This window comes from Leifsonia sp. 71-9 (genome assembly GCF_001898805.1).
In the GTDB taxonomy this organism is placed as follows: domain Bacteria; phylum Actinomycetota; class Actinomycetes; order Actinomycetales; family Microbacteriaceae; genus Leifsonia.
Map to the genome: position 1 here is coordinate 1 of NZ_MKVJ01000003.1, position 54,409 is coordinate 54,409.

The window sequence follows — 54,409 nt, forward strand, 5'->3', positions numbered from 1 at the left end:
CGATCCGCGTCCGCAACCGCGACGCCGTCGACGGCCGTCCGCGCGGAAACCTCAGCAAGTTCGGCATCTCGCGCGTTCGCTTCCGCGACATGGCGCACCGTGGCGAACTGCCCGGCATCACCAAGTCCAGCTGGTAACCAGCGACTGACGCACGAAGGGGCGTCCGGCATCACGCCGGGCGCCCCTTCGGCGTTCTCCAGGGTCGTCAGGCGGTGAAGAACGCGCGGATGTCGTCCGCCAGCACCGCGGGGAACTCGAGTGCGGCGAAGTGGCCGCCCTCCGGGAACCGGCTCCAGTGCACGATCCGGGAGTTGTCGCGCTCCGCGAACACCCGGATGGTCTGGAAATCGTCGGCGAAGACGGCGACGCCGGTGCGCGAGGCGTTCACCGCGGTCGACGGCGGCACGGTGGCGTTCTCGTAATAGGCGCGGCTCATGCCGGCGGGCGCGTTGGTGAACCAGGCGATGCTCACCGCCGTGAGCACGGCGTCCAGCGGCACCCGCGACGTGCCGTTGCCGAACGACTCGAACAGCTCGCTGTAGGCGAGGAGCCCGAGCGGGGAGTCGCTGAGCGCCGCCGCGATGGTCTGGGGGCGCGAGGAGTTCATGGCGTTGTAGGCGCCGACCGACTGGAACCACTTCATGTGCTCGAGGCCCGCGTAGTCCTGCGGATCCAGGCGCTCGAACTCCGACGGGTCGCCCGAGGGGAACGAGAAGAGCTGCTGCACGTGGAGGCCGAGGAAGCCTTCCGGGGCGAGGAGGCCGAGCTCCCGGGCGATCAGGGCGCCGTTGTCGGAACCGTGCACGCCGTAGCTGTCATACCCGAGGCCGCGCATCAGGGTGTCGTAGGCCGCGGCGACGCGCGCGGTCGTCCATCCGCTCTCGACGACCGGCTGCGACCAGCCGAATCCGGGCGCGTCCGGGATCACGAGGGAGAAGTCCGCCGAGAGTGCGTCGATGAGGTCCAGGTAGTCGGCGGCGGACCCGGGGTACGTGTGCGCGAGCAGCAGCGCGGGTGCGTCGGGCCGAGCAGAGGGCACGTGGAGGAAGTGGATGGTCTGGCCGTCGATCTCGGTGAGGAAGTGCGGCCGCGCGTTCAGCTTCTCCTCGACCGCGCGCCAGTCGAAGCCGTCGCGCCAGCGGTCGATGGCGGCGCTCAGATAGCTGTTGGGGGTTCCGGTGCTCCAGTCGTCGGCGGGGGCGGGCTGAGGGAGGCGGGTGCGTGCGAGGCGCTCCCGCAGATCGGCGAGCTGGGACTCGTCGACGCGGATCGTGAACGGGCGGACGGTGAGGGTGGTGTTGGTTTCCATAGATCCCACGCTATGGTCGATACCGGCAGTATGACTTCCTGAATTCGAAGGGTGTGATGAGCGATTCCGCGGCGCGCATCCTGGCCCTGCTCGGGCTGCTCGCGACGCCCTCCGGCCGGTCGGGGCCCGAGCTCGCGGCCGAGCTGGGCGTCTCGGAGCGCACGGTGCGCACGGACATCGAGCGGCTGCGCGAGCTGGGCTACCCCGTCGAAGGGGCGCGGGGACCGGGAGGCGGTTACCGCTTCGGCTCGGGAGGCCGGATGCCTCCGCTCCTCCTCGACGACGACGAGGCGGTCGCGACGGCGGTCGGCCTGCGTTCGACAGCGCGCCTGCCGGGGATCGAGGAGGCGGGAGGTCGTGCGCTCGCCAAGCTCGAGATGATGCTCCCGGAGCGGCTGCGACCCGCCGTGGAGGCCGTCTCCACGTCGATGGAGCCGGCCTCCGAGAACACGGGGAGCGACGCGGAGGATCCGGAGGTCTCCCCCGCGGCGCTGCGAGCGGTGACCGACGCCATCCACAGCAGGCACTGGCTGCGCTTCGAGCACCGCGGCCGGCCCGTGCTGGTCGAGCCGTACCGGCTGCTCAGCTGGCAGCGCCGCTGGTATCTCGTGGCGCGCGATCCGGACGCCGACGAGTGGGCGAGCTACCGGCTCGACCACCTGGAGCTCAGGATGCCGACCAGGCGTCCGTTCGAGCCGGTGCCGTTCCCGCACGGCGACTTCGCCGCGTTCGCGGTGCGGCAGGCGGCCCACAGCGGCTGGGATGTGCACGTGCGGCTGCGCGTCGAGGCGTCGGCCGAGGCGGTCCTCGCCCGGATCAACCCGGCGGTGGGTGCCGTCGAGGCCATCGACGCGACCCACTCGGTGCTCCTCACGGGCGGCGACAGCCTCCACACGGTCGCCGCGTACGTCGGGATGCTGGGCATGGACTTCACCGTCGAGTCGCCCGCGGAACTGGTCCCGCTGCTCCGCGAGATCGCCGATCGGTACCGCCGGGCGGTCGCCCAGCACCCCTCTCGAAGGTGAAAGAGCCGTGAGAAACGCCGAAAATCCGCGTGTTTCCGCGGATTCCTGATACATTCGAGGCGGTCATCCGACCAACCGTTATGGCCCTCCGAGGCCGTGGCTGTTCCACTGCAAGCTGTAGATCCAGCACAACGTCCGAGGAGGACACTCAATGGCTGACAAGTCGCTGAACAAGACCGAGCTCGTCGCTGCCGTCGCCGCGGCGTCGGGGCAGAGCCAGGCCACCGTCTCCGGTGTCGTCGACGCGTTCTTCGCGACGATCTCCGAGACCGTCGCCGCCGGTGGCAAGGTCACCATCCCGGGCTGGCTCGCCGCCGAGCGCACCGAGACCGCTGCCCGCACGGGCCGCAACCCGCAGACCGGTGCCGAGATCTCCATCCCGGCCGGCCACCGCGTCAAGCTGACCGCGGGCTCGAAGCTGAAGGCTGCTGTCAAGTAGTCCCACTCGCTTTGCCGGAGGGCGGCGCCGCGTACAGCGGTGCCGCCCTCGTCGCGTATCCGGGGCGATCGCTGCTGTGGGCGGGCGTCCAGCCCCGGGGACGTAGGCTGGACGGGTGCCCCGTATCGTCCGTGTGATCGGCCCTGCCGCGCTGCTCGTCGCCGCCCTGGCGTCGGTCATCGCCGGCCTCGCCTTCGGCGGCGGAGCGAACGCTCCTCTGCTCGCCGACCCGGGCGCCCTCGTCCGCTGGGGCCTCCCGGTCGCGACGCTCCTGGTCAACCTGAGCCTCTCGGGCGTCGTCGGCGCCCTCGTGCTCGTCTGCTTCGTCTTCACGCCCGACCGCGAGGAGTTCGGCAAGGCGCTCGACTTCGCCGCGGGATGCGCGGCCGTGATGACCGTGGCCGCCGCCGCCACCGGGCTCTTCACCTTCGTGAGCGTCTCGAACGTCCCGTGGTCGTTCGACGAGACCTTCAGCAACGGCCTCAGCTCGTTCATCACCAGCGTCTCGCTCGGTCAGGCGTGGCTCGGCGTCACCCTGATCGCCGCCGCCGTGACGGTGCTCTGCTTCGCGGTGCGCAACCACACGGCGCTGATCTTCGTGACCATCCTCGCGATGGCCGCGGTCGTCCCCATGGCCCAGCAGGGCCACAGCGCGGAGGCCGCCGGCCACGACGCCGCGGTCACCTCGTTCGGCCTGCACGTGCTGTTCGCCGCCATCTGGCTGGGCGGACTGGTGACGATCATCGTGCTGCGCGGCGTCTTCGGCGGCGACCGGCTCGTCACGGTGATGGAGCGGTACTCCTCGATCGCCCTCATCTCGTTCATCGTCGTGGCCGCCTCCGGCTACGTGAACGCCGAGCTGCGCATCGGCAACCTGGCCCAGCTGGCGACGCCGTACGGCATCCTCGTGCTGGTCAAGGTCGCGGTGCTGGTCGTGCTCGGCCTGTTCGGCGTCTCGCAGCGCCGCATCCTGATCGGCCGGCTCAAGGCGGGCGGCAAGCGCGGCACGTTCTGGTGGATCGTCACCGCCGAGCTCGCCTTCATGGGCATCGCGTCCGGTGTCGCGGCGGCGCTCGCGCGCACGGTCACCCCCGTCCCCCAGACGCGCGCGGCGACCCCGACGCCCGCGGAGATCCTCACCGGCGAGAAGCTCCCGCCCGAGCTGACCTGGGGCCGGCTCTTCACGAGCTGGAACTTCGACCTGCTCTGGGTGCTCGCCTGCGCCTTCGCCCTGTTCTTCTACCTGGCGGGCGTCTGGCGGCTGCACAAGCGCGGCGACGCCTGGCCGATCTACCGCACCGTGCTCTGGGTGCTCGGTATCGCGCTGCTCTTCTACATCACCAACGGCGGCGTGAACGTCTACGAGAAGTACCTCTTCTCGGCCCACATGTCGGCGCACATGGTGCTGACGATGGCCGTGCCGCTGCTCCTGGTGCCGGGAGCGCCCGTGACGCTGGCCGCGCGCTCCATCCGCAAGCGCAACGACGGCTCGCGCGGCGGCCGCGAATGGATCCTGCTCGCCGTGCACTCCCGTTTCGCCGGTGTCATCTCCAACCCGATCGTCGCGGCCATCCTGTTCGCGGGCTCGCTCTGGGCGTTCTACTACACGCCGATCTTCCGCTGGGCGACGACGGACCACATCGGCCATGAGTGGATGGTCGTCCACTTCCTCATCACGGGTTACCTCTTCGTGCAGTCGCTGATCGGCATCGACCCGGTCAAGTTCCGGCTGCCGTATCCGTTCCGGTTGCTGCTCCTGCTGCTGACCATGGCGTTCCACGCCTTCTTCGGCCTCTCGATCATGCAGATGCACGGCCTCCTGCTCGCCGACTGGTTCGGCGCGATGGGGCGCACCTGGGGCGATCCTCCGCTCGTCGATCAGCAGACGGGCGGCGGGATCGCGTGGAGCATCGGCGAGATCCCGACGGTCATCCTCGCGATCGTGGTCGCCATCCAGTGGAGCCGCAGCGACGAGCGGGAGACGCGCCGGCGCGACCGCAACGCCGACCGCACGAACGAGGCCGAGCTGCGCGCCTACAACGACCAGCTCGCCCGTCTGGCGCAGCGCGACGAGGCCAAGCAGCAGTGACCGCCGGGGCTACTGCCCCACCACGATGTCGAGCGACCCGTCGGCTCGGATCACGACGCTGGTGAGCGACACCGCGAAGCGCTCGTCGGACTCGCGCTGCGAGACGGTCCCGTCGAACAGCGACTGGACCGTGACCGAGAGGTGGGCGACGCCGACGGCCTGGTCCATCGTCCACGCGGTCTGACCCGCGGTCAGGTGCACCGCGGGATAGGTGGCCATCGTCCACGTCGGCAGGCCCTGCACGCGGTCGTCGATCTCGACGCCGAACGGGCAGCCGGCCGGCTGGAGCACCTGCTGGGTCGCGCACTGGTCGAGGAACGCGTTCAGCTGCTTCTGGACCGCGGCGGTGAAGGCGGCGGTCGGCTGAGCGTCGACCGTGGTCTCGACCGTGCTCGCGGGCTTCGCGAGCACCGCCGCCGGGGCGGCGTCGAGGTACTTCGACGTGTGACCGAGCTCGTACCGGCCCGGGGCGAACATGAGGTAGTCGGCGGCGACGCTGAACGCCGTCGCGGGCTGGTCGGGCGCGGAGGCCCGCGGGCTCACCGTGTGGGAGGCGATCGTGAAGTCCTGAGCGTGGGCGACGGTCACGTGCGCGACCGTGAGCGGCGTGGTCGCGAAGCGCCAGAGCGGCAGGACGCCGAGCACCGACCCGGACTGCTCGACGGTGAAGGTCGCGGTGACGGCGTGGCCGTCGGATTTCGCGCGCATGGTGACGCTGTGCTCGCCCGACGGGAGGGCGCGGTCGGAGACGACGGCGATGTCGCTGATGCGCGGCAGGAGGTCGGCGCGGAGGAGCTCGTGCGAGACGTCCGTCGGTAGGCCGGCGTGCTTCAGAGCGGCGGAGGTCGGGGCCGCGCCGGGCATGGCGAGGGCGGAGGCGACGTCGTGGGCGGCGAGGGTCTGCACGTAGCCGGTGACGAATCCCGAGGCGCTGTAATAGGTGCGCTGGACGGCCGCGAACGCGGCGAGGAGGGCGAGGACGAGCAGCAGGCCGATCCCGGACCAGAGGATCAGGGCGCGCGTGCGGTGCCCCGACTCATCCCCAGTCATGAAGCCATCCTAGGGGCCTGTGCAGAGAGCGAATCGGGAGGCCGGGCGGGTTAGAGTAGATCGCCAGGTCGCGCGAGGGGAAAGGGACTCGGATGGGCCGACTCTCGCTCTCCCCGGAGCAGCAAGCGGTGTACGAACTGATCGAGCACACCCGGGAGCACGTCTTCGTCACCGGGCGTGCCGGAACCGGCAAGTCGACGCTGCTCAACCACCTCTCCTGGAACACGGAGAAGTCGATCGTCATCGCCGCGCCGACCGGCGTCGCCGCGCTGAACGTGGGCGGCCAGACCATCCACTCGCTCTTCCGGCTTCCGATCGGGGTCATCGCCGACCACGACATCGAGCAGACCGCCGAGCTGCGCAAGCTTCTCAACACCATCGACACGCTCGTCATCGACGAGGTCTCGATGGTCAACGCCGACCTGATGGATGCGGTCGACCGCAGCCTGCGGCAGGCAAGGCAGCGGCCCGCGGAGCCGTTCGGCGGCGTGCAGGTGGTGCTCTTCGGCGACCCGTACCAGCTCGCTCCGGTGCCGGGCGATCAGGAGGAGCGCGCCTACTTCAGCGACACCTACCGGTCGATGTGGTTCTTCGACGCGCGGGTCTGGCAGGAGGCCGACCTCCGCATCGTCGAGCTGCTGCAGGTGCACCGCCAGCACGAGTCCGACTTCCGGTACATGCTCAACGCGGTGCGCCACGGGCAGGTGACGAAGGAGATCGCGGACCGCCTCAACGAGGTCGGCGCGCGCCCCGCTCCCGATGACGGCACCATCACGCTCGCGACCCGCAACGACACGGTGAACCGCATCAACGCGCAGGCGCTCGAGCGCCTCCCGGGTCGGGCGCTGACCGCCAAAGCCGAGATCAGCGGCGACTTCGGCGGCCGCAACTACCCCGCGGAGGAGAGCCTGGAGCTCAAGGTCGGCGCCCAGGTGATGTTCCTGCGCAACGACGTCGGGCAGGGCGACGGCCCGCGCTGGGTCAACGGCACGATCGGCACGGTGACGCGCATCGACTCCACGGTGTACGTGGACGTCGACGGTGAGATCCACGAGGTCGAGCCGACCATCTGGGAGAAGTTCCGCTACAGCTACTCCCCCGAGACCAAGAAGCTGACCAAGGATGTCGTGGCCGAGTTCACGCAGTTCCCGCTGCGGCTCGCGTGGGCGGTCACCATCCACAAGTCGCAGGGCAAGACGTACGACGCGGCCATCGTCGACCTGGGCACGCGCGCGTTCACGTCCGGCCAGACGTACGTGGCGCTCAGCCGGATCACGACGCTCGACGGGCTGTACCTGACCCGGCCGCTGCGCCCCAGCGACATCACGGTCGACCCGGACGTCGAGCGCTTCATGCGCGACGCCCGCCCGGTGCACGTGCCGTTGACGGCGGACTCGAAAGCGTGAGGAGACGCGCATGATCACGTTCGTGCTGGACTTCAGCGACGGTCAGCATGTGGAGACGACCGGCAACGGCGTCATCGGCCGCAACCCGGTGGTCCACTCCCCCGGCACCGAGTTCGACGACCCGGCCCACGTCGAGCTGATCACCGTCTCCGACGACGCGAAGTCCGTCTCGCGGGCCCACCTGGCCTTCGGGCAGTACGACAACGTGTTCTGGGTGATGGACCTCGGGTCAGCGAACGGCACGACCATCGCCTACCCCGGCGACGGCACGTTCGCGTGCGACCCGAACACCCGCCACGAGGTCGACCCCGGGTCGATCGTCCGGTTCGGCAGCGGGAGCTTCGCCCTCAGCAGGCGCTGACCGGCGCTGACCGGCGCGGCCGATCCGCGGCGTCAGGCTGCGGCGGCCTTCGCGGCGGCGAGGTCGTTGAACAGCTCTGTGTTGAAGCGGAAGGCGAGACCGACCTCCGCGATCACCCGGTCGCGCTCCTCCTCCGTCCAGTCGACGGCGTCGAGCTGGGAGCGGTAGACGTCTTTGAACACCTTCGGCTTGGCGATGTCGGCGAACAGGTAGAAGCCCACGCCGTTCGTCTCGAAGCCGTACTGGCGCTGCAGGAGGGTGCGGATGATCTGGCCGCCGGAGAGGTCGCCGAGGTAGCGCGTGTAGTGGTGGGCGATGAAGCCGCCCGGCCAGTCGTGCCCGACCTCGCGGATGCGGGCCGTGTAGCGGAACGTGCTCGGAAGCGGCGAGATGCGGTTGCGCCAGTCGTCGCCGAGCAGGAACTCGAGGTCGGCCTCGATGGCCGGCAGGCGGGTCAGCTTCGGCGTGATGAAGAGTGCGGCGACGGGGTCGCCCGCCATGTTGACCGCGGCCTCCTCCAGCGCCTCGTAGATGAAGTAGTGCTGCGCCAGAAGGTGGATGTAGTCCTCGCGGCTGCCCTTGCCGCTCATGAGGTCCTGCATGAAGGTCGCGCCTTCGCTCTCCTCGTGCACGGAACGGGTGCGCTCGCGGAGCGCTTGCGAGAAGGGGATCAGTTCGGCCATTCGGGGTCTCCTGGTCAGGTAAGGCTTACCTAAATATGTCGGAAATGCGCCCGTCCGTCAAGCTGTCCCTCACGCACGGGAGGCCGGGCGATGCCATCGCCCGGCCTCCTCTGAGGGCGTCGCTCGGTCACTTGAAGGTGACGACGACCTTGTCATCCTTGATCGAGATGTCGGCGCTGATGTAACCGGCTCGGCCGGTCAGGTTCTCCGTCGCCGGGTTGCCGCGGTAGTCCGCTCCGGTCAGCACCGCGGTGAACGACCCCTCGCCGATCTTGAACTGGTAGTACGACGAGCCGTCGCCGACCGCGACCTTGGGCGATTCGACGACCGTGACGGCGACCGTCGAGCTGGAGGCGGGCATGTTGGCCGGGTAGCTGAGATCGATCCCGCAGTCCTCCACGTCGTAGTACACGGTCTTGGTCGCGCACTCCGCGTAGTGGGCGTCGACCTGCTTCTGCACCTCGGACAGGTACTCCGCGGACGGCGTCAGGTCGAGCTTGAGATCGGCATAGGATCCGGCCGCGACGGTCAGCGTCGGCGAGCCGGCCAGGTCGTAGAACCGGTTCGGTGCGCCGAGCGTGTACACGCCCGGGTAGGCCGAGAGCTCGGAGTCGTCGGACGTGATGGTCTGATCGGCGCCCGCCACGGTGAAACCGGCGATGGAGGACGAGACGTAGGGCAGCGTGTAGACCAGCCCGCGGCTCACGAACCAGCCCTTGTCGTCCTTGTCGAGCTCGATGGTGTCGCGGTACGTCTTGCCCCCGAGCTTGTAGGCGACCGAGACCTGGGTCTGGTCGGAGCCGCGGTTCGAGAGGGTGCGGGTGACCGCCGGATCCGTGATGCGCTTCGCCTTGGCGAGGACCGCGTCCGTGAGCAGGAAGTCGGAGGCGTCGGCCCGCGACAGTGCGTTGGCCGCCTTCGCATCCCCCTTGGCGATGTCGTTCAGGTACTGCTCCGCCACGCCTTTCGCCCCGTTGCCGCTGAGCAGGGAGACGAAGAGCACCACCGCGACGATGATCACCACGACCAGCGCGACGGCGCCTCCGATCACCCACCACACCCAGGGGCGGATTCCGGTCTTCGTGCCGGGCGCGGGGGCGTATGGGTTGGGCGCCGGAGCGTAGGGGTTGGGCGCGGCGGCGTAGGCGGTGGGCGCCTCGGACGTCGCCGGTGCCGCCGGTGCTGCGGGAGCTGCCGGTGCCGCGGGCGCCTCGCCTCCCGGAGCCTGGCTCTGGTCGCCGGGCGGAGTGGTCGGGTCGGTCACGGGATCCCCCTGTCATCGGTGTACTTCTGGTGTCGGCTCATGCCGGGGTCCGGCGCGCGTGCGCGGACATCGGCATGCGGCCGACGGCCGGCACGCGGATGACGGAATCCCCGAGTTCCTGGGAACAGCCTATGGGCAGACGTGACAGAGGGACAAAGCGCGGGGGGCGCCGTCAGTGGTGGTGCCCGACCTTCACGGCGGCGTAGCCCGCGTCGGTCAGGCCGAGCGCCGGGATGGTGACCGCGCAGACGGCGGAGGCGCTGAGGGCGAGAGCGGCGACGAAGCGCAGCGCCCCGCTGTGCTGGGAGGCCGGTCGCGCGCGTCGCAGCACCACCGCGCTGACCGCGGCGACGGCCACGTCGAGCAGCGACGCGACGGCCATCGGCAGCAGCGGCAGGCTGATCACCGTGCCGGAGGTCGCGGTCGCCCCGACGACCGCGATGGCCGCCCACAGGCCGACCGGCACGAGGGCCAGAGCCGGGATGAGGCGGAAGAGGAGGGGCCGGTCGCGCGCGAGCGTCGAGACCGACCAGCCGAGCTCCGCCACCGCGACGGCCAGGAGCACGACGAGGAGCGGAAGAGGTGCGCTGGGGGCGAGCGCTGCGTGAAGCAGGCCCGCCCCCAGTGCGGCCACGGCGAGGAACGCCCGGGCCGGAGGGGCGACCGGGGTTCCTGACATCCTGCTCAAGGGAGCCGTGGCCATGTCGGTCAGACGGCTGCCGGAGTGGAGCGCACGGTCCGCTCGGCACCGAGACCGACACCGAGGAGCACGATCGCGCTCGCCAAGTGGAGGAAGTGGTCGGGCGTGTTGAGCGCGAGGATGTTCGCGCCCGTTCCGACCAGGAAGAAGCCGACGATGCCGAGCAGCAGGTACACGGCGCCGACGGTCGTGTTGACCGCCTTCGCGGCTGCGGCACGGGTGAGGCCGGCGATGAGCAGCGCCGCACCGATCAGCAGGTGGGCGATGTTGTGGAGCGGGTTGACCTCGAAGATGCCGAGGAGCAGTCCGCCCTTCGTGGCCACGAAGCCGACGCCGCCGGTGAAGGCGAAGCCGAGCAGGCCGACGAGCAGGTAGACGGCGCCGAAGATGGTGGCGACGAGACGGTTCGGTGATGTGCGCATGGTTCGTTCCTCCTTGGACGGCGCACGGATGCGCGCCTCAACAGGTCTTCGCAGCGGGTGGGGAATCGGATTGGCGGACGCCCCGGACGGCTCTTCGTGCGGTTCGATCGGCGGGCTAGAATCCAGGAACGAGCACCACGACGGCGGGGGAGTCCATGCGAGGAGCGGTCGGCAGAGGACGGACCGCGATCATGGCCGCAGCGGTGGCTCTCGTGCTCGCCGTGACGGGATGCACGTCGTCCGCTCCGACCGATCTGCCGACCCAGCGCCCGGGCGGATTCGCCGGCGATGTGCAGAAACGGCTCGACGGCGCCCTCACCGATGCCATGGCCCTCGCCGACGCCTCGGCCGGATTCGCCGGTGTGTGGGCGCCCTGGGCCGGGAGCTGGACGGCCGCGACCGGCACCACCACCCGCGGCGGCTCCACCCCGGTCACCGCCGGCATGACCTTCCGGATCGGCCAGAACACGGTGCCGATGACCTGCTCGGTCTTCCTCGACCTGGTGGACGACGGAACGATGGGCCTCGACGATCCGCTGACCAAGTGGGTGCCGGGACTCGTGGGCGTCGAGGGCGTCACCATGCGCGAGCTCTGCCAGGGCACCTCGGGCCTGGGCGACTACTCCGCGCAGCTGAACAGCCGCATGCTCATGAACCCGACCCGGGAGTGGCCGCCGCTGGAGCTGGCGAGCGAGGGCATCGCCGCACCCCGGGCGGGCAAGCCGGGCGAGAACTACGCCGTCGCCCGCACCAACGCCGTGCTCGTCGGGATGGCCGTGCGCAACGCGGCGGGCAGCGACTGGCCGGACCTCTACCAGAAGCACGTGTTCGGACCGCTCGGGATGGAGTCCAGCGCGTTCCCCGCAGGCTCCGCGCTCACCGTGCCCGGCGCCCACCCCGCCGGCTACGCCGCCGGCGTCGACGGGGTGGGAGCGGTGGTCTGCGAGCCGATGCGGGACGTCTCGCGCATCTCCCCCTCGATGGGCTGGACCGCGGGCGGCGTCGTCTCGAACCTCCAGGACCTGAAGGCGTTCAGCGAGGCGCTCGCCGCGGGGTCGCTGCGCGACGGGAAGACCGCCGACGCCCAGATGACGGGCGTCACGAGCGGCGCCTCCTGGCAGAAGCAGGGCCTCGGCGTGCAGTTGCTCGGGCCGTTGCGCGGCAGCAGCGGGGCGATCCCGGGCTACGTGTCGGCGATGTACACCGACCCCTCCTCGGGCCTCACGGTCGTCGTCGCCCTCAACAACTCGACGCCGGGAGCCGGATTCGCGCAGGCGCTGGCGCAGCGCTTCGCCTCCATCGTCTCCAAGGTCCCGGCCGCCACGAAGGGCGCGAAGGTCGTGGACGCGCTCCCCTGGTCGGAGGAGCAGGCGGTGGACGCGATGACGAAGTCGGCGCCGTGCCCGGCGAAAGCCCCGGAGGCCGGGAAGTAGCGCGAACGCCGGCCGGCTCAGGCCCCCGCGAGAGCGGCGAGCTCGGCGCGCACCGGGAACGCGTCGTCGTCGAGCACGAGCTGCACGGCGGCGCCGGTCTCGCGGTTCACGACGATCGGCGCGAGGAGGTTGACCGTGCTCCCCTGCTGCGACGGCGTCACGACGACCAGGAGCAGCGCCTGCTCCGCGGCCTCGATGCCGAGCTCGGCGGCCCGGTCGTCCGGGAGCTCCGGCGAGTAGCCGGGGAGGTGGCGCTCGGCGTCGAGGGTGTAGAGGCGGACCTCCGGCCGCTCCACCGAGGCCAGCGTGTAGAGACCGGCCGCGCCGTCCACCGCCGACAGCTCGAACGCGGCGAGCGGCTCGAGGCCGGGAGGCGGGGTGACGAAGGCGACGGCGCTCATCGCAGGAAGTCCATCAGGGTCGGCTGCAGCACGCGGGCCGTGACGGCGATCGCGGTCTGGTAATTGACGTCCTGCGTCTTGAGGTCGAGGAGCACCTTGCTCAGGTCGACGTCCTCGAGGTTCGAGCGCTGGGCCTCCAGGGCGTTCGCGCCGACGGCCAGCGTGTCCTTGGCCTTGTCGACACGGGTCTGCCGGCCGCCGATCTCCGCGTGCTCTCCCACGATCGCCTTCATCCTGTCGTCGATGCCGCCCAGGCGGGGGCCGACGTTCACCCCCGTCCGCAGATCGTTCGAGATGCCGTCGATCAGGGCGAACACCGAACCGGAGCCGGTTCCGAAGACCGCGGCGCCGTCCGCATCCACCCGCACCGTCGTGTCCGGGCCGATCCTGCGCTCCACTGTACTTCCCGCCGCACCGGTGAAGGAGTAGTCGGGCTGGAAGGCGACGCCGGCGTCCGAGTTGCCGGCGAAGACGGTGCGGCCGAGGTAGGTGGTGTTCGCCAGCGAGAGGAGCGACTTCTTGAGCCCGTCGAGCTCGGTCGCGATGGCCTCCTTGGCCTCCCCCGACAGCGATCCGTCGTTCGCCCCGGTCACGGTGAGGTCGCGCACGCGGCGCATGATGCTCTCGACCGAGGTGAGCGTGGAGTCGGCGGTGGTGAGCCAGGCGTCGCCGTTGTCGACATTGCGCTGGTACTGCGCCGTCGCGGCCTGGTCGGCCCGCACGCCGAGCGCGCTCGCCGTGGCCGTCGGGTCGTCCGAGGGCTTGGTGATCTGCTTGCGGCTCGTCGCCTGATCGTAGAGCTGCGCCTGGCGCTGCAGGCTGAGCTGCAGGTTGCGCTGCGCGTTGAGCGTCTGCGTGGCGTTCGTCACACGGGTGAACACGGTTTACCTCCCGACCAGTCCGGTGTGGTTGATGAGCACGTCGAGCGCCTCGTCCACAGCCGTCATCACGCGTGCCGCACCCTGGTAGGCGTGCTGGAACGCGAGCATGTTCATGTTCTCCTCGTCGAGGTCGACGGAGGAGTTGGCCAGCAGCGCGCTGGTGGCCGAGCTCGCGGAGAGCGCGGCGAGATCGCCCTGCTGCTGCGCGACCTTGCTGGCGACGCCGATGCGCACGACGAACGCGGACCACTGCTTGTCCACGGCGTCGGTGCCGGTGCCGAGCTTCGCGATCGCGTCGGCGATCGTCCCGTTGCTGCCGCCCGCGCCCGGGGTGCCCGTCGCGATCTGCGAGGCGTTCGTCGGCACGACGGAGAGCCCCAGAGCCGCGGGCTTGCCGGGGTCGATGGCGAAGAAGTCGAGCCCGGTCGTGCCGGAGCTCGTCGCGCCCGTGCGGTGGATGTCGTTCACGCGCTGGGCGATCGTCACCGCGAAGCTGTTGTAGCCCGCGGCCGCCTCGGCGAGCACCCCGCCGGTGCCGGAGGCGTCGGCCGGGGCGAGCGTCGAGACCGCTCCGGCGATCGAGCCGCCCTCCAGGGCGATCGCGACGCCGGGCCGGTACGACCACTCGAGCCGCAGCGGGTCGCCGGCCGCGTCGCTCATCCGCTGCGCGCCGGCGAGGGCGACCGCCTTCGCCTCGGTGCCCTGCACCAGGGCGTTTCCGGCGACCAGCACGTCGACGGTGCCGTCCTGGTTGGCCCGCACCACTCCCCCGGCCAACGAGGCGATCTTCGTCGTCAGGGTGTCCCGCTGGTCCATCAGCTCGTTCGCCGAGCCTCCCGCCGCGAGGGTCGACCGGATGCGGCCGTTGAGCTCGGCGACGGCGCTCGCCGCAGCGTTCAGGTCGTCGACCATCCCGCCGGCCTGGGTGCGCAGCGCCGTCCACTGGTCGTCGACGGCCTGGTAGCCCTGGGCGAGCTGGGTGACGAGGCTGCCGGCCTGGCCGAGCAGCACACCGGCGGGGGCCTGCTGTCCCGCCTGGTTGGAGACGTCGCCCCACGCCGACCAGAACTTCTGAAGCTGAGTGGAGAGGCCGTTGGCGCCGGGTTCGTTGAGGGAGGACTCGAGCGTCGCGAGCGCCTGGGCGCGGGTGCCGGAGTAGCCGGCGACGGCCGAGGTGGCGCGCACCCGCGAGCTGAGCGCGGCGTCGTCGAGCCGCTGCACGCCGCCCACGAACACGCCCTGACCGGGCTTCACGCCCCCGCTGAACAGACCCGTCGAGCCGAGCGCCTCGACGGCCGTGGTGGAGACCCGCTGGCGCGTGTAGCCCGCGGTGTTCGCGTTGACGAGGTTCTGCCCGACGACGTCGAGGCCCGCCTTGGCCGCGACCAGGCCGGTGTACGCGGTGTTCAGACCGCTGAAGGTGCTCATCCCTCTACGCCTCCGTGTCGAAGAATCGTGCGCCGCCGTCGCCGGACCGGCTCTCGCCCGCCGACCCGTACAGGCCGGGGTCGCCCGCCGCCGACAGGCCGCTCAGCGTCTCCTGGGTGGAGCGGGCGGCCTCCCGCAGCAGGCGCTCGTTGATGTCGCGCACCTCGGCGATCTGCCCGGTCAGCTCGGTCATGGCCGCCAGGTGGGAGCCGAAGATGTCGGACCAGATCCCGTCCGGGGCCGCCGTCGCGAGTTCGCGCAGCGTCGCGTCCGGGCCGAGACCCCAGGCCTCGGCCACCTCGGCGACCTCGACGGTGCGGGTCAGGCCGACGACGCGCATCCGCTCCATGACCTGCTCGACCTCACGGGTGGCGTGGGAGATCCAGCGCGACTTGCCGGCGACGAGCAGCAGCTGCTCCTCCTCCAGCTTGAACAGCAGCAGCTCCAGGAGCTCGCGCTCCTTCCAGAGCTGCGCGGACAGTTCGCTCGCGGCCATGTCGCTCCTGACTTCCTCGTGAGTCGTTGTGCGCACGCGGTCCCCTCGGGTAACGGGACGACGGACGGATTGCCCGTCGACACCAGGAACAATCGGCACCGCTGGCCTCGATGTTAGGGGCGGGAGGCTGCGAATACCCTCAGTGCGGAGCGCCGATCCACAGCGTTCCCTTATCAGTTCCACAGGTCGTATCCGTGCATGTGAGTATTCCCATTTTTGGGGGTGCCCTCTGCCCTGTAGTGGGGGCATCGGAGGCGCGACCGGAGTGCGTCCGCGTTGTTACCGTGAACACGAAAGACCCCTAGCACCGCTCGGCACCCGACCCAGCCCGAGCATCAACAAGCACCGCCCGAGTACCCGTTCCGCCCGATCCTGGAGGGCTGAATCGTGGTACCCGTCCGATGAAGAGGGGTCGCACGCGTGAACCGCAACGAACGAAACGCGCTCGTCGTAGACAACCTGCCACTGGTGGGGTACCTGGTCTCCGACCTGGTCTCGCGCGCCACGCACCTGTCCAGGGACGACCTGGCCTCCGCCGGCTCCCTGGCCCTGGTGACCGCCGCCGACGCGTACGACGCCTCGACCGGCGTCCCGTTCGGGGCCTACGCCCGCACCCGCATCCTGGGCGCACTCGCCGACGAGCTGCGGGCGAGCGACTGGGCCACCCGCTCCGCGCGCAAGCGCATCAAGGAGACGGTCGCCGTGCGCGAGAGCCTCACGGCCGCCCTCGGCCGTACGCCCACCGTCGAGGAGATCGCCGACGCGCTGGGCGTCGACCGCCAGACGGCCGCGGCCGGCCTCGCCGACGCCGCCCGCACCGTCACGGCCCTCGACGAGACCATCGAGCCGCTGCTCGTCTCCGACACCGTCGGGCCGGAGGAGTCGCTCATGACCGGCGAGCGCACGGCCTACGTGCGCGCCGCCGTCGCCGCCCTCCCCGACCGGATGCGCTCCATCGTCGAGGCCATCTACTTCGACGACCGCACCGTGACCGAGATCGCCGAGGAGCTCGGGATCACCCACTCCGCCGTCTCGCAGCAGCGCTCCGAGGCCATCCGGCTCATGCGCGAGGGCATGGCGACCCACTACGCCGACGAAGGCGACCCCGAGGTCATCGAGGCCAAGACCTCCCAGGCCCGCCGCAGCGCCTACCTGGCCCGGCTGGCGCAGCACGCCGTCGCGCACCTCGGCGCCCACCCGGCGCCGCTCTCCCCCACCTCACCCACGTCCGTCCGCGCCTCCTGAACCCCCGCCCGCGTGGGCGGACGGGTGCCTAACGGAGCCGACGGAACGGTCGATAGAAGGGTTTGCGGGCCACGGATGGGCCGCGAACATCAAGCCCAGATCATGGAGGAAACATCATGGGTATGCAGATCAACACCAACATCGCGGCCAACAACGCCTACCGCAACCTGAACAACACGCAGAGCGACCTCTCGAAGTCGCTCGAGAAGCTGTCCAGCGGCCTCCGCATCAACCGTGCGGCGGACGACGCGGCGGGCCTGGCCATCTCGGAGGGCCTGAAGTCGCAGGTCGGCGGCATCACCGTCGCCGCCCGCAACGCTCAGGACGGCATCAGCGTCGTGCAGACCGCTGAAGGCCAGCTGACCGAGGTCCACTCGATCCTGCAGCGCGTGCGCGACCTGGCCGTCCAGGCCGGCAGCGACTCGAACAACGCCGACTCGCGCGGCGCCATCAAGACCGAGGTGGACCAGCTCCAGAAGGAGCTCACCCGTATCTCGGGCAGCGCCAACTTCAACGGCATCAAGCTGCTCGACGGCTCCAACGCGACGCTGACCTTCCAGGTCGGCGCCGGTGACGTCGCGGCGAACGACCAGATCTCGGTCGACCTGTCCGGTGCGAACGTCGCGACCGTCGCCACGGCGGTCGGTACCCTGACGTTCGACTCGGCGGCCAACGCCCTGACCTCGATCACGGCTCTCGACACGCAGATCAAGAACGTGTCGACCGCCCGCGCGAGCCTGGGTGCTGTGCAGAACCGCTTCGAGAGCGCGATCCGCAGCCTCAACGTCTCCAAGGAGAACCTGTCGGCTGCGTCGTCCCGCATCACCGACACCGACATGGCGGAGGAGATGGTGAAGTACACCCGCTCCAACATCCTGTCGCAGGCCGGCACCGCGATGCTCGCCCAGGCCAACCAGTCCGGCCAGGGCGTTCTGCAGCTGCTCCGCTAATCGACGGGCTAGACCGCTAGCCCTCGTCCAGCCGCAGTGAAGGCGGCCGGGATGCGACGCCCCAAAGCGCATCCCGGCCGCCGCACGCACCACCAGCACCACCCGTAGCACCAGCAGCACCAGCACCAGCCACCGCCGTCCAGCAGGGAGGGATCACCGATGGGAATGGCCGTCGACGGTCTGATCAGTGGTCTGAACACCACGGATCTGATCAACCAGCTCATGCAGGCTGAAGGCGTTCCGCAGACCCTGCTGAAGACCAAGGTCACCGACTCCACCACCTACATCACGGCGATGCAGTCGCTGAACACGAAGGTGGCGGCCCTCGCCGACCTGGCGACCAAGACCGCCAAGCCGGCGGCGAGCGACCTCCACACCGCCACCTCGAGCTCCGACAAGGTCGTCGTGACCGCGGGAACCGGCGCGGTGGACGGCACCATCGACTTCACCGTCGACAAGGTGGCCCAGTCGCAGGTCACCGTGACCGGACCGCTCACGCAGTGGCCGGATGAGCCTCCTGTGCTCACGTTCGTCGCTGCCGACGGAACGATGAAGCAGGTCACCGCCAGCAGCTCGTCGCTCGCCGACGTGGCCGCGGCGATCAACAAGGCCGGGGTCGGCGTGACCGCCACCCGCGTCGCCGCGGGCCTCGACCCGTCGACCGGCGAGAAGGTCTACCGCCTCCAGCTCAGTTCGACGAAGACCGGGGTCGAAGGATCCTTCACCGCCTACCGCGGATCGACCACCGACGTCTCGGCCGGCACCGCGTCGAATCTGCTCACCGAGCCCGGGGCGGCTCAGGTCCGCCAGGCGCAGGATGCGCAGATCACCCTGTGGAGCGGCACGGGCGCCGCCCAGGCGGTCACCTCGTCGACCAACACCTTCGCCGACGTGCTGCCCGGCGTCTCGATGACGGTGAGCGCGGCCTCCACGACTCCCGTCACGCTGACCGTTGCGCGCGATGACAAGGCGATCTCGGACGTCGCGAAGTCCCTGATCACGAGCCTGAACGACATCTTCGCGCTCATCGCGACCAAGCAGGCGGTCAGCACGACGACCAACGCCACCGGCGGCACCGTCGTCACGGCGGGCACGTTCACCGGCGACTCCACGGTGCGGGATGCCAACCAGAAGCTGCTCGACGCGGCCTCGGCCCCCATCGACGGCGTCTCCCCCTCGACCTACGGCATCTCCATCACCAGTGACGGCAACATGACCTTCGACGCGGACAAGTTCGCGACGGCGCTCGCCGAGGATCCGGAGAAGGTGAAGGCGGCCGTCGCGGCCGTCGCCCAGCGCGTCGCAGACGCGGCCACCGCGGCCAGTGACAAGTACGACGGCACGATCACCACCAAGATCACCGGCGAGCAGTCGACCGTCAAGAGCCTCAACTCGCAGATCAGCGACTGGGACACGCGCCTCGCCGACCGGCGCGCCAGCCTCGAGAAGACGTACGCGAACCTCGAGGTCAACCTCCAGAAGCTCCAATCGCAGTCGAACTGGCTGACCGGCCAGCTCGCCGGCCTCTCGACGAGCTCGTGATGACGTTGCTCAACTCCGCCGCCGCCAAGCTCTCCGCCTACAACCGGGACAGCGTGCTCTCCGCCAGCCCCGCCCGCCTCCTCACCATGCTGTACGACCGGCTCGTGCTCGACCTGACCCGCGCCGAGGCCGCGCTCACCGCCGACAACTGGCCGATCGCGTGGGAGAACCTGCGGCACGCCGACCAGATCGTGGCCGAGCTGGCCTCGAGCCTGCGGGTCGACCTGTGGAACGGCGCCGACGGCCTCCTGCAGCTGTACACCTACCTGGCCGAGCTGATCGTCGACGTGACCGTCGAGCGCGACGCCGCCAAGGTGCGCGAGGCGATCGAGCTCGTCGAGCCGCTGCGTCAGGCCTGGCACGAGGCCGCCGCGACGATCCCGGCCGCCGGCGCCGGAGCGAGCGGGAGCGACCTCGGTGTCGCCTGAGCAGGAGGCCCTCGCGCCCGACCGGGCGCAGCCGGACTCCCTCGCGCCCGACCGGGCGCAGCCGGACTCCCCCGCGACCGACGCCGCCGGCGCCTGGGCCGACGCGCTCGAGCGGATGGAGGGCGAACTCCACCGTGCGCTCGCGCAGGCCGAGCCGGTGCCGTGGCGCCCGCCGATCGCCCTCGGCCCCATTCCACCGGAGCTGCACGACCGCGCCGCCCGCCTGCTCGAGGCCCAGCTGCACACCATCCGCTACCTCGAGGACGTGCGGCAGACGACGGCGAAGCACCTGGCCGCCGTCAAGTCGGTGCCGCGCACCGAGCAGGGTCCGCGACCGGTCTATTTCGATCTGCTCGGCTGATCGAACGGGGCCTTTCCGCTCATATGAGCAGAAACCTTAAGGGCCACCGAGGCGTCGTCAGCGGCACCCCGGGCGTGTCCACGGCGGTCATCGGCCGTTCAGCGCCCGTTCATCGCGCGGGGGTGGACCGGTGGGTCCAGCTCTCCGGGCGCCCCCAGAGTTGTCCACCTGTGGATAACTCTGGGGAGAACTGGTGGATGGAGGGGCGAAAAGTGTGGAGGACACGCGCGAGATGTGTGGAGACTCAGAACACCCAGCAAACTGAAAACACGCCTGATCAGCATATTCGCTGGAAAATCGGCCGTGTCGAACATCCCTTCGAAACCACAGGCGTGTAATTCACACCCTGGTTGAAGCTGTGGATGACTCTGTGGGTATACCTCTTTCGGAGGCGAAAAATCCACACTTTCCACACCTCGATCCACGACCTGCGCGGAACTCGCGCGCAGGTTGCTAACGGCCTCGGCGGAGCGGCCGATAGAGCACGCTGAGCACGGATCGCTCGACGACCAGGCCACGGATGAGCCGCCAGACCTCGATGGAGTGCAGCTGTGCTCGAATCCGTGACCAGTGCCGCCCTCGCGAGCGCCCTCGACGGCCTCGCCGCGCGGCAGCGGGCGATCGCCAACAACATCGCCAACGTCAACACCCCCGGCTACACCGCCGAGCGCGTCTCGTTCGAAGACGCCCTGGCGCGGTCCGTCGCCGAGCACGACGGCCACACCACCGCGACGACCGCGCGCTCCCTCGAGCCGACGCGCCTCGACGGCAATAACGTGAACCTCGACACCGAGACCCTCTCCAACGTGGACACCGTCCTGCGCTTCCAGTTCGCCTCGCAGGCGGCGGGCGGCACGTTCACGGCGATCCGCTCCGCGCTGCGGACGAGCTGACAGGAGCACCGGCGATGACATTCGACGCGATCGGGATCGCGGGCACGGGGCTGACCCTGCACCGCAAGTGGCTGGACGCCGTCTCGGACAACCTGGCCAACATCAACACCGCCAAGCCCACCGACGGCTCGGCCTTCCAGGCGCGCTACATCGTGGCGCAGGAGGGGCAGGGCGTCACCGGCGCGTACGTGGCCGGCGCCGCCTACGGCAGCGCGGAGGGCCGGATGGTCTACGAGCCGGACAACCCCGTCGCCGACGCCGAGGGCTACGTGCGCTACCCCGACATCGACCTCTCCGAGCAGATGGGCGCCCTCATCATGGCGCAGCGCGGCTACCAGGCGAACGCCGCCGTGGTGGACCGCGCCAAGGAGACCTACCAGGCCGCTCTGCAGATCGGAAAGAACTGATGCCCATCCCCGCGATCTCCACGATCGGCTCGGTCGACGCGACCACCTCCGCCGCCGCCGTCACCGGCGCGACCGGCACCGGGGGAGCGGCGTTCGGCGACGCTCTCAGCGGCGCCATCGACAACCTCCAGCAGCTGCAGGGCACGAGCGACAAGCTCGCGATCCAGGCCGTCACGGGCAACCTCGACGACATCCACGACGCCACGCTGGCCTCCACCCGCGCCCAGGTCACCCTCGAGCTGGTCGCCGGGGTGCGCAACAAGGCCGTCGACGCGTTCAACGAGATCATGCGGATGCAGGCCTGATGCCCCAGCAGGTGACGAGCTTCTTCCGCCGGATCGGTGACTCGATCCGCGGGTTCTCGCTGGCCCAGCGGGTCATCGCGATCATCGGCGTGGCCGTGCTCGCCCTGGGGATCACCGGCATCGCGATGTGGGCCTCCCAGCCGACCTACACGCCGCTCTTCTCGGGACTGCAGTCGTCCGACGCCTCGGCGATCGTGGACCAGCTGCGCACCGACGGCGTGCAGTACCAGCTGACCGATGGCGGGGGGACCATCCTGGTCCCGCAGCAGAGCGTCTACGACGAGCGCCTGAAGGCGGCGTCGGCGGGGCTTCCCTCGTCCACGACGGGAGGCTACTCGCTGCTCGACAAGATGGGCGTGACGTCGTCCGAGTTCCAGCAGTCGGTCACCTACAAGCGGGCGATGGAGGGGGAGCTCGGCAACACCATCGCCGCCATGAAGGGCGTGAAGACCGCATCGGTGCGCCTCGCGATCCCCGAGGAGACGGTGTTCGTCTCCGAGAAGAAGGATCCGACCGCCTCCGTCTTCGTCGAGACGCAGAACGGCGTGACTTTGAGCCAGGACCAGGTGCAGGCGATCGTGCACCTGACGAGCGCCGCGGTGACCGGGATGCAGCCGACCGACGTCGCCGTCATCGACGCGAACGGCACCGTCCTGAGCGCCGTGGGCACGGGCGCCGTCGGGGGAGCGGACAAGCAGGCCGGCGACTACGAGGCGCGGGTGAAGACCGCGGTGCAGGACATGCTCGACAAGGTGGTCGGGCCGGGGAACGCCACGGTCGCGGTCGCCGCCGATGTGAGCAAGGAGTCGGCGCAGCGCACCCAGGAGTCGTACACGGTCCCGACCGATGCGCCGTCCCTCAGCGAGACCACGCAGAAGGAGACCTACACGGGCTCCGGCGGGTCGGCGGCGGGTGTGCTCGGTCCCGACAACATCGCGGTCCCGAACGGCACGAACGGCAACGGCACGTTCAACTCCGAGTCGGCGACGAAGGACAACGCGGTCGACAAGGTCACCGAGCAGCGCACCATCCCGGCCGGCGCGATCAACCGGCAGACCGTCTCGGTGGCGCTCAACTCCGATGCCGTCGGCAGCGTGAGCACCAACGAGATCCGCAACCTGGTGAACGCCGCCGCCGGCATCGACACCAAGCGCGGCGACTCCGTCAGCGTCGAGATGGTCCCGTTCAGCAAGGCCGGGGCGACGGAGGCGGCCAAGGCGCTGCAGGAGGCGAAGGACGCCGCTGCGGCCGACCAGCTCACGGGCATCGTCCGCACCTCCATCATCGCCGCGGCGGTCGTGGCGGCGCTGATCATCGTCTTCGCCCTGGTGCGCCGGAGCCGGCGCCGGGCAGCCGAGCAGACCGAGATCGAGGAGGAGTCGCTGGCGTTCGAGGCGTCGCCGTTCCCGATCCCGCTCGAGCAGGCCGCGCCGACCGTGCCGATCCCGCTCGAGGCTCCCGACCCCGACAGCCCCGAGCTGGAGGCCGAGCGCCGCCGCTCCGAGATCGAGGCCCTCGCGGAGCGCGACCCGCAGAAGACCGCGGAGTACCTGCGCAGTCTCATGGATGATCGGGCCGGCGTATGACCGACGCGAAGACGCCGCTGACCGGCCCGCAGAAGGTCGCCGTGGTGCTGATGAACATGGACCAGCAGCGCGCGGCCCAGGTGATGAAGCAATTCTCCGACGAGGAGGCCGACGAGATCACCGCCGAGATCATGCGCCTGCGACGGGTCGACCCGGGGGTCGCCGAGAAGGCGATGAACGAGTTCCACGACCTCGCGACGCGCGGAGCGGTCTCGACCCGCGGCGGCCGCGACATCGCCGTGGGGCTGCTGGAGGCCTCCTTCGGCGCCGAGCGTGCGACCGGTGTGCTCAACCGCGTGGCGTCCAACATGGCGGGCAAGCAGTTCGAGTTCCTCGACGCGGTGGAGCCGGGCCAGGTGCAGATGCTGCTCGCGGGGGAGTTGCCGCAGACCAGCGCGCTCGTGCTCGCGCACCTGCGCGCCGACCAGGCGTCCCGCGTGCTCAGCGGGCTGGACGACGCGGCCAGGACCGAGGTCGCCCACTCGATCGCCACGATGGGCTCGCCGAGCCCCGACGCGGTGCGCGTGGTCGCCGACACCCTGAAGCAGCGCGCGAGCGCGGTGGTCGCCTCCCGCGCGGCGAGCGACGCCGTCGGCGGTGTGCAGCCGCTCGTCGACATCATCAACCGCTCCGACGCCAGCACCGAGAAGGCGCTGCTGGAGGCCCTCGAGCTCCGCGATCCCGAACTCGCGGAGGAGGTGCGCTCGCGCATGCTCACCTTCGAGGACATCGTGCGCCTGGAGGCCCGCGACGTGCAGCAGGTGCTGCGCGGGGTGGATGTCGCCGTGCTCGCGGTCGCGATGAAGGGCGCGCTGCCGGCGGTCGAGGAGATCATCACGGCCAACCTCTCCGAGCGCAACCGCGAGGTGCTCGCCGACGAGGTGCGGATGCTCGGCCCGGTGCGCCTGTCGCAGGTGGAGGATGCGCGCGCGGCGATCGTCCGCGCCATCCGCGACCTGGAGGCCACGGGCGTGATCACGGTGCAGCGCGGGGACGAGGACGCGTATGTCGAGTGACACCGCCTTCGCCCCGCTCTCGATCCCGGTGCTGACGGAGACCGAGCAGGAGCAGACCGCGCTCGCGTCGGCGCGTGCGCGCGGCTATGCGACGGGCTTCGCCGACGGCCGCCGAGCGGCCGCGGAGGAGCAGGCGGCGTGGCTGGTGGCGGCGGAGGAGGCGCGGGCCGCGCAGGAGGAGCAGCTCACGGCGCGCATCGCCGTCCTGGCGCAGGCTCTCCGCGCCGCAGCGGTCGAGCTGCGCGAGGCCACCGTCCCGGTGCTGGCCGAGGTGGAGGATGTGCTGGTCGAGGCTGCTTTCGAGCTGGCATCGGCCGTGGTCGGCGACGCCCTGAGCGACCGGGTCGACGCGGCGCGCGCGGCCGTCGCGCGGGCGCTGTCGGGGGAGACCGCGGGGGAGGTCGCCGTCGTGCGCCTGAACCCGGACGATCTGGCGCTGCTCGTCGAGGCGGAGGCGGAGGCGGAGGCGCAGGGGCAGGAGCAGGCCGATCCGGAAGGGAACGCCCGCACGGGCAGCGCGCTCGCGACGGGCATCCCGGCTCCGCGCCTGGTGCCCGACCCGTCGATCGCCCCGGGCGACGCGGTCGGCGAGCTGCCGGCGGGCTGGCTCGACGCCCGCATCTCCACCGCTCTGGCGCGGGCAGGGAAGGCGCTCTCATGACCGCGACGCTGCCCCGCTGGGACGCAGCCGTGCGCGAGGCCGCGGCCGAACGCGTCGGTCGCGTCAAGGCCGTCGTCGGGCTCGGCGCCGAGGTCGAAGGGGTCCCCGCGGCCATCGGCGACCTCGTGACGATCGGCGAGGCGCCGGGGGTGCACGCCGAGGTGGTCGCCACGACCGCGGACTCCGCGCGGGTGATGCCCTACGGCCGCCTCACCGGCATCGCCGCGGGCGCGCCCGTCCGGGCTGTGCGCACGCCCCTGCTCGTCCCGACCGGTCGCGGGATGCTCGGCCGCGTGATCGACGCGCTCGGCCGTCCCGTCGACGGCAAGGGCCCGATCGAGCCGGACGGCTTCGTCCCCCTCGACAACCGCGCCCCGGACGCCATGCGCCGGGCGCGCATCCTGACTCCGCTCGGCCTCGGCGTGCGCGTGCTCGACACGATGGTCAGCGTCGGCCGCGGCCAGCGTCTCGGCCTCTTCGCCGGTTCGGGCGTCGGCAAGTCGTCGCTCCTGTCGATGATCGCGCGCGGCACCGAGGCCGACATCTCGGTCATCGCCCTGGTGGGGGAGCGCGGCCGCGAGGTGCGCGAGTTCCTGGAGGACGACCTGGGGCCCGAGGGCCTCGCCCGCTCGATCGTCGTCGTCGCCACCTCCGATGAGCCCGCCGTCATGCGCCTGCGCGCGGCGTTCGCCGCCACCCGCATCGCCGAGTCGTTCCGCGACCAGGGCGCCGACGTCGTCCTCATGATGGACTCCCTGACCCGTGTCGCGATGGCGCAGCGCGAGATCGGCCTCTCGGCGGGCGAGCCTCCCGCCACCCGCGGCTACCCGCCGTCGACCTTCTCCCTGCTCGCCCAGCTGCTCGAACGCGCCGGCACCGGCGAACGCGGCTCGATCACCGGCCTCTACACGGTGCTCGTCGACGGCGACGACCACAACGAGCCGATCGCCGACGCGGCCCGCAGCATCCTCGACGGCCACGTCGTGCTCGACCGGCGGCTCTCGGTCGTCGGGCACTTCCCGTCGGTCGACGTGCTCGGCTCCGTCTCCCGTCTCGCGACGCGGGTGACCTCGCCCGAGCAGCGGCAGGCGGCCACGGCGCTGCGGGCCACGCTCGCGGCCAAGGTCGCCGCACAGGACCTGCTCGACGTCGGCGCCTACAAGCCGGGCACCAACCCGCGGGTGGATGCGGCCGTCGCGAACGAGGACGCGATCAACGCGTTCCTGCGCCAGAGCATCGGCGAGCCGGCACCGGCCGACGAATCGTGGGCGCGCCTCGGCGCGCTCGTCGCGAGGATGGGAGGGCTCTGATGGCACGCACGTTCCCCCTGGCCGGCCTGCTGCGACTGCGGCAGATCGAGAAGGACCACGCGGCGAGCGACCTCGCCGCCGCCAACGCGCTGCGGCGCGACGTGGGGGAGCGGCAGGTGCGCGCGATCGCCGCGCTGCACGCCGTGCCCGTCGAGGCGATCGACGCGAGCACCCTGTTCGCGCTCGCCGCGGCCCGCGCCTCCAGCCGGAGCATGCTCGCCGACCTCGATGCCCTCGCCGCGAAGGCCGAGGCCGAGGCGGCGGAAGCGCAGGAGGCGTTCACCGAGGCGAAGAAGCGCGCCGTCGGACTGGAGAAGCTGGAGGCCCGGCACGCGTCCGAGCTCGCCGCGAGCGAGCTGGGCGCCGAGCAGGCGGCCATCGACGAGATCGCGACCGGCGCGTGGCAGCGCGACCGGAGCGCGGACGGACGGAGGAGCGGGGCATGACCGTGACCGATGCGATCGGCCGGATCGCGCAGATCCAGGCCACCCTGGTGCAGCTCGACACCGTGACCTCGGGGACGGCGACCGGCGCCTCCACTGCGGCCTCGTCGTCGACGACGGGCGCGACCGACTTCGCCTCCGCCCTCACGCAGGCGCTCGGCGGCGCGGGCGCGGCGACCTCGTCCAGCGGGGGAGTGACCGGCGCGGACGTCGTGGCCGACGCGAAGAAGTACCTCGGCGTGCCCTACGTCTTCGGCGGCACCAGCGCCTCCGGCCTCGACTGCTCCGGCCTCGTGCAGCGCGTCTTCAAGGATCTCGGCATCGACGTGCCGCGCCTGGTCTCCGGCCAGGGGACCGTCGGCACGGAGGTGCCGTCGCTCGCGCAGGCCCAGCCGGGCGACATCATCGTCTGCAACGGCGGCGAGCACATCGTGATCTACGCGGGCGACGGCAAGGTCATCCACGCTCCGAGCGAGGGTCGCAACGTGAGCCTCGTGGACAACTGGCTCACCGACTCCGACATCGTGACCATCCGGCGCGTGGTGCCGCAGGCGAGCACCGCGACCACGGCCTCCTCTGCTGCATCGGCAACCTCGCTCTCGTCGGCGCAGTCGGACGCCCTGCGCTCGCTCTTCACCTCGATGCTGCAGGGGAGCTCGCTGTGAGCCCCGCGGCGGTGGGCAGCGCGCCCGCGGCACCGGCGTCGAGCGCGGCGCCCGCGAAGGGGGCCGGCGCGGGTAAGACGGGCGGGGACGCTTTCGCCGCGCTGCTCAGCGGTGCGTCGGCGGATCGCGCCGATCGGTCTGCTCGCCCGGGCTCCGGTGCGGACGCGCGACCGTCGCGGGATGCGCACGCGGTGCGCCACAGCTCGGGAGCCCGGGAGGCCGCGCGCGGCCGAGGTGCTGCCGATGCGAACCGTGCGGACGCGTCCGACGCGGGGAAGACCGCGAACGCCGCGAACGATGAGGCGGCGGATGCGACCGCCGTCAACGGGACGGATGTGAGCGGCGCGAGCGACGCGTCGACCCCCGGAGCCACTCCCGTGACGCCCACGGACCCGGCACTTCCCGTGCTGCCTCTCGCCGTCGCCCCGGCCCTTCCGACCGCACCGCCGGTCTCGCCGGGCGCCGCGGCGCCGTCCGCGACCGCGTCGCCTGTCGACGCCGCGAGCGGAGGCGGGGAGAGCGGGCTCGTCGCGACGGCTCCTGGGCTCGGTGCGAACGCTTCGGCGGGTGCACCCGTTGCCGCGCAGGCCCTGGCCGTGGCGGGGGAGACCGCGGCGGCCCGGCAGACTGTGCAGGCCGGAGGAGCGGTGGGCGTGCCCGCCGACGCCGACGCGGCGGGGGTCTCAAACCGGGGCGGGGATGCCGGCACGGCGCAGGCTCGCCCCGTCGATGCTTCCGGCAGCCCGGCGACAGCCCTCACGGCCACGGCCACGGCGGCCGACGCGACGAAGGAGGGTGTCGCGGCCGCCGCGCCGCCTGTCGACGACGCCGCGCAGCTGGCCGCCGCGCGACCCGATGCGGGCCCAGCTGCCGCGGTTCGCACCGTGCGTACGGCTGAGGCTCCGGCCGTTCACGTCGAGCCGGCCGCGCGCCCGGGGGTGGAAGCCGCCCGCGGAGCCGAGCCGCAACCCGCACCGGCGGCGACGCAACCCGCCCCCGCCGCACCGTCGCCGACGGTTGCTGCTCCGGTGGCGGCACCACAGCCTCCCGTGCCCGCCGCCGCCGCTCCGACAGCGCCCGCCGCCGCACCGGCCCCCGCCGCTCCGCACGCGCAGACGCTCGACGCGCAGCTCGCCCGGCCGGTGTTCACACTCGCCGCCGCGGGCGCGGGCGAGCACGTCATGACGGTGCACGTGACGCCCGACACCCTCGGGCCGGTGATCGTGCGCGCGCACGTCGGCGGCGACGGCGTGCGGGTCGAGCTGTTCGCCCCGACCGACGCCGGCCGCGACGCGCTCCGCGCGATCCTGCCCGATCTCCGCCGCGATCTCAGCGGCGCCGGGCTCAGCGGGACGCTCGACCTCTCGTCGCAGAACCAGCCGTCGGCGCAGCAGAACGCATCGCAGCAGGACGGCCGCGACGGCCGGCTGCCCACGCCACCCGAGACGCCGGGAGGCCGGCCGCGCGCCGGAACGGCGCTCGGCGAGCACCTGTCCGCCTCGCCGGGGCGCGCCGCACCCGCCGACGGCCTCGCCCACTCCATCGACCTGATCGTCTGATCGCCCGATCGACGAACACCCCAGCAGAAGCCAGAAGAAGGGAGACACCGTGGTCGACGCCGTCACCGGAACCGACACTGTCGCCAAGAGCGGGATCTACACCACCCAGCCGACGCGCACGCCCAAGCAGTCGCTCGACAGCGAGGCCTTCATGCAACTGCTGGTCACCCAGCTGCGCAACCAGGACCCGAGCTCGCCGATGGACACCAACCAGATGATCTCGCAGACCACCCAGCTGGCCATGATGGAGAAGCTCACCAACATGGACACCACCAGCCAGGAGGGCTTCGCCCTGCAGATGCGCACGGCCGCCGCCGCGCTCATCGGCCACACCGTGAGCTATCTCGACAAGAACGGCGACACCCAGACCGGGCTCGCCAGCTCCGTCTCCTACGCCGGATCCGTGCCCGTCGTCACCGTCGGCGACGCCAAGATCAACCTCGATGCCATCTTGGGCGTGGTCACCCCGACACCTCCGTCCACCCCGACGGACCCGACCACCGCCTCCTGACTCCTCCGCCCCGCAGCACACACAGAAAGGCAGCGTCATGCTCCGCTCTCTCTACTCCGGAATCTCCGGCCTCCGGTCGCACCAGACCATGCTCGACGTCACGGGCAACAACATCGCCAACGTCAACACCACCGCGTTCAAGTCGTCCGCCGTGCAGTTCCAGGACACCCTCTCGCAGCTCGTGCAGGGCGCCGGCGGCCCGCAGGCGCAGACTGGCGGCACCAACCCGGCGCAGATCGGCCTCGGCGTGCTCGTCGCCGGCATCTCCACCAACTTCACCCAGGGCGCCGCGCAGGCGACCGGCCGGTCGACCGACATGATGATCAACGGCGACGGCTTCTTCGTCACCAACGTCGGCGGCGAGACCGTCTACACCCGCGCCGGCTCGTTCGACCCCGACGCCCTCGGCCGCCTCGTCGGTCCCGGCGGTGCGATCCTCCAGGGCTACAACGCGGTCAACGGCGTCATCCAGCAGGGCGGCGCGCTCAGCGACATCACCATCCCGCTCAAGGCCGTCACCCCCGCCTCGGCGAGCACCTCGGCGAACGTCAACGGCAACCTCCCCTCCGACGCCAAGGACGGCGACCAGCTCGTCCGCGACATCTCGGTCTACGACGCCAACGGCACCGAGCGCAAGCTGACCCTCACGTTCACCAAGTCCGCCACCGGCTGGGACGTCGCCGGCACCGACGGCACCGCGAACGCCACCGGCGCGCTCACCTTCACGAACGGCGTCCTGACCGCGGGTGGCGCCCTGAACGTCGGCGGCGTCAACGTGAACCTCAGCACCGTGACCGGCTACTCCGGCCTCTCCACGGTCGCGTTCAAGGACCAGAACGGCCGCGCCGCCGGCACCCTCGAGTCGTTCACGCTCTCGAAGGACGGCACGATCATCGGCCTGTTCTCCAACGGCGACAAGCAGGCCGTCGCCCGCATCGCGCTCGCGACCTTCGTCAACCCGGGCGGCCTCGAGAAGGCCGGCGGCTCCACCTACCGCGCCACCGTCAACTCCGGCGCAGCGCAGATCGGCGGCCCGGGCGAGGACGGCCTCGGCAACATCCAGGGCGGCTCCCTCGAGATGTCGAACGTGGACCTCTCGCAGGAGTTCACGAACCTGATCGTCGCCCAGCGCGGCTTCCAGGCGAACGCCCGCATCATCACCACCTCGGACGAGGTGCTGCAGGAGCTGACCAACCTCAAGCGCTAGCGCCCCCTGCGCCCGCTGTGCCCCCCGAAGTTCACGACGTTGCGCTCATTCCGCCCGGGATGGGCGCAACGTCGTGAACCTCGGCGTGCGGCTCGCGCCTCAGCGCCTCAGCAGGTCGCGGACGCGCGAGGCGAGCTCGTCGACGTCGACGGGGTGCTCGGTGTCCACCCGGAGCACGGGGAAGCCCGAGAGCGGCTGCGCGTCACGCTGGAACGCCTCCCACTCGCCGAGTCGCTGCGCGTCGTCGTGCGCGTGATGGCGCGGGCGGGTGAGGTACCTGTCGCGGGTGATCTCGGCCGACGCCTCGCACCAGAGCTCGACCCCGCCGACGATTCCGGCCTCCTCGAGCCCGCGGCGGAGGAATCCGCCGTCCCGGCCGGAGAACCAGAACGACTCGACGATGACCGTTCCATCGATCAGACCCGCCAGTGCCCACATCGTGTCGGACGCGATCGCCCCGAGCGGGCTCGTGGGGAGGGGCACGGAGACCGCGTCGGCCAGGGACTCCTTGATGTCGTCCTTCGTCACGAGGGGGAGCCCGAGCGCGTCTTCGAGCCGACGGGCGAGCGTCGTCTTGCCGGACGCCGGTACGCCGTTGATGAGGAGAGCACGATCCGCCACGGGGCGATGCTACCGGGCTCCGCGCCCTACATGCAGAGCGTGGTGGCCTGGTCGAAGTAGGCCCTGACGGCCGGGGTGAGGTCGCCTCCGGCGCTCGCGGCCGCCGTGTTCACGTCGTTCCACAGCGTGCTGAGGCGCGTCGATTGCTCGGCGGTCAGCTGCGGCGTGCAGCGGCTCGAGACCGCCGACGCGAAGTCGCTCACATCCTGGGGCAGCGTCCCGCCCGCACGCGAGCCGTCGGCGTATCCGCCGGTGCTCCGCAGACCCGAGTCGACCATCGCCCAGAGCTGGGAGAGCGGCGCATCCTGGGCCGAGACCGAGCCCCCGTTCGGCTGGGGCGACTGCGACGGGTCCGGGGCTCTGTTCGTCGTGGTGGGGATGGAGTGGTACTCGGGAGTCTGCGAGGCGCCGTCGGCCGCCGGTTGCGACGTCACCGAGCACCCGGCGAGCGCGACGCCCGCCAGCGCGACGCCGAGCACTGCTGCGAACCGTTTCATCGTTCCCCCATCTCCGTCGACGCGCGGCAGCGCCGGCTTCCCCGAGAGGATTCTCGCGGCACGGACCGCGGATCGCAAGGGTCGGGCCCTTCCGACGATTCAGCATTCGCTGTACTGTCGAGATATGACCCTCACGACACCCGCGGCGACGGTCACGCACACCGCAGCCCTCGCCCGCTTCGGGCACGCCCTCTCCGACCCGACCCGCGTCGGCATCCTGCTGGCCCTGCGCGAAGCGCCCGCCTACCCCTCCGACCTCGCCGAGGCGCTCGGCGTCTCCCGCCAGGTGATGTCCAACCAGCTGGCATGCCTGCGCGGCTGCGGCCTGGTCGAGGCGATGCCCGACGGCCGCCGCACCTGGTACCGCCTCGCCGACGGCCACCTCGCGCCGGCACTCGACGAGCTCCTGCGCGTCGTGCTCTACGTCGAGCCGGGATGCTGCGACGGCGACGAGTGCGGGTGCGCCTGACCCCGCTCGCCGACGTTCACGAAGTGGCGCCCATTCCGTGCGGAATGACCGCAACAACGTGAACTTCGCGAATTTTCGAGAACGGGTGAGACGAATCCCGCGCGGCGGACACTTCTCTAGTAGGAGCGGCTTTCGAGCCGGCCCACCGCGTTCCGGACGGCATTCGGCTCGATCCACCGGGACGCCGCGGGGGGCCACGCGTCTGGACCGGGGGGTTGTCGGACGCGCGGCCCCCGCCTTCACTCCCGCGCGCCGGCGCTGACGGGCTCGGCTTCGGCGGCGGGATCGTCGGCCGACCGCGCGAACGGTGCGCGGAGCGTCGGCCACAGCGTGCGCCACTGGATCGCGAACAGGACGACCGCCAGCGTCGCGTAGACGCCCGAGACGATCCAGCGCGCCTCCGTCCCGGTGAAGACGAAGGTCGCGGCGAAGAGCACGAAGAGCGCCGTCGCCCAGCGCCCGGCGAACCGCAGGCTCAGCAGCATGGCGACGCCGAGCAGGGTCTGCGTCGCGGTGAGCACGAACTCCTCCACCTGACGGCCGTCCATCGGCAGCGCCCAGCCTCCACCGCCCAGCGCGTGCGCGATCGGGAGGGTGCCGACCAGCGCCGTCCACTGGTTCACCTTGCTGGCGAGCAGGATGCCGATGCCCATGGCCGCCTTGCCGCGCATGGCGAAGATGATCGCGATGACGAACTCCGGGGCCTCGGAGGCGAGCGGCGCGAGCCACTGCACGAGCAGGAAGTCGTCGATGCCGGCGGCGCGGCCGCCCTGGATGAGGCTGTGCGCGAACGGCTCGGCCAGCAGCAGGATGACCGCGGCCGAGAGCGCGAAGATCGCGATGACGGTCACGCGGCGGGCGACCGTCGGCAGGCCGCCGATCGCGGCGGGGACGCCCACGAGTTCCGGCTCCTCGCTCTCGCCCTGCGCCACCTTCCACAGGTAGTAGACGAACAGGGCGAGCAGCACGACGCCGAGCAGCACGTGGATCTGACCGGTGAGGGGGATGGTGAGGGTGAGCACCGAGGCGATCATCAGCAGGCCGAGCTCCACCCGGTTGTCGCCGGGCAGGCGCACGGCGAACGGCCGCGGGCTGACATCCGGGTCGACGGGGCGGCGGCGGGAGCGCGCGGCACGGTAGACCAGGAAGGCGACCAGGAGGATGAACGGCCAGCCGAAGCCGAGGAGGAGCCGGTTCGAGCCGGTCATGTTGGCCGCGGCATACTGCGCCTGGCTCGGGTCGCTGCCGGCGGTGAAGGCGAAGTAGAGGTCGATCGCGTACTCCGGCAGGATCGCGATGATGGCGAGCAGGCCGACGGCGAGGCCGCCGGAGATGTCGACCTCGGCCGCCTCGCCCGCCCAGGCCAGCGCGAACGCGGCGGCGACGATGGCGACGCCGAAGATGAGGATGCCGACGACGGGCGCCGGCTCGACGCCGCTGAGGCGCAGGGCCACACCCTGCGCCGCCACCAGGGCGACGATTCCGAGCGGGATCACCAAGCGCCGGGCGCGGCCGGTCGTTCGCGTGTCCATGTACTGCCTTCCGATCGTGACGACCGGGCAGGTACGACGAGAGGAGCCCGGTCACCGTGTGCTGATGACCGAAGGTCTCGCTCGCCCAGAGACTGGGAGGCACGCCGGGCCGCGTCTTCGCGAGCCAGTATGTCGACGTGCCGCGCGCCCGGAATCGGACGCTGAGCTACTCCCCTTCGCCCGTCAAGCCTGGCAGGACGGGCCGTGCCGGGCCGAGCCGGGGAGGCGGATTACCAGCATTTCGCGCGCCCTAACTTCCGCGGTAGGCGAGGGGTCGGAGAATGTCGCGCGAGCCGACGCGGGATGTCAGGCAGGGGTCAGTCGTGCAGGCGCGCACCCTTCGCGACGCGGTCGACCGCGTTGCGCGGGCCGCGGACGGCGATCCCGACGAGGTCGAGCTCGTCGGTGGCGACGCCCGCCACCGCAGCGCGGTTCGCCTCGTCGTGGCCGGTCGAGAACAGCTCGCGGGTGTAGACGGCGGTGGGGACTCCGCGGGACTCCGCCCGGCCGCGCGCGGTGCGCAGCAGCTCGCCGTCGCCGGTCATCACCACGACCGGCTGCCGCAGCATCGGGAGGTACTCGACACCCCCGCCGTCGACGTACGGCTCCCCGACGAGGTCGGGCGCGCTGGTGGCGATCCCGCTCACCAGGAAGGCCGTCACGTTGAGCTCCTGCCAGGGCGCGAGCCCGTCGCGCAGCAGGACGACGATCTTGGTGTCGAATCGGGGGGAGGCGGCGTCTGTCATGGCTCCAGCCTCCCCGCCGGCGCACGGCCGCGTCTTGTACATTCCTTGCATGGTCGACTCGGTCCGCGCCTGGCATCCTCCGGTGCCGTCCGTGCGCGAAGTGCTGCACGCGACCTTCCACCACGCGTATCCCGCGCACACGCACGACGCGTGGACGGTGCTGCTGATCGACTCGGGCGTCGTCGCCTTCGAGCTCGGCCGGGAGGGGCACCGGGCCGCCCCCGGCTCCATCGCCCTCCTGCCGCCGGGCGTCGCGCACGACGGGCAGTCCGCGGTCCGCGACTCCGGCTACCGCAAACGCGTGCTGTACCTGGAGCCGGACTGGCTTCCGCGCGGGATGCCGTCCGTCGCGGTCGACCGGCCCACGATCGGCGCGCGCACCTCCGTCTCCGCCGTGCGCCGCATCCACGGGGCGCTGGGTTCGCCGGGCGACCTCCTCGCGGCCGAGCACTGGGTGCACGCGCTCCGGCACGACCTCCTCGGCCACCTGGGCTCGCCCCTGCGCGACATCCGGGATGCGCCGCTCGCCCGGCGCCTGCGCGAGCTGCTGGACGACCGGCTGACCGAGACGTTCACCCTCGCGGAGGCCGGGGGAGTGCTCGGCGCGAACCCGAGCCATCTGATCCGCGCCTTCTCGCAGGCCTACGGGATCGCCCCGCACCGGTACGTCACCGGGCGCCGCGTCGACCGCGCACGCCGGCTCCTGCTCGACGGCCATTCGGCGGCCGAGTCCGCCGTGCTCGCCGGCTTCCACGACCAGGCGCATCTGACGCGCCACTTCCGGCGCACGCTCGGCACGACCCCTGGCGCGTTCGCGCGGACCGCGGGGCCGGGCGCGGCATAGGCTCGGCTCGTGCCGATCGTCCGCGAGCTCGCCCCGACCCTGCTCGGCGTCGCGGTCCTCGCGCTCCTCGCGACCGGCGTGCTCGCGATCTACCGCGTGCCGCACCGCTGGGCGCCGGTGCTGGCGATTCTCCGCGGCGCGGCCCAGCTCGCGGTGATCAGCGTCGTGCTGTCCGGCGTGATCACGAGCCCGCTCTGGGTGTCGCTCGCGCTGCTGGTCATGTTCGTGGTCGCGGCGGTGACCGCGACCCGGCGGGTGGGCTGGAGCGCCGAGCACGCCGCGATGATGGGCTCGGCCATGGCGATCGGCGTCGGCGTCACCGCGGTCGTGGTCTTCACGACCGGCGCCATCGAGCTGAGCGCCCGCTACGCGCTGGCGATCGGCGGCATCGTGATCGGCAACTCCATGAGCATCGCGACCCTCGCGGGCCGGCGCTTCACCGAGGCCGTCGACGACCACTGGGACGAGGTGGAGGGGTGGCTCGCCCTCGGCGCGACGCCCCGGGAGTCGACCCTCCACCAGGCGCGCACCGCGGTCTACTCGGCCCTCATCCCCTCGGTCGACCAGACCAAGACGACCGGCCTGGTGACGCTGCCGGGCGCCTTCGTCGGCGCGATCTTCGGTGGAGTGTCGCCGCTGGAGGCCGGACGGTTCCAGGTCGTCGTGCTCGCGGCCATCATGTGCGCCGGGGCGATCACCGCGGTCATCGTCGCGGCGTGGCTCGCGCCGGTGAAGGTGCGGCCGGGGGCGCTGCGGTAGGTGCGCCGTCGGGGCGGTGAGTGCGCCGCGCGGCGCGTCAGCCTCCCGTGGACGTCCCGGCCGGGGTGGTGCCCGTCTGGAGCGCCTGGGGGATGAGTTCGCGGATGCGATCGGGCTGGGACGACAGCACCACGACGTCCACGCGTCGGTTCAGGGCGAGGTCCTGATCGGTCGTGCCCGTGGCGTTCGCCATCGGGCGGGCCGAGCCGAAGCTGACGGCGGCGATGCGCTCGGCGGGGAAGGCGTCGGACTCGACGAGGTGGCGCAGCACGCTCGTGGCGCGGCCCGCCGAGAGCTCCCAGTTGGTCGGGTAGGGGGCGCCGGGCTGGCGCACGTCGGCGTGCCCCTCCACCGACACCTGGTACGCCTCGGGACCGATGACGGGACCGATGTCGTCGAGCACGCGCACCGCGGTGCCGCTCAGCTCGGCGTGGTTGGAGTCGAAGAAGGTGGAGCTGCCGACCAGCCCTATCGTGAGGCCGCGGGCGTCGATCTTCATCTGCACCGCATCCTGCAGCCCGTCGCGGGTGAGGGCGGCCTGGATGGCGTCGCGGATGCGCTCGAGGTTCTGCGCCTCCTGCTTGGCGAGCTGGAGGTCGGTGGTGTCGCCCTTCTGGTCCACCTGCGCGGGCGGCACCACGACACCGCTGGCCGTGTCGATCTTCTCCGTCTTCACCTGGCCGAAGCCGGTCGCCAGGGAGTTCTTGAGCGCCTCGAACTTCTTCTGGTCGACCGTCGACATCGCGAACAGCACGATGAACATGCACATGAGCACGGTGACCATGTCCATGTAGGACGCCATCCAGCGCTCTTCGTTCTCGTGCTCCTCCGGCTCCTCCTGCTTGCGCCGGCGACGGGCGGACACGTCAGGCCGCTTCTTCGGCGGGAGCCGTGGCCTTCGCGGCCTTCGCCGCCTTCTCGGTCTTGCCGCTCTTCGCCTCGGCGCCGCCGGGGACCATCGCGCGCAGGCGCTCGCCGAGGAGGCGGGGCTGGCTGCCGGCCTGCACCGCGAGCACGCCCTCCATCAGCAGGTTCATGCGCTCGACGTCGAGCTCCGAGAGGCGGCGCAGCCGGGCGCCGATCGGCAGCCACAGGAAGTTGGCCGACAGGAGGCCCCACAGTGTCGCGACGAAGGCGCTCGCGATCATCGGGCCGAGGTGGCCGGGGTCGTCGAGGTTCTCGAGCACGTGGGTCAGCGACACCACCGTGCCGATGATGCCGATCGTCGGCGCGTAGCCGCCCATGGACGAGAAGAACTTGGCGGCGACGCGGCTCTGCTTCGAGCGGGTCGCGATCTCGTCCTCGAGCAGGATGCGCAGCTCGTCGCCGTCGGTGCCGTCGGCGATGTTCTGCAGCGCCCCCTTCAGGAATGGGTCGGTGACGTTTTCGGCCTCCTGCTCCATCGCGAGCAGGCCGTTGGAGCGGGCGGTCTCGGCCAGTCGCACGACCTCGTCGATCACCTGGTCCGGCGGCTCGATCTTGCCGCGGAACGCGCTGGGCAGCGCCTTCACCGCGATCAGGAAGTCCTTGATCGTGCCGCTGGCGATGCCGACCGCGATCGTCGCGCCGAACACCAGCACCATCGGGGCGGGCAGCAGGAGCGCGGTCAGGTGACCGCCCTCCAGTGTCACCATGGCGACGACGGAGCCGAACGCCAGGACGATGCCGATGATGGTTGCCGGATCCATGGGGGTTCTTCCTCGCTACTTCTTCCGTGCGTGCAGGGGGACGGCCCGCAGGCCCTCCTGCTGCTCGGTGGGGGCTGGAACCGGTCGGGGGCCGGAGGCAGGCAGGTCATGGGCCAGCGCGATCACGCGGGCCCGGTAGGCGGCGATCTTCTCGATCACCTCGGCCATCGATTCCGTGACGATGAACTTGGCACCGTCCACCATCACGAGCGTCGTGTCGGGACTGGCGTGGATGCGCTCGATCAGGTCCGGGTTGACCGCGAACTGGCTGTCGTTCAATCGGGTGACGACGATCATGGGCGCGAATCCTGGTCTCGGCTCCGGGTGAGCCGTCACAGGGGCACTATCGGCGGAGGGGCCGTCTGCGTTAGAGGGCGCACAGGATGCGCACAGGCACTAACGGGCGCCCCCTCCCTGCCGATAGACCCTCTCGTGACCACCCTGCCCGCTCCGTCCGCCCCGCCCGCGTCCGAGGCGCCGGTGTACGACTTCCGGCGGCCGACCACACTGGCGCGGGAGCACTCGCGTGTGCTGGAGCTCGCCTTCGAGACCTTCGCGCGGCAGTGGGCGACGCAGCTGACCGCCAAGGTGCGCGTGCTCAGCCAGGTGACGTGCATGTCGGTGCAGATGCAGACCTACGACGAGTACGCGGCGTCGCTGCCGGCGACGACGGCGATGGTGCTGTGCGAGCTCGACGGGGTGGCGCCGAAGGGCGTGATCCAGTTCCCGACGGTCGCGGCGCTCTCGTGGGTGAACGCGATGCTCGGCGGCTCGGGCGTCCCCGTCCCGAACGAGCGCACGTTCACGCAGATCGAGCACGCGCTGGTGCGACGGCTGATGGACGACGCGCTCGAGGACCTCCGCTACTCGCTGGGGTCGCTGCTCGCGACGCCGATCGCGGTGGACGCCATCCAGTACAACTCCCAGTTCGCCCAGGCGGCGGCGACCGCCGAGCTGATGATCGTCGCGGCGTTCGAGCTGCGCGTGGGCGAGAGCCTCGCCGAGGCGACGGTCGCGCTGCCCGCGATCGTGCTCCTGCCGCAGCTCGGCGAGACCAACCCGACGCACAGCACCGAGAACGCCCGCGAGCTCGTGGATGCGCAGCTCGCCCGGGTTCCCGTCGACGTCTCCCTGCGGCTCACGCCGGCGAACGTGAAGCCGAGCGTCGTGCTCGGCCTGGCGGTCGGCGACCTGCTGCCCCTCCCGCATCCGCACCACCGACCGTTCGATCTCGCCGTCGGGGGACACCCCGTCGCCGGCGCCGCGCTGGGTTCCAGCGGCTCCCGGCTGGCGTGCGTGATCGTGAAGACAGAGGACTGATCCGATGAACATGGCCACCGCAACCGGCGCCGCTCTCTCCCTCGCGCAGGCCCAGACGGCCGCGCAGGCGCTCGCGGGCGTGCTCCCGACCGGCGCGCCGCTGAGCCCGCTGCTCGAGACGGCGGGCGGCTTCGGCGGCCTGACCGGTTCCGCCGTGGTCGCCGGTTTCGTGGGCGCCCTCTCCGCCGACCTCGCGGTCGTGCTGCTCGAGGCGCCGACCCTCGTCGACGATGGAGCCGACGGCTCGCCGGTCGTCGCGCTGCAGGACGTGCTCCGGCCGGCCCTGGAGGCCGCGAGCGACACGCTCGGCGCCGGCGTGCTCGACGACGCCCGCGTGGAGGATGCGCAGGAGCTGTTCGGCGACGCCTCCACCACCGTCTTCGCCCTGCACGGCCCGAACGGCGTGGCCGGCTGGTTCGCGATCCGCGGCCGTGCCCCGCTCGCCGACCGCACGCTCGGCTCCGCGGCGATCTCTGGGAAGCTCGCGCGCATCAGCAACGTCGAGATGGCGCTCACGGTCGAGATCGGCCGCACGCGCATGGCCGTCCGCGACGTGCTCGCGATGGAGCCGGGCGCCGTCATCGAGCTCGACCGCTCCGCCGGGTCGCCCGCCGACGTGCTCCTGAACGGCCGCCTCATCGCCCACGGCGAGATCGTCGTCGTCGACCAGGACTACGCGGTGCGGATCACCAAGATCCTCGACGCCGCCGAAGAGCTCGACTAGGCGCTTCTTCTGGGCGCCTCGTCGAGGCGGGGCGAAGGACGGCGGAAACCGCCGAGAAGGCGCATGGTTCGCCTCCTCGATGGAGGGGTCAGCGGCGCGGGGTCCAGCCGGGAGGCAGCGGGCCGGTGACGTCGGCGCGCTCGCGGTCGGCCGCGAGCGACCAGCCCTGCGCAGCGCCCTCGGCGTCGAAGCTGCCGCGCGCGAGGCGCAGGCCGACGTCCTCGTGCGTCGAGCGCGGCGGACCGCCCCGGCGGGTGGAGGCGCGCACGCTCCACGCGTCGTCGGCGAAGCCGCCGCCCCGGAACACCCGGTAGTCGTCGTAGCGGGCGGGATCGAGCAGGTCCCAGCACCACTCCCACGCGTTGCCGAGCGTGTCGAAGAGACCGTTGAGGTTCGGGAGGCGGCCTCCCACGTCCGCGGGCGCCGAGAGGCCGTCGGCGCTCGTCCACGCGACCTCGGCCAGCGGCCCGTAGTGCGCGCCGGTCGAGCCGGCGCGGCAGGCGAACTCCCACTCGGCCTCGGTGGGGAGGCGGAAGCCGTCGGCATCCACGTGCCACGTCACGTCCTCCCCGTCGAACGAGTACGCGGGGTCGAGCCCCTCCCACTCCGACGCGGCGTTGCAGAACCGCACGGCGCGCAGCCAGCTGACCCCGGTCACCGGGCGGCGCGGATGGGTCGACGGCAGCCCGAGGAGCTCGGCCGCCTGCTCCTCGGTCACCGCGAAGACGCCGATCTCGAACGGCTCCAGCTCGACGCTCCAGCGCTGCTTGCGCCGGGCGTCGTGCAGCGTGACCGTGCCGCCCGCGATCCGCGCCATCTCGATGTCCGTCCCGTTCATCCCGCCAGCCTCCCACGCCCCGCTCCCACATGTCGGCCCTGCGATTTGTGACGAATGTCGGCTTACGGCGCCGCTTTCGCGACATTTGGGCCAAATCTCGGGGTGGGGAGGTGCCTAACGGGTGGGGGAGGCCGGCCGATAGTGCGCTGCGTGACCCTCCGCCGCCCCTCCCTGTCGAACGACGTGCGGGGGTAGGCCGTGGAGACCGTGTTCATCGCTCTGCGCGTGCTCGTCGTGCTCGCCGTCATCGTGCTGGTGCTCTGGTACGTGCAGCGGCGCGTGACGAAGGGTCGCGGCGCCTCCCGGCGCACCAACGCGGTGAACGTCGTGGGGCGCCAGGGCATCGGCCCGAAGGCGTCGGTCGTGGTGGTGGATGTGGACGGCAACCGGTTTGTCCTCGGCGTCACCGAGCGACAGGTCAGCGTGCTGCACACGGGGGAGCGCCCGCACGACGCGGACGTGCGCCCCCTGCGGCCCGTGCGCAAGACGTTCGCCAAGGAGCTCCCGGGTGCGGCGGAGTCCGCGCCCGAGGCGACCGGAACGGGCAGCGCGACAGGCACCACCGGCACAAACAGCTCCACCAGCAGTACAGACTCCAGGCAGGATGCCGACTTCCTCACGGCGCAGGGACGCGCCTCGCTCTTCGACGAGGCACTCAAAGGCTCGATCCTGTCCCCGGCCACATGGCGGCAGGCGAGTTCGGCGGTGCGGCCCAAGAAGTGACGGCCGCCGCCGACGCGCGCGCCCTGCGCCCGCGTCCCGTGCCGGGTGAGGCCGTCCGCCGGGCGTCGCGCCTGCCGCGCATCCTGGTCGCCGTGCTGCTCGTGGCGCTGATCGCCGCCGCCTTCCTGCTGCTGAACGCCGCCACCGCGCACGCCGAGCCGACTCCCGTCCCGACGCCGAACGGACCGAGCGGCCCCGGCGGCACGGGCGGCATCACCGTCGACATCAACGGCCCCAACGGCACTCCGAGCGCCGCCATCCTGACCCTGCTCGGCATCACTGTGCTGTCGGTCGCGCCGGCCCTGCTGCTGATGATGTCGTCGTTCACGAAGATCTTCGTGGTGCTCGCCATCACCCGCAACGCGCTGGCCCTCCCGTCCATCCCGCCGAACCAGGTGCTCGCCGGCCTCGCGCTGTTCCTGAGCCTGTTCATCATGAGCCCGGTGCTGGTCGACATCAACAACCTCGCGGTGCAGCCCTACCTCGCCGGTCACATCGACTTCACGGCGGCGGTGCACGCGGCGGAGGCGCCCCTGCGCGGGTTCATGGCGGCGCACACCCGCGAGGAGGACATCGCGCTGATGACGCGCGCGGCCGGGCGCCCGAACCCCGAGAACGCGGCGTCCGTCCCGCTGCTGACGCTCATCCCGGCGTTCATGATCTCGGAGCTGCGGGCCGCGTTCATCATCGGCTTCGTGATCTTCGTGCCGTTCCTCGTGATCGACATGGTCGTCTCGGCGGCGCTGATGTCGATGGGCATGATGATGCTGCCGCCGGTGATGATCTCGCTGCCGTTCAAGATCCTGCTGTTCGTGCTGGTCGACGGCTGGGGCCTCATCGTCACGAGCCTGATCACGAGCTACCGGGGCGGCTGATGAACGCCAACGCCGTCCTCGACATCGCCATGCAGGGCCTCCTGGTCACGGCGAAGCTCGCCGCGCCCATCGTGGTGACGGCGCTCGTCGTGGGCTTCGCGATCTCGCTGATCCAGTCGATCACGCAGATCCAGGAGGTCACGCTCTCGTTCGTGCCGAAGGCCGCGGCGGTCGCCATCGCCCTGCTCGTGTGCGGCCAGTGGATGATCGCGGAGCTGATCAGCTTCACGAACATGCTCTTCGAGAAGATCCCGTCCCTCCTCGGCGGTGGCTGATGTTCATCCCCATCGACCTGGCGTCGATCGAGGCGGTGGCGCTGGCCTCGCTGCGGATGGTCGCCTTCCTGGTGATCGCCCCGCCGTTCTCGTACAACGGCTTCCCGGCGCAGGTGAAGGGGATGCTGGCGATCGGTCTCGCGATCGCGGTGGCCCCGCGCGTGGGCGCCGGCTACCAGTCCGGTGACACCGGCGCCTTCCTGCTCGACATGGTGCGGGAGCTGGCCGTCGGCGCAACGCTGGGCTTCCTGGTGTTCCTGGTGTTCTCGGCGATCCAGTCGGCAGGCAGCTTCATCGACCTGTTCGGCGGCTTCCAGCTGGCGCAGGCGTTCGATCCGCAGGCGATGATCAACGGCGCGCAGTTCACCCGCCTGTTCCAGCTGACCGCGCTGGCCCTGCTGTTCGCCACCGGCGGCTACCAGCTGATCATCGGCGGCCTGGTGCGCACGTTCGACGCGATCCCGCTCGCGGGCGGCTTCGACCTGGCCGACCCGGCGAAGGAGATGGTCACCGGGGTGACCCAGATGTTCCTCGCGGCGCTGCAGATCGCGGGGCCGCTGATCGTGGTGTTGTTCCTCGCCGACGTGGGCCTCGGCCTCCTGACCCGCGTGGCGCCCGCGCTCAACGCGTTCGCGCTCGGCTTCCCGCTGAAGATCATGCTGACCGTCGTGCTGTCGGGCATCGTCGTCGTCGCCCTGCCGGGCGTCGTCTCCGGGCTGACCGACACCGCGGTCAAGACGATCCTGGGGGTGACGCGGTGAGCGACGCCCAGGAACGCACCGAGCAGGCGACCGAGAAGCGGATGAAGGAGGCCCGCGAGAAGGGCCGCCTCGGCAAGTCCAACGACCTCACCGCGTGGGTGGGGGTCGGCGCCGCCGCCGTCATGCTGCCGTTCACCATCCAGCTCGGCACGAACGCCGCGGTCGACCAGATGTACACGGTGCGCTCGGTGATCGAGTCGCCCGACCCGGCGAAGGCGGTCGCCGCGCTCGGGGCCGGGCTCGCCAGCATCCTGCCCACCATCGGGGCGCTGCTCGCCGTCGGTGCGATCGCGATCATCGGCGCGGCCGCGGCGCAGGGCGGCGTGCACCTCAAGAAGCTCGAGGGCAAGTACGAGCAGTTCAACATCGTCACCGGCATCGGCCGGGTGTTCGGGATGCGCGCCCTCTGGGAGGGGGCGAAGACCCTCCTCAAGTCCGCCGTCGTCGGCATCGGCCTCTACCTCGTCGTGCAGGGCCTCATGCCCGTGCTGCTGATGGCGGGCAGCCTGTCGCTGTCGTCGCTGCTGGAGGCGGCGCAGGCGGGCGCGGCGGGCCTCCTCCAGGCGGCGATCGGCGCGGGCCTCGTGCTCGCCGCGCTCGACGTGCTCGTCGTCATGCGCCGCAACCGCAAGCAGACGCGCATGACCAAGCGCGAGGTGCGCGACGAGAACAAGAACTCGGACGGCGACCCGCTGATCCGGTCGCAGCGCCGTGCGCGGCAGCTGGCGATGAGCCGCAACCGGATGATCTCGGCGATCGGGAGCTCGGACGTCGTGCTCGTGAACCCGACCCACATCGCCATCGCGATCAAGTACGAGCCCGGCAAGTCCGCGCCGCGCGTCGTCGCGAAGGGCGCCGGCGTCATCGCGCAGCGCATCCGCGAGAAGGCGGAGGAGGAGCGCGTGCCGATCGTCAAGGACATCCCCCTCGCCCGGGCCCTCCACGCCGGCTGCAAGCTCGGCGACGAGATCCCGGTCGAGCTCTACAACTCGGTGGCGCGCGTGCTCGCGTTCGTCATGTCGCTGAAGTCCCGCGGCGCCGCCACCGGCATCCACACGATGACCCCCACCCCGCTAGGAGGGCTCACATGAAGTCGAGCAACGGACTCGGTGCCAAGGTCGCCGTGCCGATCGGCGTCGTCGGCATCATCATGCTGCTGGTGGTCCCCGTGCCCGCCTGGCTGCTGGACACCCTGATCATCGTGAACATCATGCTCGCGCTGGTCATCCTGCTGACCACGATGTTCGCGAAGAAGCCGCTCGACTTCTCCGTCTTCCCGTCGCTGCTGCTCGTCGCGACACTGTTCCGGCTCGGCCTCAACGTCGCCTCCACCCGCCTCGTGCTGGGCGATGGATTCGCCGGGCAGGTCATCCAGGCGTTCGGTCACGTGGCCGTGGGCGGGTCGATCATCATCGGTGCGGTCGTGTTCCTCATCCTCGTCGTCATCCAGTTCATCGTGGTGACGAAGGGTGCCGAGCGCGTCGCCGAGGTGGGCGCGCGCTTCACCCTCGACGCCATGCCGGGCAAGCAGATGGCGATCGACGCCGACCTCAACGCCGGGCTGATCACCGAGGAGCAGGCCAGGCAGCGCCGCGCGGAGGTCTCGGCCGAGGCCGACTTCTACGGCGCGATGGACGGTGCGAGCAAGTTCGTCAAGGGCGACGCGATCGCGGGCATCCTGATCATCATCATCAACGTGGTCGGCGGCATCGCGATCGGCATGATCCAGCGCGGGATGGAGATCGGCGACGCCGTCAACACCTACACGCTGCTGACCATCGGCGACGGCCTCGTCACGCAGATCCCGGCGCTGCTCATGGCCGTCTCGACCGGCATGATCGTGACCCGGTCCAACGCCGAGAGCGACATCGGCACGACCGCGAGCGGGCAGCTCAGCCAGTCGCGCAACGCGCTGACGATCGCGGGATGCGCGGCGATCGTGATGGCGCTCATCCCGGGCATGCCGCCCATCCCGTTCGTGCTCGTCGGCGCGTTCCTCATCCTCGCCGCCCAGCGCATCAAGACCCGACAGGCGGAGCAGAAGAAGGTGGAGGCGGCCAAGAAGGCGGTGGCCACCGCCGGCACGGGCGAGACCACGGACGACCTCATGGACCAGATGCGCGTCCACGCGCTCGAGATCACCCTCGCGCCCGACCTGGTCGACATCGTCAGCGGCGCCTCAGACGACCTGCTCGCCCGCGTGCGGGCGCTGCGCCGCAAGATCGCCCTCGAGCTGGGCGTGATCGTGCCGCCGGTGCGCACGCGCGACTCGGCCGAACTGCCGCCCTCCACCTACGTCATCAAGATCGCCGGGGTGGAGGCGGGGCGCGGCCAGGCGCCGTCCGGCCGGGTGCTCGCGCTCGGCGACGCGCTCGACTCCCTCCCGGGCACGCCGACCATCGAGCCGGTGTTCGGCCTCCCGGCCAAGTGGATCCCGAGCGAGATGCGGCACAGCGCCGAGCTCGGCGGCGCGACCGTGATCGATCGCGTCTCGGTGCTCATCACCCACCTGTCGTCGATCATCACGGCCAACGCCGGGCGCCTGCTCACCCGGGAGGACGTGCGCCAGCTCACTGAGGGCGTAAAGCAGGTCAACCCGGCGGCGGTGGAGGAGCTCGTCCCGGGCCTGCTGTCGCTCGCCGAGGTGCAGCGCGTGCTGCAGGGGCTGCTGGCCGAGCAGGTGCCGATCAACGACCTCCCGCGCATCCTGGAGGCGCTCGCGCTGCGAGCGAAGGTCTCCAACGATCCGGAGGGCCTGATCGAGGCCGCCCGCTCGGCGCTCGGGCCCGCGGTCGTCGCCCCGCACCTCGACGGCGACGTGCTGCGCGTCATCATGATCGACCCCGGCCTGGAGCAGTCGATGCTCGAGGGGCTGCGGCCGTCGGAGCTCGGCACGCAGATCGTGCTCGATCCGGCCCGGCTGGAGGCCGTGATGTCCTCGCTGAAGCAGACCGCCGGCCAGCTCGACGACCTGGGCGTCTCGGCGGTGCTCGTGTGCGCGCCGGCCCTGCGGCCCGCCATCCGCCGGCTCGTCGCCGGCCAGCTCAGCGGGCTGCCCGTGCTGTCGTACCAGGAGGTCACCGCCGTGCAGGCCAACATCGAGACCGTCGGGGTGGTGAGAGGTGCCGAGTCGATCGCGGCCTGAGTGGCTCGGACCCGAGACGGACGACATCACACCCGCCGTCTCGACCTCGTCGCACGCGTTCCAGGCGATCCTCGACGACCTCGTGCGGACGCTGGATGCGCCGGTGGGGCCTCCCGCCGCCGCTGCGGGAGCCCTGTCGGCCGACGACGCCCATTCGTTGACGGCGCCTGCCTCGTCAGCGTCCGCCTCGCCGTCGGCTGACGACACGGCGCTCGCCGGACCTCCCCCCGCCCGCCTGCAGGGCAGGGGCGACCTCACGATCGTCGTCGGGTTCGGCGGCGACGCCAGGGAGGCCGCCCGCATCCTGGCCGAGGGGGCGGACGCCGCCGTGCATCCCGTCTCCGACCGCCGCGCCGCCCTGGCCGCCCGCGCCGAGGGCGTGCGTCGCGGCTGCGCGATCGTCGCGCCCGTCGAATTGGATGCGGTGGATGCGGTGGCCGCGCTCGCCGCGGACCTCGCCTCCATCGCCCCCGACCAGGTCTGGGTCGCGGTCGACGTCTCCCGCCGCCTCGACGACACGCGCCGCTGGGTCGGCGAGGTGGACGCCGTCCTCGCCGTCGACGGCATCGCCGCCACCGGCGCCCGCCGCACCGCGGGCCCGCACGGCCTCGCCGCGCTCGCCCGCCCCGTCCTCTGGCTGGACGCACCGCCCGCCTGACGCGCCCCACACGCTCGCGAGGTGTGACTAGTTGCGGGTATTCGGGCCCCGATACCCGCAACAACTCACCCCTCGGCGGCCGGTCCCCGGCTAGGCTGAAACAATGCTGGTATTGACGCGGAAGCCGGGTGAGCGGGTGCTCATCGGCGACGACATCGTCGTGACGATCCTCGACGCGCGCGGCGACGGCATCCGGATCGGGATCGACGCCCCGCGGGGCATCCGCATCCAGCGCGACGAGGTCGTCAAGGCCGTCACCGAGGCCAACCAGGAGGCCACCGAGCAGGCCGCCGGCACCGCCGACCCCGAAGCCCTCATCAAGAAGTCACTCGGCCTCTGACGCTTCGCCGTCACCCGCCCAACCCCCTGAGCAGACGCAACACGCCCTCCTCCGCGCCGTTTCAGGGCGGAAAAGGGCGTGTCGTGACGTCTCAGCGCCGACGGGCAGGGGCGCGGGGAGGGTCGCCGTTACGCGATTCCTCCGCCGTCGACGACGAGGGCGGAGCCCGTGACGTACGACGACTCGTCGCTCGCGAGCCACACCACGGCGGCCGCGATCTCGGTCGGCTCGCCCATGCGGCCCAGCGGGCGGTCGGCGGCGTCGGCGAGGAAGGCTCCCGCCTCCTGGCCGAGCTGGCGGGCCTCGTCGCGCAGCATCCCGGTGTTCACGTCGCCCGGGTTGACGGAGTTGACGCGGATGCCCTGGGGGCCGTGGTCGATCGCGAGGGCGCGGGTCATGTTGACGACGGCGCCCTTGGAGGCGCAGTACGAGATGGCCTGGCCGCCGCCCTTGAGCCCCCAGCCGCTGCCGGTGTTGATGATGGAGCCCTTGCCCGAGGCAGCCATGACCGGGACGACGTGCTTGCACATGAGGAAGATGCCGCGCACGTTGACGCCGAAGACGCGATCCCACTCCTCGACGGTGGTCTCGACGGCGGTGGTGCGGCGGATGATGCCCGCGTTGTTGAAGGCGATGTCGAGGCCGCCGAACGCGTCGACGGCGGTGGCGACGGCGCGTTCGACGTCGGGCTCGGCCGAGACGTCGGCCGCGATGGCGAGGGCCTCGCCGCCCGCGGCGCGGATCTCGGCGGCGACGGCCTCCGCGGCCTCCTGCTGCAGGTCGACGACCGCGACGCGGGCGCCTTCGGCGGCGAGGGCGAGGGAGGTGGCGCGGCCGATGCCACCCGCTCCTCCGGTGACGATGGCGGACTTGCCGGCTAGACGCATTCGGGATCTCCTTCGATGGGGGCCGCGGTGGCGGCACTGACAGGGTAGATGCTCGCCGTGGCGGGCCCGGTGACCACCGTGAGGTGGCCGGCCAGCCGTGCGTCGAGCGCGGGGTCGCCGGTGTCGACCAGCAGGGGCCGGCCGGCGAGGTCGATGAGTTTCTGCTCGGTGGCGACCACGAGCAGGGGATGCGGCCCGAGCGCCGCGACGACGCGCGGCGAGAGCTGCTGGTTGCCGCGGCCGAGCACGAAGCCCTGGCCGCCGATGACGGTGACGACGGCCTGCGCGGGGCGCCCGGCGACGGCGGCGAGAGCCTGGTCGGCGGTGATGTCGCGGGCGACGAGGCGCCCGTCTTCGACGACGTCGACGCCGAGCGGGGTGGTGTGGAGGCCGAGCACGCGGCCGAGCGCGGCGGTCGTGCCGCCGGGGCCGAGCAGGTAGCGCACGCCGGGGAGCATGCGCGCGGCGGCGCCGGTCGCGGCGCGGTGCACGGCTTCCCGCTCGCTCGCGGGGGTGGCGGCCTTGCGCGCCTGCGTGCGGCCGGGGGCGGACGGGACGGGCACGAGCGCGAACAGCCGCGGGTCCGGGCGGCCGGCGCGCATGAGCTCCTCGTCGAGGTCGAGCACCTCGGCCTCGACCGTCGGCAGCGCGCCGTCGGTCCAGGAGGCCGCGAGCGCGCCGGCGGCGGCCGGGCCGACCGCGAAGCACCCCGAGTACATCTTCACGCCGGCCGGGATGCCGAGCACCGGGACGCCCGACGGGAGGCCGCGCGCGACATCCCGGGCCGTGCCGTCGCCGCCCGCGAAGAGCACGAGCGTCGCCCCCGCGCCGTGCAGGGCGGACGCGGCGCGTGCCGTGTCATCCGGCGAGGTGGAGGTGGAGGTGGAGGTGGAGGCGGAGGCGGAGGCGCTGTACACGACCCGCGGGACCAGCCCCGCCTCCCGCACCGCGTCCTCGCCCATCGCGCCCGCCGCCGTGAGCACTTCGGCTCCGGCATGCGCGGCCGCGAGCACACGCAGCGCCTCCACGGCCCGCGACGACGCCCGCGGGCGGCCGCCGCGACGCAGCGCCTCCCGCTGCACCGCGGCGCCATCGCTTCCGGCCAGACCCGCGGGCCCGCCGATCCCCGCGAGCGGGTTCACGACGAGCCCGACGCTCATGCGGCGGCGCCCTCCGAGACGGGAGCCTCAACGGAGGCCGGGTCGGCAGCCGCGCCCGCACCGGCACCCGCACCGAAGTACTTCCGCTGGTACGCGCGCCACGTGACCGCCCACCGCTCCGGGTCGTCCAGGTCGTCGTGGTGGGTGTGGTGCACCGTCTGGTTGTGCGGGGCGGTGCGCACGACGTCGGGCGTCTCGCGCGCCTCCCGCGCCACCTCGGCGAGCACCGCCGCGTACTCGTCCAGCTCGGCCATCGAGTACGACTCGGTCGGCTCGAGGGTGAACGGCTGCGGCACCACGTACGGGTGGTGGCTGGTCCAGTAGTGCATGCCGAAGTCGGCGGCGCGGATGCCGATCTCCTCCGAGCTGATCCCGGTCTCCTCGAACAGCTCCTGCCAGGAATAGCGCACCTGTTCGATGCGGCGGCGGCCTGTGGCGTAGGGGGCGCTGGCGCCGGGGATCTCCAGGATGCGCTTCATCAGGTAGTTGTTGTTGAGCACCGCGGTCTCGGCGACCGCGCGCAGCCCGGGGGCGCCGAGCGCGCGGATCCACGCGTAGGTGCGCACGATGTTCGGGATGACGCCGTAGAAGGGCGCGACGGACCCGATCGACTGCGGCCGGTCGTCGTCGAGCACGTACCGGTCGCCGACCTTCTCGACCACCGGTCCGGGCAGGAACGGCACCAGCGCCTCCGACACCGCGTTCGCGCCCGAGCCCGGTCCGCCGCAGCCGTGCGGGGTGCCGAACGTCTTGTGCAGGTTGAAGTGGCACACGTCGAAGCCGGCGTCGCGGGCGCGGGTGATGCCGAGGATGCCGTTGGCGTTCGCCTGGTCGTACGACGCGAGCGCGCCGACCGAGTGCGCCAGGTCGACCCACTCGCGGATGCGCGGGTTGTAGATGCCCGTGTCCTCGGGGTTGGTGACCATGATGGCGGCCGTGCGGGGCGAGATGGCCGCGCGCAGGGCCTCCACGTCGGGGTAGCCGTCCGCGTCGGGGAAGATCGTGATGACCTTGTAGCCCGCCATCTTCGCCGCGGCCGCGTTGGAGGGGTGGGAGAAGATCGTGGTGATCACCTCGTCCCGCTGCTCGCCCTCGCCGCGGGAGGCGTGGTACGCGCGGATCATGGAGATGTTGGCCCAGATCGCCTCGGAGCCGCCGCTGGTCTGCAGCGAGACGCGGCTCATCCCGGAGATCTCGGCCAGCATCCGCTCGGTGCGCCAAACGATCTCGAGCACGCCCTGCGCCGTCTCCGTGTCCTGGAGGGGGTGGAGGTCGGTCAGGTCGGGGGTGCGGATGATCGCCTCGTTGACCTTCGGCGCGTACTTCATCGTGCACGTGCCCTGACCCACGTCGACGTTGAGGTCGGCGCCGAGGTTCTCCTGGCTGAGCCGCAGGTAGTGTTTGAGCACGCGCATCTGGCCGATCTCGGGCAGCGCGGGCGCGGCGGGGCGGCGGAGGGAGGCGGGGAGCGCCGCGACCACGTCGCCGACGGCCTCCTGCACCCCGGCCTCCACGCGGGACGGGACGACGCCGCGCTCGCCGGGGGCGTGCAGCTCGAAGACGATCGGCTCGTCCCAGCGCGCCTGGTGGAACCGGCGCAAGGCGGGCTTGGGGGCGATGGGCAGGCTCATCGGTGCGTCTCCTCGAGGGCGGTGCGGACGGCCTCGGTCAGGTCGTCGATGTCGGTCCGGGTGTTCTGCTCCGTCACGCAGACGAGCAGGCGGGTGTCGTCGAGCGCGAGTCCGGGCTCGAAGCCGCGGGCGCGCAGGGCGGCGACGAGCGCCGGTGCGGTGAGGGAGGCGTCGTTCAGGTCGAGCACGAACTCGCGCAGGTGCACGGCTCCGTCCGCATCCCGCACGCCGGGCAGCGCGGTCAGCGCGCGGCGGGCGTACGCCGTGCGGGCGAGGAGGGTCTCGCCCAGCTCGGCCATGCCCTGCGGTCCCATCAGCGAGAGGTACACACCGGCGGCGATGCCCCAGAGTGCGGCGGCTGTGCCGACCCACTCCTTCCCCTCCTCGCGCAGCGCGAACGAGGTGCGGTCGTACGCGACGTCGCCGAAGCCGTACTCGCCGGGCACGTCGGTGGAGGCCAGGCCGAACAGGCGCGACGGCATCTCCATCACCAGGCGCGGGTCGTCGGCGACGGCGATGAAGCCGGCGTGCGCTCCGCCGTACCAGGGGTGCAGGCCGAGCGACTGGATGTCGCCGTGCAGGATGTCGGCGCCCGCGTCGGCGGGGGAGGCCAGCACGCCGAGCCCGATCGGGTCGGTGCCCGCGACGAGCAGGGCTCCCGCGGCGTGCGCGGCGTCGGCCAGCTCGGCGATCGCGGTCTCGAGTGCGCCGTGGAAGCTGGGGGTCTCGATCCACACGGCCGCGGTGTCCGGGCCGATGAGCGCGCTCGCGGCGGCCACGTCGGCGACGCCGTCCACGGTCGGCACGACGACGAGGTCGGCGATCGGACGCACGTAGTCGCGCACCTTGCTGAGCTTGTCGGGGTGGGCGTCGCTGACGAGCAGGATGCCGCGGCGGCCGGTGATGCGGGTCGCCATGGCCAGGGCGGTCGCGGCGGCCTGGTAACCGTCGTAGGTGGGCACGTTCACGACATCGGTGTTCAGCAGCTCGCCCATCAGCGACTGGTACTCGAACAGCGCCTGGAAGCGGCCGTGATCCTCGTACGGCTCGCCCGCGTAGGCGGTCAGGAACTCGCTGCGGTTGATCACCTCGTCGACGACGGCCGGCACCGCGTGGTTGTACGTGCCGGCGCCGAGGAACAGACGGCCCGGCTCGACCGCGCGGTTGCGGCGCAGCAGCCCGCTCACGTGGCGGGCCAGATCCTGCTCCGCGATCAGCGGCTCCGGGAGGTCGAGGTCGCGGCCGAGCCGCAGGTCGGCCGGGACGTCCGCGTAGAACTCGTCGACGCTCGCCGCTCCGACGGCGTCGAGCATCGCCTGACGCGACGCGGGCGCCGTGTTCGGCACGTACGGATGGACGAAGGGGTGGGTCATGCTGGCCTCTCAGTGTTCGCAGGGCGGTTCGCGGGATGCGCGACCACGGCGACGCCGAACGCGTCGAGCGGCAGTCCGGCCCCGGCGTACACGCCGGTGAGCAGGTCGGTGCCGCCCGGGATGCGCGGCGCGGTCCGCGCCTCCCGGCCGTGGTTGAGCACGAAGGTGTAGTCGGTGGTCCCGTCGGTGCGGGTGACGATCTCGAGCGCGGTGTCGGGCTCGCGGGTGGCGACGTCGGCGGCCGCGAAGACCGCGGAGAGCACGGCGCGCATCCCCTGTTCGTCGAGGCCGGCGGCGAGGTACCAGGCGGCACCGGTGCCGTGCGTGCGGCGGGTGAGCGCGGGGAGGCCGGCCAGGTCGCCGTCGGCGAAGCGCGCGAGCACCTCGGTGCCGTCGGCCGGCTCGATCCACTCGCCCCACACGCGGGTCGAGTGCACGCGGCCGCCGAGCTCGACGGTGCGCTGGCCGCCGTCGGGCAGCGGCCACCACTCGTCCACCTCGACGCCCAGGAGGTCGCGCAGCGGGCCGGGCGCGCCGCCCTCGTGCACCTGCTCGCGGTGGTCGACGACGCCGGAGAACGGTCCGACGACGAGCTGACCGCCGGCCGCGACGAACGCGCTCAGCGCCTCCGCCTGCTCCGCCGTGGCCGCGTAGAGATTGGGGACGAGCAGCACTCGGTGGTCGCCGAACGGGCCTGCGGCGCGGGCGACATCCACCGGCTGCCCCAGGGCGAAGGCGGCCGCGTGCCAGGCGCGCGCCTCCGTCAGCCAGTCCAGGCGCTGCGACGGCATCGACTCGGTCTGCGTGACGCCCCACCAGGAGTCCCAATCGGCCACGAGCGCGACCTCGGCACGAACGCGGGTGCCGCGCACCGGCTCCAGCAGCCGCAGCTCGGCGCCGAGCGCCTTCGTCTCGCGGAAGGTGCGGCTGCGCTCGCCGCGGTGGCCGAGCATCGCCGAGTGGAACTTCTCCGGGCCGAACTTCGCCTGCCGCCACTGGAAGAACATCACGCCGTCCGACCCGTGCGCGACGGCCTGCAGGCTGCCGAGCCGCATCTGGCCGGGCGCCTTGGGCACGTTGACGTCGCGCCAGCTGACCGCGCTCGGCGCCTGCTCCAGGAGCAGCCAGGGGCGGCCCTCCTTGAGACTGCGCATCAGCCCGTAGTTGAGCGCGGCGCCGACGTGGGCGCGGGGGTCGGCAGGGTCCGGGTACGCGTCGTCGGTCACGAAGTCCTCGGCGTCCGCGAAGCGCCAGTAGTCCAGCTCGCGGAAGAGGCTCATGAAGTTGGTGGTGACGGCGATCTCGGGCGTGACCTCCCGCAGCACGTCGACCTCGGACTGGAACAGCTCCAGGAGGGCGTCCGACGAGAACCGCTCGAAGTCCACGACCTCGGCCGGGTTGATCGGGCCGGTGGCCGTGCGCGGCGGCTCGATCTGGTCGAAGCTCAGGTAGTTCTGACCCCAGCAGCTCGTGCCCCAGGCCTCGTTGAGCCCCGCGATACTGCCGTAGCGGGCCTCCAGCCAACGGCGGAAGTGCCGCGCCGACTCCGGGCACCAGCACCGCGCCACGTGGTCGCCGTACTCGTTCGAGACGTGCCAGAGCGCGAGCGCGGGATGCTCGCCGTACCGCTCCGCGAGGGCGCGCGTCAGCCGCAGCGCCGCCTCCCGGAACACCGGCGAGCTCGGGCAGTACGACTGCCGCGAGCCGAACTCGAGGCGCACGCCGTCGGAGTTCCAGGGCAGCACCTCGGGATGCTCGCGCACCAGCCAGGCCGGTGGTGTGGCGGTCGCCGTGGCGAGGTCGATCTTGATCCCGTGCTGCCAGAGCAGGTCGATCACGCGGTCGAGGCCCGCGAAGTCCCAGACGCCCGGCTCCGGCTCCAGCAGCGGCCAGGAGAAGACCGGGAGGGTGACCAGGTTGACCCCGGCCTCCACCATCAGGCGGGCGTCCTCGGCCCAGACCTCTTCCGGCCACTGGTCGGGGTTGTAGTCGCCGCCGTAGGCGAGCGCGTCGAGCCGGATGCTCCGGGGCGCGGGGATCGTCATCGGTCTCCTTCAACGGTGTCGT

The 54,409-nt window shown here is 71.6% G+C and carries 59 protein-coding genes and 1 pseudogene; 37 read left to right on the forward strand and 23 right to left on the reverse strand.

Annotated features, from left to right (window positions below):
• A pseudogene (locus tag BGO91_RS02655) lies at positions 1–137 on the forward strand (30S ribosomal protein S14); the annotation flags it as partial.
• A gap of 68 nt (positions 138–205) precedes the next feature.
• Here the strand turns inward: BGO91_RS02655 and BGO91_RS02660 are convergent.
• Positions 206–1,309: an epoxide hydrolase family protein gene (locus tag BGO91_RS02660; protein WP_290471327.1), complete on the reverse strand. Its 1,104-nt coding sequence runs from the start codon at positions 1,307–1,309 to the stop codon at positions 206–208.
• A 56-nt stretch (positions 1,310–1,365) separates the two neighbouring features.
• Here BGO91_RS02660 and BGO91_RS02665 point away from each other — a divergent pair, with 56 nt between their 5' ends.
• From BGO91_RS02665 to BGO91_RS02675, 3 genes are all read left to right on the forward strand, one after another.
• Positions 1,366–2,334, forward strand: coding sequence for a WYL domain-containing protein (locus BGO91_RS02665; RefSeq protein WP_290471328.1), 969 nt, complete (start codon positions 1,366–1,368; stop codon positions 2,332–2,334).
• Between the two features lie 151 nt (positions 2,335–2,485).
• Positions 2,486–2,773 carry an HU family DNA-binding protein gene (locus BGO91_RS02670; protein ID WP_021760167.1) on the forward strand — a complete coding sequence of 96 codons (288 nt, stop codon included), beginning with the start codon at positions 2,486–2,488 and terminating at the stop codon, positions 2,771–2,773.
• A 115-nt stretch (positions 2,774–2,888) separates the two neighbouring features.
• On the forward strand, positions 2,889–4,862 hold the full coding sequence (locus tag BGO91_RS02675) for a cytochrome c oxidase assembly protein (protein ID WP_290471329.1): 1,974 nt from the start codon (positions 2,889–2,891) through the stop codon (positions 4,860–4,862).
• A 9-nt stretch (positions 4,863–4,871) separates the two neighbouring features.
• Here the strand turns inward: BGO91_RS02675 and BGO91_RS02680 are convergent, their stop codons facing one another.
• The gene (locus tag BGO91_RS02680) at positions 4,872–5,912 is read right to left on the reverse strand and encodes a hypothetical protein (RefSeq protein WP_290471330.1); all 1,041 of its coding nucleotides are present in this window, start codon (positions 5,910–5,912) and stop codon (positions 4,872–4,874) included.
• Positions 5,913–6,004: 92 nt separating this feature from the next.
• On the opposite strand from BGO91_RS02680, the gene BGO91_RS02685 reads away from it, so the two are divergent.
• Positions 6,005–7,318 (forward strand): PIF1 family ATP-dependent DNA helicase, encoded by a 1,314-nt coding sequence (locus BGO91_RS02685; protein WP_290471331.1) that lies wholly within the window; start codon positions 6,005–6,007, stop codon positions 7,316–7,318.
• A gap of 10 nt (positions 7,319–7,328) precedes the next feature.
• Positions 7,329–7,679, forward strand: coding sequence for an FHA domain-containing protein (locus BGO91_RS02690; protein ID WP_290471332.1), 351 nt, complete (start codon positions 7,329–7,331; stop codon positions 7,677–7,679).
• 32 nt (positions 7,680–7,711) lie between these two features.
• On the opposite strand, the gene BGO91_RS02695 is transcribed toward BGO91_RS02690, so the two are convergent.
• The 4 genes from BGO91_RS02695 to BGO91_RS02710 form a co-directional block, all read right to left on the reverse strand.
• Positions 7,712–8,362 (reverse strand): heme oxygenase (biliverdin-producing), encoded by a 651-nt coding sequence (locus BGO91_RS02695; RefSeq protein ID WP_290471333.1) that lies wholly within the window; start codon positions 8,360–8,362, stop codon positions 7,712–7,714.
• Positions 8,363–8,489: 127 nt separating this feature from the next.
• On the reverse strand, positions 8,490–9,626 hold the full coding sequence (locus BGO91_RS02700; RefSeq protein ID WP_290471334.1) for a hypothetical protein: 1,137 nt from the start codon (positions 9,624–9,626) through the stop codon (positions 8,490–8,492).
• 172 nt (positions 9,627–9,798) lie between these two features.
• A complete protein-coding gene (locus BGO91_RS02705; protein WP_290471335.1) occupies positions 9,799–10,305 on the reverse strand; it encodes a hypothetical protein in 507 nt (168 codons plus the stop codon).
• Between the two features lie 29 nt (positions 10,306–10,334).
• Positions 10,335–10,748, reverse strand: a complete 414-nt coding sequence (locus BGO91_RS02710; RefSeq protein WP_021757536.1) for a DUF4383 domain-containing protein — start codon at positions 10,746–10,748, stop codon at positions 10,335–10,337.
• Positions 10,749–10,939: 191 nt separating this feature from the next.
• On the opposite strand from BGO91_RS02710, the gene BGO91_RS02715 reads away from it, so the two are divergent.
• A complete protein-coding gene (locus tag BGO91_RS02715) occupies positions 10,940–12,181 on the forward strand; it encodes a serine hydrolase (RefSeq protein WP_290471336.1) in 1,242 nt (413 codons plus the stop codon).
• A gap of 17 nt (positions 12,182–12,198) precedes the next feature.
• Here the strand turns inward: BGO91_RS02715 and BGO91_RS02720 are convergent, their stop codons facing one another.
• The 4 genes from BGO91_RS02720 to flgN are packed head-to-tail and all read right to left on the reverse strand — an operon-like array spanning position 12,199 to position 15,387.
• Positions 12,199–12,582, reverse strand: a complete 384-nt coding sequence (locus BGO91_RS02720) for a flagellar assembly protein FliW (RefSeq protein ID WP_290471337.1) — start codon at positions 12,580–12,582, stop codon at positions 12,199–12,201.
• Entirely contained in the window at positions 12,579–13,463 is an 885-nt protein-coding gene (flgL, locus tag BGO91_RS02725) for a flagellar hook-associated protein FlgL (protein ID WP_290471338.1), read from the reverse strand. The genes BGO91_RS02720 and flgL overlap by 4 nt, the downstream gene beginning before the upstream one ends.
• A gap of 3 nt (positions 13,464–13,466) precedes the next feature.
• On the reverse strand, positions 13,467–14,891 hold the full coding sequence (flgK, locus tag BGO91_RS02730) for a flagellar hook-associated protein FlgK (RefSeq protein ID WP_290471339.1): 1,425 nt from the start codon (positions 14,889–14,891) through the stop codon (positions 13,467–13,469).
• Positions 14,892–14,895: 4 nt separating this feature from the next.
• Entirely contained in the window at positions 14,896–15,387 is a 492-nt protein-coding gene (flgN, locus tag BGO91_RS02735; protein WP_290471340.1) for a flagellar export chaperone FlgN, read from the reverse strand.
• 420 nt (positions 15,388–15,807) lie between these two features.
• On the opposite strand from flgN, the gene BGO91_RS02740 reads away from it, so the two are divergent.
• From BGO91_RS02740 to BGO91_RS02820, 17 genes are all read left to right on the forward strand, one after another.
• On the forward strand, positions 15,808–16,632 hold the full coding sequence (locus tag BGO91_RS02740; protein WP_179700712.1) for a sigma-70 family RNA polymerase sigma factor: 825 nt from the start codon (positions 15,808–15,810) through the stop codon (positions 16,630–16,632).
• Positions 16,633–16,748: 116 nt separating this feature from the next.
• Positions 16,749–17,582, forward strand: a complete 834-nt coding sequence (locus BGO91_RS02745; RefSeq protein WP_290471341.1) for a flagellin — start codon at positions 16,749–16,751, stop codon at positions 17,580–17,582.
• A 159-nt stretch (positions 17,583–17,741) separates the two neighbouring features.
• Positions 17,742–19,124 (forward strand): flagellar filament capping protein FliD, encoded by a 1,383-nt coding sequence (gene fliD, locus BGO91_RS02750; protein WP_290471342.1) that lies wholly within the window; start codon positions 17,742–17,744, stop codon positions 19,122–19,124.
• Complete coding sequence (gene fliS, locus BGO91_RS02755; RefSeq protein ID WP_290471343.1) at positions 19,124–19,552, forward strand: flagellar export chaperone FliS; 429 nt, start codon at positions 19,124–19,126, stop codon at positions 19,550–19,552. The genes fliD and fliS overlap by 1 nt, the downstream gene beginning before the upstream one ends.
• Complete coding sequence (locus BGO91_RS02760) at positions 19,542–19,913, forward strand: hypothetical protein (RefSeq protein ID WP_290471344.1); 372 nt, start codon at positions 19,542–19,544, stop codon at positions 19,911–19,913. Before fliS ends, BGO91_RS02760 begins: the two co-directional genes overlap by 11 nt.
• A gap of 551 nt (positions 19,914–20,464) precedes the next feature.
• Positions 20,465–20,806, forward strand: coding sequence for a flagellar basal body protein (locus BGO91_RS02765; RefSeq protein ID WP_021763781.1), 342 nt, complete (start codon positions 20,465–20,467; stop codon positions 20,804–20,806).
• 14 nt (positions 20,807–20,820) lie between these two features.
• The gene (locus tag BGO91_RS02770) at positions 20,821–21,213 is read left to right on the forward strand and encodes a flagellar basal body rod C-terminal domain-containing protein (protein ID WP_290471345.1); all 393 of its coding nucleotides are present in this window, start codon (positions 20,821–20,823) and stop codon (positions 21,211–21,213) included.
• Complete coding sequence (gene fliE, locus BGO91_RS02775) at positions 21,213–21,518, forward strand: flagellar hook-basal body complex protein FliE (RefSeq protein ID WP_290471346.1); 306 nt, start codon at positions 21,213–21,215, stop codon at positions 21,516–21,518. The genes BGO91_RS02770 and fliE overlap by 1 nt, the downstream gene beginning before the upstream one ends.
• Positions 21,518–23,104, forward strand: coding sequence for a flagellar basal-body MS-ring/collar protein FliF (fliF, locus tag BGO91_RS02780; protein ID WP_290471347.1), 1,587 nt, complete (start codon positions 21,518–21,520; stop codon positions 23,102–23,104). Before fliE ends, fliF begins: the two co-directional genes overlap by 1 nt.
• Complete coding sequence (gene fliG / locus BGO91_RS02785) at positions 23,101–24,120, forward strand: flagellar motor switch protein FliG (protein WP_290471348.1); 1,020 nt, start codon at positions 23,101–23,103, stop codon at positions 24,118–24,120. The genes fliF and fliG overlap by 4 nt, the downstream gene beginning before the upstream one ends.
• Complete coding sequence (locus BGO91_RS02790) at positions 24,110–24,781, forward strand: FliH/SctL family protein (protein WP_290471349.1); 672 nt, start codon at positions 24,110–24,112, stop codon at positions 24,779–24,781. The genes fliG and BGO91_RS02790 overlap by 11 nt, the downstream gene beginning before the upstream one ends.
• Positions 24,778–26,091, forward strand: coding sequence for a FliI/YscN family ATPase (locus tag BGO91_RS02795; protein WP_290471350.1), 1,314 nt, complete (start codon positions 24,778–24,780; stop codon positions 26,089–26,091). The genes BGO91_RS02790 and BGO91_RS02795 overlap by 4 nt, the downstream gene beginning before the upstream one ends.
• Positions 26,091–26,537 (forward strand): flagellar FliJ family protein, encoded by a 447-nt coding sequence (locus BGO91_RS02800; RefSeq protein WP_290471351.1) that lies wholly within the window; start codon positions 26,091–26,093, stop codon positions 26,535–26,537. Before BGO91_RS02795 ends, BGO91_RS02800 begins: the two co-directional genes overlap by 1 nt.
• Positions 26,534–27,199: a C40 family peptidase gene (locus BGO91_RS02805; protein ID WP_290471352.1), complete on the forward strand. Its 666-nt coding sequence runs from the start codon at positions 26,534–26,536 to the stop codon at positions 27,197–27,199. Before BGO91_RS02800 ends, BGO91_RS02805 begins: the two co-directional genes overlap by 4 nt.
• On the forward strand, positions 27,196–28,758 hold the full coding sequence (locus tag BGO91_RS02810; RefSeq protein WP_290471353.1) for a flagellar hook-length control protein FliK: 1,563 nt from the start codon (positions 27,196–27,198) through the stop codon (positions 28,756–28,758). Before BGO91_RS02805 ends, BGO91_RS02810 begins: the two co-directional genes overlap by 4 nt.
• A gap of 49 nt (positions 28,759–28,807) precedes the next feature.
• Positions 28,808–29,269: a flagellar hook capping FlgD N-terminal domain-containing protein gene (locus BGO91_RS02815; protein WP_290471354.1), complete on the forward strand. Its 462-nt coding sequence runs from the start codon at positions 28,808–28,810 to the stop codon at positions 29,267–29,269.
• Between the two features lie 37 nt (positions 29,270–29,306).
• A complete protein-coding gene (locus BGO91_RS02820) occupies positions 29,307–30,476 on the forward strand; it encodes a flagellar hook protein FlgE (protein WP_290471355.1) in 1,170 nt (389 codons plus the stop codon).
• Positions 30,477–30,575: 99 nt separating this feature from the next.
• On the opposite strand, the gene BGO91_RS02825 is transcribed toward BGO91_RS02820, so the two are convergent.
• Both BGO91_RS02825 and BGO91_RS02830 read right to left on the reverse strand, forming a co-directional pair.
• The gene (locus tag BGO91_RS02825; RefSeq protein WP_290471356.1) at positions 30,576–31,097 is read right to left on the reverse strand and encodes an AAA family ATPase; all 522 of its coding nucleotides are present in this window, start codon (positions 31,095–31,097) and stop codon (positions 30,576–30,578) included.
• Positions 31,098–31,123: 26 nt separating this feature from the next.
• Entirely contained in the window at positions 31,124–31,594 is a 471-nt protein-coding gene (locus BGO91_RS02830) for a hypothetical protein (protein WP_290471357.1), read from the reverse strand.
• A gap of 124 nt (positions 31,595–31,718) precedes the next feature.
• On the opposite strand from BGO91_RS02830, the gene BGO91_RS02835 reads away from it, so the two are divergent.
• Positions 31,719–32,063 (forward strand): metalloregulator ArsR/SmtB family transcription factor, encoded by a 345-nt coding sequence (locus BGO91_RS02835; protein ID WP_290471358.1) that lies wholly within the window; start codon positions 31,719–31,721, stop codon positions 32,061–32,063.
• A 239-nt stretch (positions 32,064–32,302) separates the two neighbouring features.
• Here the strand turns inward: BGO91_RS02835 and BGO91_RS02840 are convergent, their stop codons facing one another.
• On the reverse strand, positions 32,303–33,595 hold the full coding sequence (locus BGO91_RS02840) for a sodium:proton exchanger (protein ID WP_290471359.1): 1,293 nt from the start codon (positions 33,593–33,595) through the stop codon (positions 32,303–32,305).
• A gap of 317 nt (positions 33,596–33,912) precedes the next feature.
• Complete coding sequence (locus BGO91_RS02845) at positions 33,913–34,341, reverse strand: DUF2000 domain-containing protein (protein ID WP_290471360.1); 429 nt, start codon at positions 34,339–34,341, stop codon at positions 33,913–33,915.
• Between the two features lie 49 nt (positions 34,342–34,390).
• Between BGO91_RS02845 and BGO91_RS02850 the strand changes: the two genes are divergently transcribed.
• Entirely contained in the window at positions 34,391–35,185 is a 795-nt protein-coding gene (locus BGO91_RS02850) for an AraC family transcriptional regulator (RefSeq protein ID WP_290471361.1), read from the forward strand.
• A 9-nt stretch (positions 35,186–35,194) separates the two neighbouring features.
• A complete protein-coding gene (locus tag BGO91_RS02855; RefSeq protein ID WP_290471362.1) occupies positions 35,195–35,944 on the forward strand; it encodes an ABC transporter permease in 750 nt (249 codons plus the stop codon).
• A gap of 37 nt (positions 35,945–35,981) precedes the next feature.
• On the opposite strand, the gene BGO91_RS02860 is transcribed toward BGO91_RS02855, so the two are convergent.
• From BGO91_RS02860 to BGO91_RS02870, 3 genes are read right to left on the reverse strand one after another with little or no spacing between them, the layout of a single operon-like run.
• Positions 35,982–36,809, reverse strand: a complete 828-nt coding sequence (locus BGO91_RS02860) for a flagellar motor protein MotB (protein WP_290471363.1) — start codon at positions 36,807–36,809, stop codon at positions 35,982–35,984.
• Position 36,810: 1 nt separating this feature from the next.
• Positions 36,811–37,632, reverse strand: coding sequence for a MotA/TolQ/ExbB proton channel family protein (locus BGO91_RS02865; protein WP_290471364.1), 822 nt, complete (start codon positions 37,630–37,632; stop codon positions 36,811–36,813).
• 15 nt (positions 37,633–37,647) lie between these two features.
• A complete protein-coding gene (locus tag BGO91_RS02870; protein WP_290471365.1) occupies positions 37,648–37,929 on the reverse strand; it encodes a flagellar FlbD family protein in 282 nt (93 codons plus the stop codon).
• A gap of 135 nt (positions 37,930–38,064) precedes the next feature.
• On the opposite strand from BGO91_RS02870, the gene BGO91_RS02875 reads away from it, so the two are divergent.
• On the forward strand, positions 38,065–38,952 hold the full coding sequence (locus BGO91_RS02875) for a flagellar motor switch protein FliM (RefSeq protein WP_290471366.1): 888 nt from the start codon (positions 38,065–38,067) through the stop codon (positions 38,950–38,952).
• A gap of 4 nt (positions 38,953–38,956) precedes the next feature.
• Positions 38,957–39,676 carry a flagellar motor switch protein FliN gene (gene fliN, locus BGO91_RS02880; protein WP_290471367.1) on the forward strand — a complete coding sequence of 240 codons (720 nt, stop codon included), beginning with the start codon at positions 38,957–38,959 and terminating at the stop codon, positions 39,674–39,676.
• Between the two features lie 88 nt (positions 39,677–39,764).
• Here fliN and BGO91_RS02885 read toward each other — a convergent pair whose 3' ends face one another.
• On the reverse strand, positions 39,765–40,514 hold the full coding sequence (locus BGO91_RS02885; RefSeq protein WP_290471368.1) for an SUMF1/EgtB/PvdO family nonheme iron enzyme: 750 nt from the start codon (positions 40,512–40,514) through the stop codon (positions 39,765–39,767).
• Between the two features lie 198 nt (positions 40,515–40,712).
• Between BGO91_RS02885 and fliO the strand changes: the two genes are divergently transcribed.
• The 8 genes from fliO to BGO91_RS02925 all read left to right on the forward strand — a co-directional run bounded on the left by fliO (position 40,713) and on the right by BGO91_RS02925 (position 47,291).
• Positions 40,713–41,237, forward strand: a complete 525-nt coding sequence (gene fliO / locus BGO91_RS02890; RefSeq protein ID WP_290471369.1) for a flagellar biosynthetic protein FliO — start codon at positions 40,713–40,715, stop codon at positions 41,235–41,237.
• Complete coding sequence (fliP, locus tag BGO91_RS02895; protein WP_290471370.1) at positions 41,198–42,112, forward strand: flagellar type III secretion system pore protein FliP; 915 nt, start codon at positions 41,198–41,200, stop codon at positions 42,110–42,112. The genes fliO and fliP overlap by 40 nt, the downstream gene beginning before the upstream one ends.
• Positions 42,112–42,387, forward strand: coding sequence for a flagellar biosynthetic protein FliQ (locus BGO91_RS02900; protein WP_021758882.1), 276 nt, complete (start codon positions 42,112–42,114; stop codon positions 42,385–42,387). Before fliP ends, BGO91_RS02900 begins: the two co-directional genes overlap by 1 nt.
• Positions 42,387–43,148, forward strand: coding sequence for a flagellar biosynthetic protein FliR (locus BGO91_RS02905; RefSeq protein ID WP_290471371.1), 762 nt, complete (start codon positions 42,387–42,389; stop codon positions 43,146–43,148). Before BGO91_RS02900 ends, BGO91_RS02905 begins: the two co-directional genes overlap by 1 nt.
• Complete coding sequence (locus BGO91_RS02910) at positions 43,145–44,239, forward strand: EscU/YscU/HrcU family type III secretion system export apparatus switch protein (protein WP_290471372.1); 1,095 nt, start codon at positions 43,145–43,147, stop codon at positions 44,237–44,239. The genes BGO91_RS02905 and BGO91_RS02910 overlap by 4 nt, the downstream gene beginning before the upstream one ends.
• Complete coding sequence (flhA, locus tag BGO91_RS02915) at positions 44,236–46,293, forward strand: flagellar biosynthesis protein FlhA (RefSeq protein ID WP_290471373.1); 2,058 nt, start codon at positions 44,236–44,238, stop codon at positions 46,291–46,293. Before BGO91_RS02910 ends, flhA begins: the two co-directional genes overlap by 4 nt.
• Complete coding sequence (locus BGO91_RS02920) at positions 46,271–46,951, forward strand: hypothetical protein (RefSeq protein WP_290471374.1); 681 nt, start codon at positions 46,271–46,273, stop codon at positions 46,949–46,951. The genes flhA and BGO91_RS02920 overlap by 23 nt, the downstream gene beginning before the upstream one ends.
• A 103-nt stretch (positions 46,952–47,054) precedes the next feature.
• On the forward strand, positions 47,055–47,291 hold the full coding sequence (locus BGO91_RS02925) for a carbon storage regulator (RefSeq protein ID WP_021763348.1): 237 nt from the start codon (positions 47,055–47,057) through the stop codon (positions 47,289–47,291).
• 128 nt (positions 47,292–47,419) lie between these two features.
• Here the strand turns inward: BGO91_RS02925 and BGO91_RS02930 are convergent, their stop codons facing one another.
• Genes BGO91_RS02930 through BGO91_RS02950 form a run of 5 tightly spaced genes read right to left on the reverse strand, consistent with a single transcriptional unit; the run spans position 47,420 to position 54,387 of the window.
• Positions 47,420–48,178 carry an SDR family NAD(P)-dependent oxidoreductase gene (locus tag BGO91_RS02930; RefSeq protein ID WP_290471375.1) on the reverse strand — a complete coding sequence of 253 codons (759 nt, stop codon included), beginning with the start codon at positions 48,176–48,178 and terminating at the stop codon, positions 47,420–47,422.
• Entirely contained in the window at positions 48,169–49,338 is a 1,170-nt protein-coding gene (locus BGO91_RS02935) for an NAD(+)/NADH kinase (RefSeq protein ID WP_290471376.1), read from the reverse strand. Before BGO91_RS02935 ends, BGO91_RS02930 begins: the two co-directional genes overlap by 10 nt.
• On the reverse strand, positions 49,335–50,969 hold the full coding sequence (gene gcvPB, locus BGO91_RS02940; RefSeq protein ID WP_290471377.1) for an aminomethyl-transferring glycine dehydrogenase subunit GcvPB: 1,635 nt from the start codon (positions 50,967–50,969) through the stop codon (positions 49,335–49,337). Before gcvPB ends, BGO91_RS02935 begins: the two co-directional genes overlap by 4 nt.
• On the reverse strand, positions 50,966–52,342 hold the full coding sequence (gcvPA, locus tag BGO91_RS02945; RefSeq protein WP_290471378.1) for an aminomethyl-transferring glycine dehydrogenase subunit GcvPA: 1,377 nt from the start codon (positions 52,340–52,342) through the stop codon (positions 50,966–50,968). The genes gcvPB and gcvPA overlap by 4 nt, the downstream gene beginning before the upstream one ends.
• Positions 52,339–54,387 carry a beta-galactosidase gene (locus tag BGO91_RS02950; protein WP_290471379.1) on the reverse strand — a complete coding sequence of 683 codons (2,049 nt, stop codon included), beginning with the start codon at positions 54,385–54,387 and terminating at the stop codon, positions 52,339–52,341. Before BGO91_RS02950 ends, gcvPA begins: the two co-directional genes overlap by 4 nt.
• Positions 54,388–54,409: the final 22 nt, after the last annotated feature.

What these genes read in the sequence shown, in the direction of transcription:
- flhA (WP_290471373.1), top strand. Translation starts at nt 44,236, where the DNA reads ATGAAGTCGAGCAACGGACTCGGTGCCAAGGTCGCCGTGCCGATCGGC.
- BGO91_RS02935 (WP_290471376.1), bottom strand. Translation starts at nt 49,338, where the DNA reads ATGAGCGTCGGGCTCGTCGTGAACCCGCTCGCGGGGATCGGCGGGCCC.
- BGO91_RS02790 (WP_290471349.1), top strand. Translation starts at nt 24,110, where the DNA reads ATGTCGAGTGACACCGCCTTCGCCCCGCTCTCGATCCCGGTGCTGACG.
- BGO91_RS02840 (WP_290471359.1), bottom strand. Translation starts at nt 33,595, where the DNA reads ATGGACACGCGAACGACCGGCCGCGCCCGGCGCTTGGTGATCCCGCTC.
- BGO91_RS02950 (WP_290471379.1), bottom strand. Translation starts at nt 54,387, where the DNA reads ATGACGATCCCCGCGCCCCGGAGCATCCGGCTCGACGCGCTCGCCTAC.
- BGO91_RS02685 (WP_290471331.1), top strand. Translation starts at nt 6,005, where the DNA reads ATGGGCCGACTCTCGCTCTCCCCGGAGCAGCAAGCGGTGTACGAACTG.
- gcvPB (WP_290471377.1), bottom strand. Translation starts at nt 50,969, where the DNA reads ATGAGCCTGCCCATCGCCCCCAAGCCCGCCTTGCGCCGGTTCCACCAG.
- BGO91_RS02665 (WP_290471328.1), top strand. Translation starts at nt 1,366, where the DNA reads ATGAGCGATTCCGCGGCGCGCATCCTGGCCCTGCTCGGGCTGCTCGCG.
- BGO91_RS02905 (WP_290471371.1), top strand. Translation starts at nt 42,387, where the DNA reads ATGTTCATCCCCATCGACCTGGCGTCGATCGAGGCGGTGGCGCTGGCC.
- fliN (WP_290471367.1), top strand. Translation starts at nt 38,957, where the DNA reads ATGAACATGGCCACCGCAACCGGCGCCGCTCTCTCCCTCGCGCAGGCC.
- BGO91_RS02670 (WP_021760167.1), top strand. Translation starts at nt 2,486, where the DNA reads ATGGCTGACAAGTCGCTGAACAAGACCGAGCTCGTCGCTGCCGTCGCC.
- BGO91_RS02930 (WP_290471375.1), bottom strand. Translation starts at nt 48,178, where the DNA reads ATGCGTCTAGCCGGCAAGTCCGCCATCGTCACCGGAGGAGCGGGTGGC.
- BGO91_RS02830 (WP_290471357.1), bottom strand. Translation starts at nt 31,594, where the DNA reads ATGAAACGGTTCGCAGCAGTGCTCGGCGTCGCGCTGGCGGGCGTCGCG.
- flgN (WP_290471340.1), bottom strand. Translation starts at nt 15,387, where the DNA reads ATGGCCGCGAGCGAACTGTCCGCGCAGCTCTGGAAGGAGCGCGAGCTC.
- BGO91_RS02795 (WP_290471350.1), top strand. Translation starts at nt 24,778, where the DNA reads ATGACCGCGACGCTGCCCCGCTGGGACGCAGCCGTGCGCGAGGCCGCG.
- BGO91_RS02715 (WP_290471336.1), top strand. Translation starts at nt 10,940, where the DNA reads ATGGCCGCAGCGGTGGCTCTCGTGCTCGCCGTGACGGGATGCACGTCG.
- BGO91_RS02690 (WP_290471332.1), top strand. Translation starts at nt 7,329, where the DNA reads ATGATCACGTTCGTGCTGGACTTCAGCGACGGTCAGCATGTGGAGACG.
- gcvPA (WP_290471378.1), bottom strand. Translation starts at nt 52,342, where the DNA reads ATGACCCACCCCTTCGTCCATCCGTACGTGCCGAACACGGCGCCCGCG.
- fliD (WP_290471342.1), top strand. Translation starts at nt 17,742, where the DNA reads ATGGGAATGGCCGTCGACGGTCTGATCAGTGGTCTGAACACCACGGAT.
- BGO91_RS02805 (WP_290471352.1), top strand. Translation starts at nt 26,534, where the DNA reads ATGACCGTGACCGATGCGATCGGCCGGATCGCGCAGATCCAGGCCACC.
- fliF (WP_290471347.1), top strand. Translation starts at nt 21,518, where the DNA reads ATGCCCCAGCAGGTGACGAGCTTCTTCCGCCGGATCGGTGACTCGATC.
- BGO91_RS02870 (WP_290471365.1), bottom strand. Translation starts at nt 37,929, where the DNA reads ATGATCGTCGTCACCCGATTGAACGACAGCCAGTTCGCGGTCAACCCG.
- BGO91_RS02695 (WP_290471333.1), bottom strand. Translation starts at nt 8,362, where the DNA reads ATGGCCGAACTGATCCCCTTCTCGCAAGCGCTCCGCGAGCGCACCCGT.
- BGO91_RS02745 (WP_290471341.1), top strand. Translation starts at nt 16,749, where the DNA reads ATGGGTATGCAGATCAACACCAACATCGCGGCCAACAACGCCTACCGC.
- fliE (WP_290471346.1), top strand. Translation starts at nt 21,213, where the DNA reads ATGCCCATCCCCGCGATCTCCACGATCGGCTCGGTCGACGCGACCACC.
- BGO91_RS02660 (WP_290471327.1), bottom strand. Translation starts at nt 1,309, where the DNA reads ATGGAAACCAACACCACCCTCACCGTCCGCCCGTTCACGATCCGCGTC.
- fliS (WP_290471343.1), top strand. Translation starts at nt 19,124, where the DNA reads ATGACGTTGCTCAACTCCGCCGCCGCCAAGCTCTCCGCCTACAACCGG.
- BGO91_RS02705 (WP_290471335.1), bottom strand. Translation starts at nt 10,305, where the DNA reads ATGTCAGGAACCCCGGTCGCCCCTCCGGCCCGGGCGTTCCTCGCCGTG.
- fliP (WP_290471370.1), top strand. Translation starts at nt 41,198, where the DNA reads ATGGCGGCAGGCGAGTTCGGCGGTGCGGCCCAAGAAGTGACGGCCGCC.
- BGO91_RS02850 (WP_290471361.1), top strand. Translation starts at nt 34,391, where the DNA reads ATGGTCGACTCGGTCCGCGCCTGGCATCCTCCGGTGCCGTCCGTGCGC.
- BGO91_RS02820 (WP_290471355.1), top strand. Translation starts at nt 29,307, where the DNA reads ATGCTCCGCTCTCTCTACTCCGGAATCTCCGGCCTCCGGTCGCACCAG.
- BGO91_RS02835 (WP_290471358.1), top strand. Translation starts at nt 31,719, where the DNA reads ATGACCCTCACGACACCCGCGGCGACGGTCACGCACACCGCAGCCCTC.
- BGO91_RS02845 (WP_290471360.1), bottom strand. Translation starts at nt 34,341, where the DNA reads ATGACAGACGCCGCCTCCCCCCGATTCGACACCAAGATCGTCGTCCTG.
- BGO91_RS02770 (WP_290471345.1), top strand. Translation starts at nt 20,821, where the DNA reads ATGACATTCGACGCGATCGGGATCGCGGGCACGGGGCTGACCCTGCAC.
- BGO91_RS02680 (WP_290471330.1), bottom strand. Translation starts at nt 5,912, where the DNA reads ATGACTGGGGATGAGTCGGGGCACCGCACGCGCGCCCTGATCCTCTGG.
- BGO91_RS02900 (WP_021758882.1), top strand. Translation starts at nt 42,112, where the DNA reads ATGAACGCCAACGCCGTCCTCGACATCGCCATGCAGGGCCTCCTGGTC.
- BGO91_RS02720 (WP_290471337.1), bottom strand. Translation starts at nt 12,582, where the DNA reads ATGAGCGCCGTCGCCTTCGTCACCCCGCCTCCCGGCCTCGAGCCGCTC.
- BGO91_RS02865 (WP_290471364.1), bottom strand. Translation starts at nt 37,632, where the DNA reads ATGGATCCGGCAACCATCATCGGCATCGTCCTGGCGTTCGGCTCCGTC.
- flgK (WP_290471339.1), bottom strand. Translation starts at nt 14,891, where the DNA reads ATGAGCACCTTCAGCGGTCTGAACACCGCGTACACCGGCCTGGTCGCG.
- BGO91_RS02710 (WP_021757536.1), bottom strand. Translation starts at nt 10,748, where the DNA reads ATGCGCACATCACCGAACCGTCTCGTCGCCACCATCTTCGGCGCCGTC.
- fliG (WP_290471348.1), top strand. Translation starts at nt 23,101, where the DNA reads ATGACCGACGCGAAGACGCCGCTGACCGGCCCGCAGAAGGTCGCCGTG.
- BGO91_RS02800 (WP_290471351.1), top strand. Translation starts at nt 26,091, where the DNA reads ATGGCACGCACGTTCCCCCTGGCCGGCCTGCTGCGACTGCGGCAGATC.
- BGO91_RS02885 (WP_290471368.1), bottom strand. Translation starts at nt 40,514, where the DNA reads ATGAACGGGACGGACATCGAGATGGCGCGGATCGCGGGCGGCACGGTC.
- BGO91_RS02925 (WP_021763348.1), top strand. Translation starts at nt 47,055, where the DNA reads ATGCTGGTATTGACGCGGAAGCCGGGTGAGCGGGTGCTCATCGGCGAC.